The organism is Streptomyces sp. NPDC048255, assembly GCF_040652415.1.
Classification (GTDB): Bacteria; Actinomycetota; Actinomycetes; order Streptomycetales; family Streptomycetaceae; genus Streptomyces.
The window spans coordinates 1-57,671 of sequence record NZ_JBEZMA010000039.1 but is presented as its reverse complement, the minus strand read 5'-3'; the positions used below and the strand labels follow the sequence as shown (position 1 = coordinate 57,671).

Genomic DNA, 57,671 nt, shown 5'->3' with positions numbered 1-57,671 from the left:
GGCCTCGGCCTGTTCCTCGTTTCCGGACAGGGCCACGCTGACCCGGTGCCGGGCCCCTCCGATGAGCTGCACTATGGCGTCGTCGGCGTCACCATTCTCTGATTTCAACCGTGCTGCGGAGTCCGCCGGCGAAGCGGAGCGGTGTGTGGAAAGGGTCGAGTTGATCAGGTCGCGGGCTTGCAGAAGAGTTCGCTCGACATCGTCAGAGCCTTCGCCGTATCCGGAAATTCCAGCGGAGATTCTCTGGCCTTTGTTGTGCTCCTCCTGCAGTGGCCTTTCATCCATTAATATATTTGACATAATTCCCCCGTTACGGTCTTGCGAACTTCGGTTCCCTGCTGCAGTGAGGAACCGGGGCAGGCTGAGGGTGGTGTCGGCTGGCTGCTCGCACCACGGTCAGTAGTCGGCCGCAGACAGGCGCGTCCCGTCGTGCGCCCGACGTGAGATTAACAACATCCTGTCAGCGGAGTCAAACAAACGAGAAAGATTAACGATCAACCTCATGGTGCTGCATTGGTGACGTGATGTCATGTCGCGAATGGGGCGTTTCGCCGAGCTGTATCGCCGCAATATCGGGCATTCGATAGGGAATGACAACTTCCGGTCCGGGCCCCGTCGCTATGCCGTGGAATTCAGGCGGATCCCGGATGTGAGTGGCTTCGGTCACGGCGCGCGCATGCCGCAGTACAGTACTGACGGTTTCCTGAAGTCGCTGTTGCGGGCGGGCGTCGGGCGCGAGTATAGACGGCATCGGAATGGGATGCCCGTATCCCGGATTTAGAATTCCAGAGGGCGTGCACCCGGGAGCCTGGGCCGGTGCCCGCCGGATCCCCGAGCCGGCGCGCCGGGTGTTGCAGGGACTCATGAGCCGGGATGGGCTCAGGAAGCGATGGATCCGGCCAACCTGGCCGACGTCCGACCGCTGTGTCGATCCGCCGCCCGCGGGTGGTTGCCCCTACCAGGGCGACGCCGACCGTGTGGCAGCAAGTGGTCAGCGGTGAATTCATTTCAGGGCCGATAGCGGAATTCCGCCCCGCTGTTGTCAGCAACCTGCCATGCAATGGAGATTCTTCCGCCGTCTCCGGCTGACTGGTGTGGCTGTGCTGTCGGCTTCGCTAACGTCACGAGGGTGGCTGAAAGGTCACCCCCCGATGCAAGCACGTGCTGTCCTGTCGTCAGCCGGAGAGCAGTGATGTCGTCCTGTCGCGGTTATCGGACAGTATCGGAAATGATGTTGAAGGAGCTCCATGTTCGGACGAATAGGACGGTTCTCTGTCAACCGGCCTTGGCTGACGATTGTTGCGTGGATCATTGCGGCGGTAGCGCTGAGTGCCTTGGCGCCCTCATTGAAACCGACGAATGACCAGGCGGACTTCCTGCCGTCGCACTATGAATCGGTTCAGGCGGCGAAGACGGCGGCAGCCGCCTTCCCGCAAAGCGAGGAGTCGGCCGCCATCGCGGTGTTCCAGCGGACCGACGGCGGCAAGCTGACGGATGCCGACAAGGCGGACGTCGCGAAGGTCACCGCCGGTTTGCAGGACAAGAAGTACGAGAACATCAAGAAGGTGGAGACGAGCCCGGACGCCGTCTCCCCCAACGGCGAGATCGCGCTGGCGACCGTGGTCCCGTCGGTCGACGACCCTTACGACGAGGCCGTCATCGAGGCGGTCAAGAGTCTGCGGCAGGACGCCAAGCCGCTCCTCGACGGCACCGCCCTGAAGCTCGGTGTGACCGGCCCGGCCGCGTCCGCGCTCGATGCGGGCGAGTCCTCGGGCGACACCGACGCCATGATCATGATGGCCACGCTGGTGCTGATCATCGTGCTTCTCGCCGCCATCTTCCGCAGCCCGCTGATCGCCTTCCTGCCCGTGCTGATGATCGCGGTGATGTTCACCGTCGCGATGGCGCTGATCGCGATCGCGAGCGACGTGGCCGGACTGCAGGCGGACAGCGGGATCTCCGCCATCCTGATCGTCGTGCTGTTCGGTGTGGGCACCGACTACATCCTGTTCCTGCTCTTCCGCTACCGCGAGCACCTGCGGGCCGGACAGGAGCCCAAGGCGGCCCTGACCGACGCGGTCGCCCGCGTGGGCGAGACCATCGCCTCGGCGGCCGGTGCCGTGATCGTGGCCTTCCTCGCCCTGCTGCTGTCCAGCATGGGCAGCCTGAAGGCGATGGGCCCGTCGCTGGCGATCGCGGTCGCCGTCACGCTCGTCGCGGCACTCACTCTCGTTCCGGCGGTCTTCTCGCTGCTGGGAACGAAGGCGTTCTGGCCGTCCAAGGCATGGAAGCGGACGCCGAAGAGCCGCCTTGCCAACCGGCTGGGCGACACGGTCTCGCGCCGCCCGGCAGCGGTCGCCGCCGTCTCCGCCGGTGTGCTGGTGGTGCTGGCTGTGGGAGCGCTCGGATTCAAGGCCGAGTTCGACTCCGAAAGTTCCCTTCCGAAGAACCTCGAATCCGTACAGGCCATGGAGCAGCTCCAGCAGGGCTTCTCGGCCGGCCAGACCGACCCGAGCCTGATCCTCGTCACGTCGCAGGGCGGGGCCAAGCTCGACGGGGCCGCCCTGGAGGACTTCCGCGGCAAGGTGGCGAAGACCGAGGGCGTCAACGACGTGTCCCCGGCACTCATGAGCGCCGCGGGCGACGTCGCCCAGTTCAGCGTGGTGCTGGAGCACCGGCCGGCCTCGGAGAAGGCGATCGCCCTGGTCTCCGGCGACCTTCGCGACACCGTCCACAAGTCGGCCCCCGAAGGGTCGAAGGCAGTTGTGGGCGGGACCACGGCCGTGCTGGCCGATATCGAGGACGCGGTGAACCACGACTACAAGCTCGTGTTCCCGGTCGCCGGTCTGGCGATCATGATCATCCTCGGCCTGCTGCTGCGCAGCGTCGTGGCCCCGTTGTACCTGATGATCTCGGTGGGCCTCGGCTTCGCCGCGACGCTCGGCGCCACCGTCTGGCTGTTCCAGGGCGCCAAGGGCGAGACCGGGCTGCTCTTCATGCTGCCCGTCATCGTGTACCTCTTCGTCGTGGCCATCGGGACCGACTACAACATCCTCATGGTGGCGCGACTGCGCGAAGAGGTCCAACGGGGCACCTCCCCGCGGGAAGCCGTCAAGCAGGCCGTGGCGCAGTCCGCGCCGACCATCGGTTCTGCGGCGGTCATCCTCGCCGGCACCTTCGGCGTGCTGATGCTCGCGAACAACTCGCTGCTGCAGCAGATGGGCTTCGCCGTGGCCTTCGGCATCCTGCTGACGGCGTTCGTCATGGCCCTGCTCCTCGTGCCGACGGTGACCATGCTGCTCGGCGCGAAGGCCTGGTGGCCCGGGCACCGCACCGCTCCCGGTGCCGGGCCCGGCACCGGTGACGAGCTGAAGGAACCGGCGATGGCCGCCGGATCCGCCAAGTAACAACAGAGGTCGCGCGTTTCCCCGGTGCGGGCACCGGGGAAACGCGCGACCTCGCGCACTGTCCTCAGGAGGGGCAGGTCCGCTCAGGAGCAGCCGCGGACCGAGTTCCACCCGATGAACGTGTGCCGCAGTGTGATGTCGAACGTGCAGGAGGCAGTTCCGTCGCCGTTCAGCTGCACGGTCGTGTCATGCGTGTTCGCGTACCAGTTCCCGCCGAGGTCGAAGATTCCGCGGTAGCCGAATTCCGCGTGGGCCGTGACGAGGGCACCGGAGTTCTGCTCACTCTTGTGGGACGACGTCAGTGACCATCCGGCGTTCCAGGGCTCGCGGTTGGCCGCGTGGCTCATCACGGTCACGGGGTTGGTGACCTGACCGTTGACGGTGTCCCAGGTGGACGTCGTGTAAAGGGCCGTCATGCGGATCTTGCAGCAGTCGTACATCTCCGACCAGCTGCGCACCTGGCGTCCCGTGGGCGCGTCGGCAGCCGCGACCGCGAGGGAAGAGGCCTTGTCCGCGGGCGCGACGGGGACGAACCGTACCGGCCCCAGGACGGGGGCGCAGTCCGCACCGATGCTCACGTCCTGCTGGGCGGACATCCCGGGCGGCGGCACGGGCAGGGTGCTGGGCAGCTTGACCTCGGCGCAGGCGGTGTCCTGCGGCGCGGTCTCGGACGCGGTCGCCGGCGCTGCGGTCCCGGCCAGCACGGCCATGGCCGCGACCGCGGCCGCGAAGAGCATTCTGTTCTTGTGCAATTTCCCGTTCCCTCTCGGTGAGTTCGCTGGGGAACGTAACAGGGTCGGGTTTCCCTGTAGTTGATCTTTCCGTGCATCGCAGGAAGATGACAAACCATCCCGCCGCGGTCAGCCGATGGCAGCTTCATGCCAAGCAGTGGTGGCGCCGATCGAGCTGCTGGAACAGTGGTATCGGTTCGAGCGGGTATGTCTGCCTCAACCCGTTCCGCACAGGTGATGGGGGAGATTCCGTGGCGGCCATGAAGACACTCAAGGCGGTGTACGGAGGGCCGGGGCCCTCCCGTATGCGCAGGGCGGCCATGCTCCGCCGGCTTGCCCTCGATGACACGGGACTCGAGCGGCGCCTGCGCAGCGGGCTCGAAGCGGCGGAGAAGGAACTGGCCGCCCACGCGGAGAGCGCCGAGGACCCGAGGATCGCGGACGTGGCCGGCCACCTCGCGGCGGCGGGGGGCAAGCGGCTGCGCCCGTTGCTGGTGCTGCTCGGGGCCGAGTTCGGTGACCCATGGAAGGACGGGATCACCGGGGCGGCGGTCATCGTGGAGCTGGTGCACGTCTCCTCGCTCTACCACGACGACGTCATGGACGCCGCCGCCACCCGGCACGGCGTACCGAGTGCGAACGCCCGCTGGGGCGACCGGCTCGCGGTGCTGGCGGGCGATCTCCTGCTGGCCAAGGCCGCCCGCCTCGCCGCCGATCTGGGCCCCGAGGCCACCGCCCTGAACGCCGAGGTGGCCGGACGGCTCGTGGAGGGGCAGCTCCACGAGCTCGTCGGACCCGGTGCGGGCGAGGACCCCATCACGCACTATCTACGGGTGATATCAGGCAAGACCGCGGCGCTGCTCGCCATGTCGCTGCGGATCGGAGCCCAGCAGGCGGGCGCCCCCGAGCAGGTGGTACGCGCGTTGGGGGAGTACGCCGAACACCTCGGCTTCGCTTTCCAGATGGCGGACGACCTGCTCGACATCAAGGCTCCGACGGAGCAGCTCGGCAAGGAACAGGGCAAGGACATCAAGGCGGGCGTCGCCAGCCTTCCGGTCCTGCTCGCGCTCGCCGACAGGACGCCGCGGGGCGCCGAGCTGCGCGAGCTGCTCTCCGCCGGGCCGGTGGGACCCGCCGAGCAGCGCCGGGCCCTCGCACTCTTCCGCCGCTCCTCGGCCCTCGCCGAGGCCGAGGCGATGATGCACGAGCGGCTGGACCTGGCTCGTACGGCGCTGCGGGCGCTCCCGCCCCGCCCGGCGCTCCAGGCGCTCGTCGCACTCTGCGATTTCGTGGCCGACCAGACCGGCTGAGGCGAGATCCTCCCCACCGTCGCCCCGAGGCACCCGGGCGGAGGCCGGTCAGCCGCCGTACGGCGCCTGCGCCTTCTTGTCCTTCAGCGCGGTGCCCCACCACTCCAGGGCGTCGAGGAGGGTCTTGGCCGCGGAGTTCGCCTCGGTCGGGTCGATGAGGCCGCCCTGCTCGTCGAACTGGCCCCAAGGACCGTGGAATCCGACGGTGTCGCGGACCGTGACCATGTGGCACTCGGCGAAGACCTGGCGCAGGTGCTCCACGGCGCGCATGCCGCCCGCCATGCCGCCGTAGGAGACGAAGCCGACCGGCTTGGCCCGCCACTCGGTGGTGTGCCAGTCGATCAGCGACTTCAGCGAGGCCGGGAACGAGTGGTTGTACTCGGGCGTGACGACGACGAACGCGTCTGCCTGGGCCAGTCGGGGCGAGACGCCGGCGAGCACGGCCCGGGTGGCCTCCGAGGGCGTGGCCGACAGCTGGTTCGGCAGGTCGTGCTCGATCAGGTCGATCACGTCGATGTCCAGGCTCCCCCGCTCACGGGCGACACCCGTGAACCAGTTCGCGATCGTCGGGCCGAACCGGCCGTCACGGACGCTGGCGATGATGACTGCGACGCGGAGCGGCTCAGACATGAAAGGTACCTCCAGTTGTGTGCGGCGCCGCCCCGGCCGTGGCTGACGGCGGAGGCGCTTCCCGCTGGTGCTGTTCCCACCCTCACCGGGTGTAACGGGAGCGGACAATACCCGGACTGTCAGTCCGTCAGCTCGGCGGGTGGGGTGCGGTGCTCAGCGGGGCCCGTACGCCGGCCACCGCGCGTAGGGCGGTTGCCCGATGCCGACGGGCCTCCTTAGTCCGCACGATGGCCGCGTGATGAAGGCGACGACGACGGGACGGGTCCTGCGGGACCGCAACGCACGGCTGTACCTGTCCGGGGTGGCGGTGTCGGGGTTCGGTACGACCGCGATGTGGCTGGCCGCGGGCATCTGGGTGAAGTCGCTGACGGGTTCGGACAGTCTCGCCGCCCTGACGGTCTTCGCCATGTGGGCGCCGACGCTCGCCGGCCCGGCGCTGGGGGCGCTGGCCGACCGGATGCCGAGGCAGCGGCTCCTGGTCGGGCTCAGCCTCGGGATGGCGCTGCTGCTGCCCGTCCTGCTCCTGGTCGACTCCGCGGAGCGGGTGTGGCTGATGTTCGCCGTCCTGCTGCTGTACGGGGTGAGCGGCACGGTCCATGAGGCCGCCGAGGCCGCGCTGCTGCCCAAGGCGGTCGGCCCGGGGATCCTCGGCGACTTCAACGGGCTGCGGCTCGCCGCCAACGAGGGCATGAAGCTGGTCGCGCCGCTGGTGGCGGCGGGGCTGTTCGCCCGGTTCGGCGGACCGTCGGTGGCGCTGCTCGACGCGGTCACCTTCGCGCTGGCGGCGGGGGTGTACGCGCTCCTGCGGGTACGGGAGGAGCCGCCGCCGCGTCCGGAGCCCGGCGAGGGGGCCCGAGCACAACTGACGGCCGGTGCACGGTTCCTGAGGGACTCGCCCGTGCTGTGGCCGCTGGTGCTGGCGGGCGCGGCGGTGATGTTCCTGGCCGGGCTGAACGGCGCCCTGATCTACGCCGTCGCCGACGACGTGCTGGGCCACACCCCCGCGTACGTAGGGGTGTTGTACGCCGTCCAGGGCGCCGGCTCCGTCGCCGTCGGGATCGCGGCCGGCCCGCTCCTGCGCCGCCTGCCCGAACGCAGGGTCGCGGCCCTGGGCATCGCCCTGTTCGCGCTGGGGGCCGGCGGCCGCGCCCTGCCGTCCGACGCGGTGGCCCTGGTGTGCAGCGCGGCGATCGGCATCGGGCTGCCGTGCGTACTGATCGCCGCCCTGACGGCGGTACAGCGCGAGACCCCGGACGCCGTCCTGGGCCGCACGGCCGCCACCGCCAACACCCTGATCTTCGTCCCGAACGCCGTGGCCCTGGCCCTGGGCGCCGGCTTGGTGGCCCTCGTGGACGTCCGCGTCCTCCTGCCGACCCTGACGGTGACCGGCCTGGCCCTCGCGACCCGCCTCGCCCGCCCGGCGTCCGCCAGCCGCCGCCCCGACACCGCCTAGTGCTGTGACCGGGAGGCAGACGGACAGGCAGGCAGGCCCGGCAGCGGCTTCACCACGGGGTGCTTCCGCGCCCCGGCCCATGGCCGCTTGGCCGAAAGCGCCCGTCACATTCTGACGTGCCCGGCCGTTCGGTAGGGTCCTGCCGTTGTCGATGATCATCGTCCCGGGGGGAACGACGCCTTGAGTTCATACCGACCTGCGCCCGGATCCGGATCCGGATCCGCGTACACGCCCGCGCCGGTCCGGCGGCCCGGGTGGGTGCGCGTGGTGCGGGCGCCCTTCGAGCTGGCCGCCCGGGTCCACCGGCCCGCGCGCCCCGACCGGATCGTGGACGAGGCGATCCGGCGCGCGCAGATCGCCCGGACCGCCATCGGCCTGCTCGCCGGGTGCTGGCTGGTGCTGTCGTACCCGCTGCGGGAGGGCGCGGGCGGCGTCATCGAGGACAAGTTCGCCGAGGTGCTGATCAGCGCCGGACTGCTGCTCGTGCTCGGACCGCTCGCGCTCGCCGCCTTCGTCCTGTCCGCCCGGCCGCCGGGCCCCGCCTTCTACCGGGCCCGGCTGCGCGGTCCGGCCACCGCCATCGGCGCACTGCTCGCCACCGTCCTGGTGATGTCGTACGGGCTGCCGCACATGAGCAGCTTCGCCTACGGCCTGGGGGCGATCGCCGGCCTCTTCTTCATCCCCTTCGCGCTCGCCTCGGCGGTGCTCTGCGTCCACCACGCCTTCCGGACCGCCGACGTCCACGAGGTGCTGCCGCCGATGCTCTCGCCCGTGCTGGTCTGGTCGCTCTTCGTCGTGCAGCTCTTCGACGACGCGCCCGTCGACGCACCGCTCCCGGTGCGCCTGCTGTTCCTGCTGGCCCCGCCGCTCTCGGTGACCGCGCTCTCGCTGTGGGAGCTGCGCCGGCTGCGCGTCCGCTACGGCATCACGATCCGCCGCGCCCTGGGCCGCGGCCGGCTGAGCGGACGAGGGTGAAGACCGCGCCCTCCGGGTCCGCGACCGTGGCTTGCCGGCCGATGGGCCCGTCGTGGGGCGGTTCGACGACGCGGCCGCCGAGGCCGGTGACCCGCTCGGCCGCCAGGTCGGTGTCCTCGACCTCGAAGTACGCCATCCAGTGCGGCCCCCGGTCGTGCGGCAGGGAGCGCCCGACACCCCGTACGGCGGCCACCGGGCGGCCCTCCAGCCGCAGGGTCAGGTAGTCGAACTCCTCGGAGGCCGCGCCGTGCGTCTGTGCCTCGTGGCCGAATACGTGCTCGTAGAACTTGCCGACGGTCGACGTGTCCTGCGTGATCAGCTCGTTCCAGACCGGGGTGCCCGGCTCCCCGTGCAGCCGGGTGCCCAGGTGGGTCTCGGCCTGCCAGATCCCGAAGATCGCGCCCAGCGGGTCCGAGCAGATCGCCACCCGTCCCGCGATACCGGCGTCCAGCGGCCCCACCGCGACCGTGCCGCCGCAGGAGCGGATCGCCTCGGCCGTGGCGTCGGCGTCGTCCGTGGCGAGGTAGGTGGTCCAGGCCACCGGAAGATGCCGGTCCGGCGGCATCTCGCCGATGCCCGCCACCTCGTGGCCGGCCAGCAGGGCCCGGACGTACGGACCGAGTTGTTCGGGGCCCGGCTCGTACTCCCAGCCGAACAGATCGGCGTAGAAGTCCTCCGTGGTCCCGAGGCCGTGCACCATGAGGCTCACCCAGCACGGTGTGCCGGGCGTGCGCCGCGTAGCTCCCGATGCCTCGGTCATGTCAAGCGTCTCCTCCGTCGTGCCGCTTCCGCGTGTCGCTGAATGCTTTCACTCCGCGGGGCCCGGCGCGCCCCGGCCGCGCCGCATCGCGGGGGCGTCGGAGCGAGATGACCGGATCGGTGCGCCCCGCCGATGACGCCCTTGTTACACGGGTTTGGGGCGGGGAGGAAGATGGCCTCCATGAGTGCGAATTCTGCGATCCTCTCCGCCGCCGAACTGGCGAGCGAACTGTCGGGTCCGAGGCCGCCGGTGCTGCTGGACGTCCGCTGGCAGCTGGGCGGACCCGACCAGCGGCCCGCGTACGAGGCGGGGCACCTCCCGGGCGCCGTGTACATCGACCTCGACCGGGAACTGGCAGGTCCGCCCGGGTCGGGCGGACGCCACCCGCTGCCCGACCCGGAGGCGTTCGGGGCGGTGATGCGGCGGGCCGGCGTCACGTCGGAGACGCCGGTGGTCGTGTACGACGGCGGCCAGGGCTGGGCAGCCGCCCGGGCGTGGTGGCTGCTGCGCTGGACGGGTCACCCGGACGTGCGAGTGCTGGACGGGGGCCTGGCCGCGTGGACGGAGGCGGGAGGCGGGGTGACAGCCGATCGGGTGACTCCCGCCGAAGGCGATTTCAAGCCAACTCCGGGGGCGCTGGGACTGCTGGACGCGGACGGAGCCGCCGCGCGCGCCCGGGCGGGGGTCCTGCTGGACGCCCGGGCGGGGGAGCGCTACCGCGGAGAGGTCGAGCCGATCGACCCGGTCGGCGGCCACATCCCGGGCGCGCTGTCGGCCCCGACGACGGAGAACGTGGGTCCGGACGGCCGTTTCCTGCCGGCCGGCGCCCTGCGGGCGCGCTTCGCCGGACTCGGCGCGGCGGCCGGCGCCCCGGTGGGGGTGTACTGCGGGTCGGGGGTCTCCGGCGCGCACGAGGTGCTCGCGCTGGAGGTGGCGGGGATCGCCGCCGACCTGTACGCGGGCAGCTGGTCGGAGTGGTCCTCCGACCCGGCCCGCCCGGTGGCCACGGGCCCGGACCCCGAGTAGCCCCCGAAACCGCCCGCCCGGCCCGAAGGCCGGGTAGGCGCAGGACCGGGTGGGCCGGCCCAGGACCGGCCCCCACCCGGGCCGGCCCGGACCGGAAGTCCGGCCGGGAGCCCGGGCGCCGGTGCTACTCCTGCTTCTTGCGGCGCGTGCCGAAGACGATCTCGTCCCAGCTCGGCACCGCCGCGCGCCGGCCGGGGCGGACCCCGTCGGCCTCGGCCTGCCGGTCGGTGGTGCCGGTCAGCCGGTCGCGGTGGCCCGCCACCGTGCGGGGCATCAGGACGTCGGCGTACGCGGAGCCCGCGCCCGCCGAGGCGGCCGGAGCCGGCGGCTCCTCCGTCTCGGGCTCCTCCGCCGGGGGTTCGGTGCGGTCCGGGACGACCATGTCGCCGCGGAAGCTCGGGACGGCCTCCAGCAGGCTGGTCAGGGTGTCCCGCTCCTCCTCCGGATCCGGAGCCGGCGGGGTGGGCCGTTCCAGCTGCCGGTCGAGGGCGCGGTCCAGCGGCCGGTCGCGGGGCAGCCGCGCGATCCTCGGTACGAAGGGGAAGCTCGGCTCCGGCGTGGCGGGCAGGTCGTCCGACTCGCCGATCAGCGAGCGGGCCTCGTCGTCCACGGCCACGACCAGCCGGCGCGGCGGGTCGTACGTCCAGCTCGCCGAGTGCGGTTCGCCCGCGACCCGGTAGACGAGCAGGACCTCCCAGGTGCCGTCGTCGCGGCGCCAGGAGTCCCACTGGACGGATTCCTTCTCGGCGCCGCGCAGCGTCAGCCGCTCCTGCACGGCCTCGCCGAGCTGGGGTCCGGTGTTCTCGCCGGGACGGCGCACGGGGGTCTTGCGGGCCCGCTCGGCCATGAAGGCGCGCTCGGCGAGCACGGGGCCCTCGAACCGGCGTACGCGGTCGACGGGGATGCCGGCGAGCTGGGCGACCTCCTCAGCGGAGGCACCGGCTCGTATACGGGCCTGGATGTCACGGGGGCGGAGGTGGCTCTCCACCTCGATCTCGATCTGGTTCAGGCGCGCGCGGTCGTTGCGCACGGCGGCGCGCAGGCGCTCGTCGATCGGAAGCGTGTACTCCGTGCTGTCCCCAGCCTTGAGCACCAGTCGTGTGCCGTCATTTGAGACGGCCACGACACGCAGTTCGGGCATGGGGACCTCCCGGGTGGTGCCTGCCGACGTCACGTGCGTCGCTGCTTCCGCTAGTCGAGTGTGGCCTGCCCGGGTGCAGCCTGCCACAACCTTGCCGAGTTAAACCGGCGTGTCGGGCATGCGCCCTTGATCGCCGTTATGGCACGGTTACCTGTTGGGCACGCACAGTGACGGAACGATTACTGTGCGCAGCAGGAACCCGTGCAATACCGCGGCATCACCGGTCTTGAGTGCCGTTTTCCATCAGCCGGCCCCCTCTCCCGAGTCCGGACATCCGTAAGGAAGGACGGCCCCAGGGCTCGCCACAGTACTCCATTCGGGCCACCTGGGTGGACCGCCGCGCCGCCGAACTTCTCTCGGACGGCGGGAGTTGGGCTGCCCTCCGTCGGGCCCCATCAGTGCTCGAACGCGTTTCCTGGTGTCCTGCTTCACAGAATCGCCAGAAATGGAACTATCCGTTTCGCTCAGGTGTCACTAACTGCTGAAAGCGTCGGACGCGCGAGAGGCAGGACACACAGGGGATGGCGACGGGTCAGAAGGCTACGCACGGTGCCGAATCGGAGAAGCCGGACGGGAAGAGGCTCGACCTGAGTGCGGCTCAGGTGGCCGGCAGCTCCCTCGCCACCGTCGCGGCAGCCCTGCTCGCCTCGAAGATGGGCGTCTACGGGACCATCCTGGGCGCCGGTGTGGTGAGCGTGGTCGCCACCGCGGGCGGACCCGTCATCCAGCACTTCTTCCGCCGCACCGGCGACCAGCTGCGCGAGTCGGCCCGGCCGAAGGCCCGTCAGGTCGCCGCGGAGGCACCCGTCCCGCCGGCGGAGGAGTTCGGCGAGGCCACCGTCCACGGCACCCGCGTACGGGGCTGGAAGCGCACGGCGGTCGCCGCCGGCGCGGCCTTCGCCATCTCCCTGGGCGCGCTCGGGACGTACGAGGCGGTCGCCGGCACCTCCGTCAGCAGCGGCGGCGGCACCATCTTCTCCGGCGGAACCCGCACGGTGCACCAGGACCGGCCCGCCCCGTCCGAGGAACGGCCGGGCAAGGAGACGGGCGCGGACACCGGGACCGGGACCGAGGAGGGCGGGAAGAGCCCCGGGCCCGGGACCTCCCCGGACCCCTCCGGCTCGACCGGCGGCGGCGCCGGCCGCGGCCCGAGCCCGGATCCCGGCACCTCGCACCCGGGGGCCCCGACGCCCACCCCGCCCCCGTCCACGCCCGCGCCCACGCCCCCGCCGTCCACCGCGCCCCCGAGCCCGGGCGCCGGGACGCCCGGCACCAGCGGCAGCGGCACGGGAGGCAGCAGTACCGGAGGCGGCAGCACCGGCGGCGGGCAGGAGCAGCCCGACACCCCCTGACCCGCCGGCCGGCCAGGGCTCACCCGCCCAGGACGCGCCGCAGGTAGTCGTTGCCGAACAGCCGGTCCGGATCGAGCCGGTCGCGGAGCGCGGTGAACTCGCCGAACCGTGGGTAGACCTGCTCGAAGTACTCCGCGTCCCGCGTGTGCACCTTGCCCCAGTGCGGGCGCCCGCCGTACTCGGTGAAGATCCGCTCGGCGGCCGTGAAGTAGGCCTGGTAGGGCGTGCCCCTGTACATGTGCACGGCGATGTAGGCGGTCTCGCGCCCCGAGGCCGTCGACAGCGCGATGTCGTCGGCCGGAGCCGTCCGCACCTCCACCGGGAAGCTGATCCGCAGGCCGGAGCGGTCGACCATGGCCTTCAGCTCCCGCAGCGCCTCGACGACCCGCTCGCGCGGGAGGGCGTACTCCATCTCCACGAACCGCACCCGGCGCGGGCTGGTGAACACCTTGTACGGGATGTCCGTGTAGGTGCGCGCCGACAGGGCGCGGCTGGCGATCCGGGCGATCGAGGGGATGGCGGCGGGGACCGCGCGGCCGAGGGAGTTGGCGGCCTGGAAGACGCCGTTGGACAGGAGTTCGTCCTCGATCCAGGCGCTCACCGCCGAGGGCGGGGCGGCGGGGCCCTGGCTGCGGTTGTTCCGCTTGGTGTTGCAGTTGCCGGTGTGCGGGAACCAGTAGAACTCGAAGTGCTCGTTCTCCGCGAAGTGCTGGTCGAACTCGGCCGTCACCCGGTCGAAGCCCATGGGCTCCTCACGGGCGGTCAGGAAGAAGACGGGCTCGACGGCGAAGGTGAGCGAGGTGACGATGCCCAGCGCGCCGATGCCGACCCGGGCCGCCGCGAAGACCTCGGGGTTCTCCTTCTCCGAGCACTGCAGCAGTTGCCCGTCGGCGGTGACCAGCTCCAGGCCGCGGATCTGGGCGGCGATGGAGGCCGAGTCGCGGCCGGTGCCGTGGGTTCCGGTGCTGGTGGCGCCGGCCACCGTCTGCTCCATGATGTCGCCCATGTTGGTGAGCGAGAGGCCTTCCGCGGCCAGGGCCAGGTTGAGGTCCTTGAGCACCGTGCCCGCCGCCACCGTGACGGTGCCGGCGGCCCGGTCGATCTCGCGGATCCCGGACAGCGCCTGCGGCCGTACGAGCACGCCGTCGGTCGCGGCGGCCGCGGTGAAGGAGTGGCCCGTGCCGACCGCCTTCACCCGCAGGCCTTGTTCGGCGGCCCGGCGCACCGCCTCCTGGAGCTCCCCGACCGAGCGGGGGGTCACCGTACGGGCGGGCGTGGCGGTGACGTTGCCCGCCCAGTTACGCCACGCGGCCGGAACGTTCTTCCCTGCTGTCCCCGCTGTCGTCCTCGTCGGCTTGTCCGCCATCGCTAGAAGGCTCCTCCCCTTGCGCCGGCCTCGTCAGCCGGCGGTATCCCGCGAACGCCACCGCCGCCGCGGCCGCCCCCGCCGAGAGGGAGACGACGTACCCGCTCCGTGCGCCGGCCGCGTCGATGACCAGACCGGTCACCGAGGAGCCGATCGCGACGCCGACCGCGAGGCCGGTGCTGATCCAGGTCATGCCCTCGGTCAGCTTCGCGCGTGGTACGTGCGCCTCGATCAGGGCCATCGTGGTGATCATCGTGGGAGCGATGGCGAGGCCCGAGACGAAGAGCGCCACGGCCAGGATCGGAAGGTTCCCGGCCAGTAGGAGGGGGATCATACTCACGGCCATCGCACATACGCCCAGTACCCAGCGCAGTTCGGTCCGGCCCTTGAGATGGAGCAGGCCGAAGACGATGCCGGCGAGGCAGGATCCGAGCGCCCAGATGGCCAGGATGAAGCTGGCGGAGGACTTGTGGCCCTGCTCGTCGGCGAAGGCCAGGGTGGCCACGTCGATGGAGCCGAAGATCGCGCCGGTCGCCACGAAGGTGCCCGCCAGCACCTGGAGGCCGGGGGAGCGCAGCGCGGAGGCGCGGTCCGTGTGCTCGCCGCGCGGGTGCGGCTCGGGTTCGGTGGACCGCTGCGCGGTGAGCAGCCAGACGCCGACCAGCAGGCAGACGGCGGCGATCAGCGGGCCGGCCTCGGGGAACCAGGTGGTGGACAGTCCGATGGCCAGGATCGGGCCGAAGATGAAGCAGACCTCGTCCAGGACCGACTCGAGGGAGTAGGCGGTGTGCAGCTCGCGCGCGGAGTTCCGGTAGATGACGGTCCACCGGGCCCGGACCATCGAGCCGACGCTGGGCACGCAGCCCGCGATCGCCGCGCACACGAACAGGGTCCAGTCCGGCAGGCCGTTCGCGGCGGCCAGCAGCAGTCCGCTGACGGAGGCCACGGCTATCAGGGTCGCGGGGCGCAGGACGCGCCGCTGCCCGTACTGGTCCACCAGGCGGGAGACCTGCGGGCCGATGACCGCGGCGGCGAGGGCGAGGGTGCCGGTGAGGGCGCTCGCCATCGCGTAGCGGCCGGTGATCTCGGAGATCATCGTGAGGATGCCGACGCCGACCATGGAGAGTGGCATCCGGCCCAGGAGGCCCGCGGCACTGAACGCCTTGGTGCCGGGGGCGGCGAATATCGCGCGGTAGGGGCTGGGCAAAGGATCTCCGTAAGGGACGTCGGCGGCCCGTACAGGTTACGACTGCGGACAAGACACCCGCACGGCGAAAAGGCCGGACCCGGGTGCTGCCCGGGTGCTGGGGGCGCCTTGTCGGCGGCGCGGGGTGGCGGGCGGCCGGGCCGGTTCCCGCCCGAGGACGCCGGGTGGCAGGATTCGATGCATGTCAGACCAGCTCTCCCCGCCGCCCGGCGGGCCCGCCGCCCCTTACGACGCCCTCCTGCTGCTCTCCTTCGGCGGCCCCGAGGGACCCGACGACGTCGTGCCGTTCCTGGAGAACGTCACGCGCGGGCGGGGCATCCCGCGCGAGCGGCTCAAGGAGGTCGGGCAGCACTACTTCGGCTTCGGCGGGGTCAGCCCGATCAACGGCCAGAACCGCCGGCTGCTGGACGCGCTGCGCAAGGACTTCGCGGAGCACGGGCTGGACCTGCCGGTCTACTGGGGCAACCGGAACTGGGCCCCGTACCTGACCGACGTGTTGCGGGAGATGGCCGCCGACGGCCGCCGCCGGATCGCCGTCCTCGCCACCAGCGCCTACGCCTCCTACTCGGGCTGCCGCCAGTACCGCGAGAACCTCGCCGACGCGCTGGCCGCACTCGCGGACGAGGGGGTCACGGAGCTGCCGCGGGTGGACAAGCTGCGGCACTACTTCAACCACCCCGGCTTCGTACAGCCGATGACCGACGGGGTGCTGGCCTCGCTGGAGTCGCTGCCGGCGGAGGTGCGGGACGGCGCCCACCTGGTCTTCACCACGCACTCCATCCCCGTGGCCGCGGCGGACACCTCCGGCCCCGCCGGGGAGCACACGAGCGGCGGCGAGGGCGGGGCCTACGTCAGGCAGCACCTCGACGTCGCCCGGGTGATCGCGGAAGCCGTACGGGCCGAGAAGGGCACCGCACTGCCCTGGGAGCTGGTCTACCAGTCGCGCAGCGGCGCCGCGCACATCCCCTGGCTGGAGCCGGACATCTGCGACCACCTGGAGGCCCTGCACGCCGCCGGCGCCCTCGCGGCCGTGATGGTGCCCATCGGCTTCGTCTCGGACCACATGGAGGTCCTGTACGACCTCGACACGGAGGCCACCGCGAAGGCGGCCGAACTGGGACTCCCGATCGCCCGCTCGGCCACGGTGGGCGACGACCCGCGGTTCGCCGCGGCCGTACGGGAACTGGTGCTGGAGCGGGCCGCGGCCGAGCGGGGCGAGCCCGTGGAGCGGTGCGCGCTGGGCCTGCTGGGCCCGAGCCACGACCTGTGCGCCGTGGGCTGCTGCCCGGCCCGGGCGCCCCGGCCGGCGGCCGCGGGCGCGGACAGCCCCTACGCCTGACGAGCTGGGGAGCCTGAGGAGCCAGGGAGCTGAGGAGCCGGGGAGCCTGAGGAGGGCCTCGCCTCGTACTCGATCGGGCATGATCGAGTACGAGACCCCCCGGAGGAGTGAGACCAGTGATCCCTGAAGAGCTGAAGGCCGAACTGCTGGACGTGGGCCTGGAGGCGGCCCGGCTGGCCGGGGCTCTGCTGCGCGACGGCCGGCCGGCCGACCTGGCGGTGGCGGCGACCAAGAGCAGCCCCATCGACGTGGTCACCGAGATGGACATCGCGGCGGAGAAGCTGATCACCGGCCTCCTCGCGGAGCGGCGGCCCGAGGACGGGCTGCTCGGCGAGGAGGGCTCGGACACGCCGGGCACGAGCGGGGTGCGGTGGGTCATCGACCCGCTGGACGGCACCGTGAACTACCTGTACGGGCTGCCGAGCTGGGGCGTGTCGATCGCGGCCGAGTACCGGGGCGAGACCGTGGTGGGCGTCGTGGCCGCGCCGATGCGCGGGGAGACCTACCACGCGGTGCTCGGCGGCGGGGCGTGGCTGGGCACGGTGCGGCTCGCCTGCCGGGCGGCCGCGCCGCTCGACCAGGCGCTGGTCGGCACCGGTTTCGCGTACGTCCAGACCCGGCGGGCCCACCAGGCCGACGTGGCCCAGCGGATCATCCCCCTGGTACGGGACATCCGCCGGGGCGGGTCGGCGGCGCTGGACCTGTGCGACGTGGCCGCCGGGCGGCTGGACGGGTACTACGAGCGCGGGCTGAACCCGTGGGACCTCGCGGCGGGCGAGTTGATCGCCCGGGAGGCGGGCGCCCTGACCGGCGGCCGTCCCGGGGAGCGGGCCTCCGGGGAGCTCACCCTGGCGGCTACCCCGGCGGTCTTCGCCTCCCTCCAGCCGCTGCTGGACGAGGCCGGGGCCTGGCACGACTGAGCCGGGCCGTATCCGGCCCCGCCGCCGTTCGGGGCGCGGGTCCGGGCGCAGCCCGGAGGCCGGCCCGCCGCCCGCTGGACATGGAGGAACCCCGGCCGCCGCGGGACGGCGGCCGGGGTTCCGGGTACAGGGATCAGCCGGCGCTGACGGTCACGGGCACCCCGTGTTCCGCGGCGAGGCGCTGGAGATCCTCCAGCTCCGCCTGTTCCACTTCCGCGAGGAAGTCGTCGCCCGCCTCGCGGGCCTGCCTGAGGTCCGACTGCGTGGCCCTGATGCGCTGCAGGAGACCCGCGGTGAATGCGTCCATGGTGGGTTCGCCCCCTCTTCGTGGGTCGGCGGCGGCACGTGGCAGTCCGCCGTCAGGGAGTGGATGGGGTGTGCTGACGTCCTCCCCGGCACCCTGGGCCCAGAAACCTCGTAAGGCCGAGGAATCCTCACTTCCGCACCGCCCGCCCCGTGCGGGTGACGCCTTACAGCCGGTTTACGGCTGAAACGGGCAGGATGGACGACGCACCACACGTCTGCCCTGATGGGCTCGGAGGAAGGAAAATACGTGCGCGTACTCGTCGTCGAGGACGAGCAGCTGCTCGCCGATGCGGTGGCCACCGGACTGCGCCGGGAGGCCATGGCCGTGGACGTCGTGTACGACGGCGCCGCCGCCCTGGAGCGGGTCGGGGTGAACGACTACGACGTGGTCGTGCTCGACCGCGACCTGCCCCTCGTACACGGTGACGACGTCTGCCGGAAGATCGTCGAGCTCGGCATGCCCACCCGCGTGCTGATGCTGACCGCTTCCGGTGACGTGAGCGACCGGGTGGAGGGGCTCGAACTCGGGGCCGACGACTACCTGCCCAAGCCCTTCGCCTTCACCGAGCTGACCGCCCGGGTGCGGGCGCTCGGACGGCGGACCACCGTCGCGCTGCCGCCCGTACTGGAGCGGGCCGGGATCAAGCTGGACCCCAACCGGCGTGAGGTGTTCCGGGAGGGCAAGGAGGTGCAGCTGGCGCCGAAGGAGTTCGCGGTGCTGGAGGTCCTCATGCGCAGCGAGGGGACCGTCGTCTCCGCCGAACAGCTGCTGGAGAAGGCCTGGGACGAGAACACCGACCCCTTCACCAACGTGGTCCGCGTGACCGTCATGACCCTGCGGCGCAAGCTCGGCGAGCCGCCGGTCATCGTGACCGTGCCCGGTTCCGGATACCGGATCTGACGGATGGCAGCCATCCCGGCGCCACCCGCGACGCCACCGAAACCGACCTGGGACCCCGGCCAGCCCGAGGGTCCTTTCCCTTGGCTGCGGCCGACCATCCGGATACGGCTCACGCTGCTCTACGGCGGGATGTTCCTGATCGCGGGCATCCTGCTGCTGTCGATCATCTACCTGCTGGCGGCGCAGGCGCTGCGGCAGGGCAACGCCCTCATGTACGAGATCGTCGGCGGCCAGAACGTCCAGGTCACCAGCACCACCTGCCCGGTGTCGAGCATCAACCAGCTGGAACAGTTCAACACCGCGATGAAGGCCTGCGCGCTGGAACAGCGCCGGCACGCCCTGGACGACCTGCTGAGCCGCTCGCTGATGGCCCTGCTGGGGCTCAGCATCATCGCCTTCGCCTTCGGCTACGCGATGGCCGGCCGCGTGCTCTCGCCGCTCGGCAAGATCACCCGGACCGCCCGCCGGGTGGTCGGCTCCGACCTGACCCGGCGGATCGAGCTGGACGGGCCGGACGACGAGCTCAAGGAGCTCGCCGACACCTTCGACGAGATGCTCGACCGGCTGGAGCGGGCCTTCACGGCCCAGCAGCGTTTCGTGGCGAACGCCTCGCACGAGCTGCGGACGCCGCTCGCGATCAACCGGACCCTGCTGGAGGTCCACCTCTCCGATCCGGGGGCTCCGGTCGAGCTCCAGCAGCTCGGCAAGACCCTGCTCGCCACCAACGAGCGCAGCGAGCAGCTCGTGGAGGGCCTGCTGCTGCTGGCCCGCAGCGAGAACCAGATAGTGGAGCGCAAGCCCGTGGACCTGGCGGAGGTCGCCTCGCGCGCCATCGAGCAGGCGCGCGGCGAGGCCGAGGCCAAGGGCGTGGACATCCGGGGCGAGCGGGCGCTCGCCGTGGTCCAGGGCAACGGCGTGCTGCTGGAGCGGATCGCGCTCAACCTGGTGCAGAACGCGGTGCGCTACAACGTGCCGGAGGGCGGCTGGGTGGAGGTCACCACCGAGGTCCAGCACGGCCAGGCGGTCCTGCTGGTCTCGAACACGGGTCCCGTTGTTCCCGCGTACGAGGTGGACAACCTCTTCGAGCCCTTCAGACGGCTGCGTACGGAGCGAACGGGCAGCGACAAGGGTGTCGGGCTCGGCCTCTCGATCGCGCGCTCCGTGGCCCGCGCACACGGCGGAAGGATCCAGGCGACGCCCCGCGAGGGCGGTGGCCTCGTGATGCGTGTCACTCTTCCTTTGTGAGATCCGCCGCCCTGTGTTCGCTGGTGGCTGAACTCGTGGTCCATGAAAACACTTCGCCCTGTGTGATCGATCACAGTGCCCGGTGTCGGCCCATGTGCGTTCAGTGACCCCGGGACGGCCGGAACGCCCGGGAAGTCCGGGTTTCCGGTCCCCCTGATGGCGGTAAATGCACGGGGTGGCGTTTGTGCAAGACGGCCCCCGGACCGTGTACGGTCCCGGTCGTCATCCCAGCCAATTGCTCCTCAAGGCGTGCGGCTGGGTGTCGATTGAGTAACAGACCTTGATGTGAGGCAAAATCTCCGCCTCAGGTCGGGCACAAGTCCGGCCTCTCGCGCGTTACGTGCGCTGAGACACCGCTAACACCCAGAGGGGGAGAGCGAACAATGGCAACGGACTACGACACCCCACGCAAGACCGACGACGACGTCGACAACGACAGCATTGAAGAGCTGAAGGCCCGACGTAACGAGAAGTCGTCCTCGTCCGTGGACATGGACGAGTTCGACTCGGCCGAAAGCCTGGAGCTTCCCGGCGCGGACCTCTCCAACGAGGAGCTGGCCGTCCGGGTCCTGCCCAAGCAGGCCGACGAGTTCACCTGCATGAGCTGCTTCCTGGTGCACCACCGCAGCCAGCTGGCACGCGAGAAGAACGGTCAGCCGATCTGCCGCGACTGCGACTGAGAGGCGTCGGCCGTGGCTGGCTCGACACCCTTTCGGAAGCGACGCTTCCGAAAATCTGGTGATCCGGCGGAGACGCAGGTGGCGATCACGGGCCCGGAAACGGGTCCTGGAGCCCCCGGCGTACCCGCCGTGCCCTCCGACACCGCCCCGGCGGTGCCGTCGGCCACAGAGGTCGGCGAGGGGTCCCGGCAGCGGTCCGGGGCTCGTCGGCTCCAAGCCGTCAAGAACGGTGTACGCAAGGGCGGCGAAAGTGCCAGGGCCGCCGCCCTGTACGTCACCGACCTGATCATCGAGAACGCCCCGCGCGTTCCGGTTCGGGACCTCGCGACCCTGCGCGCGCAGTTCCCGGGCCTCGGTCCCGATCAGCTTGCCGACAAGCTGATCGCGGGCGCCGCCAACGCCACGTCCACCGTCGGCGCGGGCATCGGCGCGGCGGCCATGCTGCCCGTTCCGCCCGCGATGCCGGCGGAGCTGGCCGCGGAGGTCACCAGCGTCGCGGCGATCGAGCTGAAGCTCGTCGCCGAACTCCACGAGGTGTACGGCCTGCGCCCGCCCGGCAGCCTCAAGGACCGCAGCCTCGCCTACCTGACCGCCTGGACGGAGGAGCGCGGGGTCGACCTGACGAAGCCGACCACCCTGAACGCGGCGCTCGGCGGCCAGATGAAGCGCGAACTGCGCCAGCAGATCATGAAGCGGATGTTCCGCAACCTGCCGAACCTCATGCCCTTCATGGTGGGAGCGGCCGTCGGAGCCGTCATGAACCGCCGAGACACCCGGAAACTCGCCGAGAAGGTCCGCGGAGACCTGCGCAGCCGTGCAGTGGCCTGGGACGCCCTGAAGACACTGCCGCCCCTGGAACAGCCCTCCAAGCCCCTTCCCGAGGGCATCAGGAACGCCATCGAGGGACGGCCGCACGGCGGCCACGGCTGAGCACCGCCGCCGGGCCGCTGCACCTCCCTCAGCCGGCGGACGCGCCGGCCTTCGCCGCGAGCACGGCCGCACGCAGCGCCTCGGGCTCGCGGGTCGAGACGTAGACGTACGGGGTCGGGTCGGCCGGGTCCGTCACCTCGATGCGGACCGCCGTCGGGACGTAGCTGCGCATCAGCATGAAGGCGCGCGTGTCGGCCTTGTACGTGCGCCAGGCGCGCGACTCCTCGGCGTCCAGGATCTCGGGCTCGCCCAGGGCCGTCACCGGGATCCGCGCGTCCCCCGCCGCCAGCGCTCCGTTCACCACGCGCACGCGCGCGGAGCCGTACGAGCTCACCAGCAGCCCCGACAGCGCGGCGCCCCCGACCAGCCCGGCCAGCAGCGGCAGGGTGCCGAGCGGCAGCAGCATCAGCGCGCACGCGAGACCGATGAGTACGGCGATGCCCCACCAGGAGCGGGGGGCGGTCAGACGTTCGTCGTGGTGCGCGGGGGAGAGCTGCATACGGCCAAGCCTGCCACGAGGCGACCGGTGGGTAGCCGCGCGGGTAAGGTCTGCGGCTGTGAGTGGACGAAACACAGCGTTGACGCCCCCGGCCGACGCCACCGCGCCGGTCCGGCATCCCGATGCCCCGGCACCCGGGGAGCTGCTCGGCGCGCACTACGAGCACTGTTTCGGCTGCGGCGAGGGGCAGCCGCACGGACTCCACCTGGAGGCCCGGGCGGGCGAGGGCGTGCGCATCACCGCCGAGTTCACCGTCAAGCCCGCCCACCAGGGGGCACCCGGCCTCGCCCACGGCGGCGTCCTGGCCACCGCGCTCGACGAGACGCTGGGCTCCCTGAACTGGCTGCTGCGCGTCATCGCGGTGACGGGCCGGCTGGAGACCGACTTCGTGCGGCCCGTGCCCGTGGGCACGCTGCTGTACCTCGAGGCCGAGGTCACCGCCGTCGCCGGCCGGAAGATCTACTGCACGGCCGTGGGCCGGATAGGCGGCCCGGAGGGCCTGGTCGCGGTGCGCGCCGACGCCCTCTTCATCGAAGTGAAGGTCGACCACTTCATCGACAACGGTCGGCCCGAGGAGATCCGGGCGGCGATGGCCGACCCGGACCAGGTCAGGCGCGCACGCGCCTTTGAGGTGAACCCCTGATGTCCCTGAACAACAACGCGGCGCGTCACGACATCGACGTGCTGATCCGCCGGATCGACCCGGAGGTCCCGATTCCGGCCTACGGTCACCCCGGCGACGCCGGCTGCGACCTGGTGACCACCGAGGCCGCCGAGCTGGAGCCCGGAGAGCGCGCGGTACTCCCCACCGGGGTGTCCATCGCCCTGCCCGACGGGTACGCGGCCTTCGTGCACCCGCGCTCGGGCCTGGCCGCCCGCTGCGGGCTCGCGCTCGTGAATGCCCCGGGGACGGTGGATGCCGGGTACCGTGGGGAGATCAAGGTGATCGTGGTCAATCTCGACCCTCGCGAGAGCGTCCGGTTCGAGCGTTTCGACCGCATTGCCCAGCTGGTTGTCCAGAGGGTCGAGAAGGTGCGCTTCCACGAGGTGGCGGAACTTCCCGGCTCGGCCCGGGCCGAGGGGGGTTTCGGCTCCACCGGCGGTCATGCGGCCGTGGCCGGATCCGGCGCTGGTCAGCAGGGTGGGAATGGCTACGCTTCGGTCGTAACCGACCGGGAAGGACAGTGACGTGTTCGGACGTCGCAAGAAGAACGACTCCGCCAAGGACGGCGGCGCGGCCGAGCAGGTCGTTGACGGCGCCGGCGCCGACGAGTTCGACGATGCCGAGGGTCAGGACGACGCCGCGGCCAAGCCGCGCCGGGTGAACCTGCCGCCGGCCCCGCGGCCCGACGGCCCCTGGGACGTCTCCGAGGTGCTCGGCAACCCGGCCGACGGCCGGGTGGACCTGGGCGGCATCCTCGTACCCGGTGTCGAGGGCATGGAGCTGCGCGTCGAGGTCGCCGGTGACGCGATCGTGGCCGCCACCGTGGTCCTCGGCGACAGTGCCGTGCAGCTGCAGGCCTTCGCCGCGCCCAAGAAGGAGGGCATCTGGGGCGAGGTCCGCGACGAGATCGCCACGGGCATCACCCAGCAGGGCGGCCTCATCGACGAGGCCGAGGGCCCGCTGGGCTGGGAGCTCCGCGCCCAGGTACCCGTACAGCTCCCCGACGGGCAGGCCGGCGCCCAGCTGGTGCGCTTCGTCGGCGTCGACGGCCCGCGCTGGTTCCTGCGCGGTGTCATCTCCGGCCAGGGCGCGGTGCGTCCCGAGTCGGCGGGCGTGCTGGAGCAGATCTTCCGGGACACCGTCGTCGTCCGTGGCGACGGCCCGATGGCCCCCCGCGACCCGATCGTCCTGAAGCTGCCGAACGACGCCCAGATGGTGCCGGACGGCGTGCAGACGGAGGAGCAGGAAGGCTCCCGCTTCGGCGGCGGCATGGGCCAGCTGGAGCGCGGTCCGGAGATCACCGAGGTCCGCTGACGGTCCGCTGACCTCGCGCCGCCCCCTCGCAGGCGGGGCAGACGCATGTTTTCGGCCGGTGGGCCCTACTCCTTCGGGGTGGGGCCCACCGGCCGTTCGCGTGCGTGCGCGGTGGACGCGCCGTGCGGGCGTCAGGAATCCGTCAGGGATGCCCCCGCAGGCCCTCATCGGTGCGTGAACGGCGCGGACGTCCCTGAGAATGGGCGCATGGGACGCGGCAGGCTGAGGATCTATCTGGGCGCGGCCCCCGGCGTGGGCAAGACCTACGCGATGCTCTCCGAGGCCCACCGCAGGGTGGAGCGGGGCGCCGACTGCGTGGTCGGCTTCGTCGAGCACCACGGGCGGCCGCGCACCGAGGTCATGCTGCACGGGCTGGAACAGGTGGAGCGCAGGACGCTGGCGTACCGCGGCGCGGCCTTCACCGAGATGGACGTGGACGCGGTGCTCGCCCGCAGACCCGCCGTCGCCCTCGTGGACGAGCTCGCGCACACCAACGTGCCGGGCTCGCGCAATGCCAAGCGCTGGCAGGACGTGGAAGAGCTGCTGCGGGCCGGCATCGACGTCGTGTCCACGGTCAACATCCAGCACCTGGAGTCGCTCGGGGACGTGGTCGAGTCGATCACCGGGGTCCGGCAGCGGGAGACCGTGCCGGACGAGGTGGTCCGCCGGGCGGACCAGATAGAGCTCGTCGACATGTCCCCGCAGGCGCTGCGCCGCCGCATGGCCCACGGGAACATCTACAAGTCCGACAAGGTCGACGCGGCCCTGTCCAACTACTTCCGCCCCGGCAACCTCACCGCCCTGCGCGAGCTCGCGCTGCTGTGGGTGGCCGACCGGGCGGACGAGTACCTCCAGCAGTACCGGGGCGAGCACGGCATCCGCTCCACCTGGCAGGCGCGCGAGCGGATCGTCGTCGGGCTGACCGGCGGGCCGGAGGGGCGCACGCTCATCCGGCGGGCCTCCCGGATGGCCGCCAAGGGCTCCGGCAGCGAGATCCTGGCCGTCTACATCGCCCGCAGCGACGGGCTCACCGCGGCCTCGCCGAAGGAGCTCGCGGTCCAGCGGACGCTGGTCGAAGACCTGGGCGGAACGTTTCACCATGTGATCGGCGACAACGTCCCCGAGGCACTGCTCGCCTTCGCCCGCGGGGTCAACGCCACCCAGATCGTGCTCGGCTCCAGCCGCCGCCGCTCCTGGCAGTACGTCTTCGGGCCCGGGGTCGGCGCCAGCGTGGCCCGCGACTCGGGGCCCGACCTCGACGTCCACATCGTCACGCACGAAGAGGCCGCCAAGGGCCGCGGCCTGCCCGTGGTCCGCTCGGCGGCCCGCCTCGGCCGGCCCCGCATCGTGGCCGGCTGGGTGGTGGGCGTGCTCCTCCCCGCCCTGCTCTGCCTGCTGCTCACCCACATCGAGGCGGACCCCGGGCTCGCCAACGACATGCTGCTCTTCCTGGCACTGACGGTGGCGGCCGCGCTGCTGGGCGGGCTGTGGCCGGCGCTGGCCTCGGCCGCCTTCGGGTCCCTGCTGCTCAACTACTACTTCGCGCCGCCGCTGCACCGGTTCACGATCTCCGACCCCAAGAACATCGTGGCCATCGCCGTCTTCTTCGGGGTCGCCGTCTCTGTGGCCTCGGTGGTGGACCTGGCCGCCCGGCGCACCCACCAGGCCGCGCGGCTGCGCGCCGAGTCCGAGATCCTCTCCTTCCTGGCCGGCAGCGTGCTGCGCGGGGAGACCACGCTCGACGCGCTGCTGGAGCGGGTGCGCGAGACCTTCGCCATGGAGTCCGTGGCCCTGCTCGAACGCGCGGGCGACGTCGAGGACTGGAAACGGGCCGCCAGCGTCGGCCCGAGCCCGGTGGCCCGGCCCGAGGACGCCGATGTGGACATGCCCATCGGGGACCACATGGCACTGGCCCTGTCCGGGCGGGTGCTGCCCGCCGAGGACCGCAGGGTGCTCGGCGCCTTCGCCGCCCAGGCCGCCGTGGTCCTGGACCGCCAGCGGCTGGTCGGGGAGGCCGAGGAGGCCCGCCGGCTGGCCGAGGGCAACCGGATCCGGACCGCGCTGCTGGCCGCCGTCAGCCATGACCTCCGTACGCCCCTGGCATCCATCAAGGCCTCGGTGAGCTCCCTGCGCTCCGACGACGTGGAGTGGTCCGAGGAGGACCGGGCCGAACTGCTCGAAGGCATCGAGGACGGCGCCGACCGGCTCGACCACCTCGTGGGCAACCTGCTGGACATGTCCCGGCTCCAGACCGGCACCGTCACCCCGCTGATCAGGGAGATCGACCTCGACGAGGTGGTCCCCATGGCGCTGGGCGGCGTACCGGAGGACAGCGTGGTGCTGGACGTGCCCGAGACGCTGCCGATGGTGGCGGTCGACCCGGGGCTGCTGGAGCGGGCCGTGGCCAACGTGGTGGAGAACGCCGTCAAGTACAGCCCGCGGGGGCAGCCCGTCCTGGTGGCGGCCAGCTTCCTCGGGGACCGGGTCGAGGTGCGGGTCGTCGACCGCGGGCCCGGCGTGCCCGACGAGGCCAAGGACAAGATCTTCGCCCCCTTCCAGCGGCACGGGGACGCCCCGCGCGGGGCCGGGGTGGGCCTCGGGCTCGCGGTCGCCCGGGGCTTCGCGGAGTCCATGGACGGCACCCTGGCCGCCGAGGACACCCCCGGAGGCGGGCTGACCATGGTGCTCACCCTGCGCGCCGTGACCCGGGACGGTACGCCGTCACCGGTCACGGCGGACGGCGGGGCCCGCGGCGGCGACGCCGGCGCGGAGAGAGTGGAACGTGATCACGACCGTGATCGGACGATGCGACAGAAGGCAGGACCTCAATGACCCGGGTGCTCGTGGTGGAAGACGAGCCGCAGATCGTCCGAGCCCTCGTGATCAATCTGAAGGCACGCAAGTACGAGGTCGACGCCGCCGCCGACGGGGCGAGCGCCCTGGAGCTCGCGGCCGCCCGCCACCCCGACGTGGTCGTCCTCGACCTCGGCCTGCCCGACATGGACGGGATCGAGGTGATCAAGGGGCTGCGCGGCTGGACGCGGGTTCCGATCCTCGTCCTCTCGGCCCGCCACACCTCCGACGAGAAGGTCGAGGCCCTGGACGCGGGCGCCGACGACTACGTCACCAAGCCCTTCGGCATGGACGAGCTGCTGGCCCGGCTGCGCGCCGCCGTCCGCCGGGCCGAGCCGGCCGCCGGCACCGCGGAGGAGGAGGTGATCGTGGAGACCGACGGCTTCACGGTGGACCTGGCCGCCAAGAAGGCCGTGCGCGAGGGGCGTGACGTACGGCTCACGCCCACCGAGTGGCACCTGCTGGAGGTGCTGGTCCGCCACGGCGGCAAGCTGGTCAGCCAGAAGCAGCTGCTCCAGGAGGTCTGGGGGCCCTCGTACGGCACGGAGACCAACTACCTGCGGGTCTACATGGCACAACTGCGCCGCAAGCTGGAGGCGGACCCCTCGCACCCGCGGCACTTCATCACGGAACCGGGCATGGGATACCGCTTCGAGAGGTAGTGGGGGCGCCGGTACGCTTCCTGTATGAGTGCTGAACCGCGTCCCGGGAAGCCCGCCAAGCCGATCAGGCCGGCGGGCCGGTTCCGCCGGATGATAGAGCGGCTTTCCACCTCCCAGGAGGAGCTGCATTCCGCGGAGCTGCAGGAGGACGCAGAAGCCGCGGGGTGTACGCGGATCTGCGACTGCCACGACCGCCAGATAGTCAAGGTGACCGGAACCCTGCGTACCGTCACCCTGCGGCCGCGGGCGGGCGTCCCCGCCCTGGAGGCCGAGCTGTTCGACGGCTCGGCCGCGCTGGACGTGGTCTGGCTCGGGCGTCGCTCGATCGTGGGAATCGAGCCCGGCCGCCGCATGATCGCCTCCGGGCGCATCTCGATGAGTCACGGCCGCCGGGTGCTCTTCAACCCCAAGTACGAACTCCGACCGCTCGGACAGGAGCACTGACCGGTGACGTCACTCGACAAACCGACCACCCCGCAGGACCCCTCCGCCCCGGCCGCCCAGGACCAGAACGCGGTCACCCAGGCGGCGCTCTTCGACGCCTTCGGGGGCATCCGGGGCACCGTGGAGACGATGCTCCCCGGGCTGCTCTTCGTCATGATCTACACGATCAACAAGGACGTGAAGCTGTCCGCCATCGCTGCGGGCGCGGTCGCGGTCCTGCTGGTGATCGTCCGGCTGCTGCGCAAGGACACGGTGAAGCACGCCTTCAGCGGGGTCTTCGGCGTCGGCGTCGGCGTGGCCTTCGCCCTCTTCACGGGCAGCGCGAAGGGCTTCTACCTGCCCGGCATGATCTACGGCGCCGGTCTCGGCGTGGCCTTCACGGTCTCCGCACTGGTGGGCTTCCCGCTGCTCGGCGTGGTCCTGGGGCCGGTGTTCCGGGAGAACCTGTCCTGGCGCACCCGCAACCCGGGACGGAAGAAGGCCTACACCAAGGCCAGCCTGGCCTGGGGGATCATCTTCCTCGCCAAGTACGCGATCCTCTTCCCGCTGTACTGGTGGGGGGACGCGACGCAGCTGGGCTGGGTCCTGATCGCGCTCAAGCTCCCGCCGATGGTGCTCGCGGTGTACTTCACCTGGGTGTTCCTGGCAAAGGCCCCGCCGCCGATCGACGTGATCGCGGAGTACGAGGCCGAGGAGGCCGCGGAGAAGGCCCGTACCGCCGCGGCCCGGGAGAACCGGTCCTGATGTAGCCCCGCCGCACCATCCAGCCCCGCCGGCGTTCGAGGCGCGGGGCCTGGGGCGGAGCCCCAGCAGCGGAGCCGCAGCGAACGGCGACGGCCCGGACAACACGAAGGGGGCGGAGCGACCACCGGTCGCCCCGCCCCCTTCGTCGTGCGAGCGTGCCCGCAGGGCTAACGGCGGGCCTGGAGGAGGTCCTCCAGCTGTTCCTCACGGGCCTGGGCGGCCACGAAGAGCAGCTCGTCACCCGGCTCCAAGGTCTCCTCCCCGTGCGGGGTCAGGACCCGGTTGCCGCGGATGATCGTGACCAGGGAGGTGTCCTCGGGCCAGGTGATCTCGCTGATCTGGGTGCCGGCCACCGAGGAGTCCGACGGCAGGGTCAGCTCCACCAGGTTGGCGTCGCCGTGGCTGAAGCGCAGCAGCCGTACGAGGTCGCCGACGCTGACGGCCTCCTCGACCAGGGCGGACATCAGACGCGGGGTGGAGACGGCGACGTCCACGCCCCAGGACTCGTTGAAGAGCCACTCGTTCTTCGGATTGTTGACGCGGGCCACCACGCGGGGGACCCCGTACTCGGTCTTGGCGAGGAGCGAGACGACGAGGTTGACCTTGTCGTCACCCGTCGCCGCGATGACCACGTTGCAGCGCTGCAGCGCGGCCTCGTCCAGCGAGGTGATCTCGCAGGCGTCGGCCAGCAGCCACTCGGCCTGCGGCACCCGCTCCACGGAGATGGCGGTCGGCGCCTTGTCGACCAGCAGTACCTCGTGGCCGTTCTCCAGCAGCTCGCCCGCGATGGAACGGCCCACCGCGCCTGCCCCGGCGATCGCGACTCTCATGCGTGTGCCTCCTCGGGGCCTTCGGCGAAGGCCGCCTCGACCTTGTCGATCTCGTCCGTGCGCATCATCACGTGGACGAGGTCGCCCTCCTGGAGCACCGTCGCCGACGTCGGGAGCACGGCCTCGCCCAGGCGGGTGAGGAAGGCGACCCGTACGCCGGTCTCCTCCTGCAGCTTGCTGATCCGGTGGCCGACCCAGGCGGTGGAGGTGTGCACCTCGGCGAGCTGCACCGCTCCGCTGGGGTCGCGCCACAGGGGCTCGGCGCCGGACGGCAGCAGCCGGCGCAGCATCTGGTCGGCGGTCCACCGCACGGTGGCGACGGTGGGGATGCCCAGGCGCTGGTAGACCTCGGCGCGCTTGGGGTCGTAGATGCGGGCGGCGACGTTCTCGACGCCGAACATCTCCCGGGCCACGCGGGCGGCGATGATGTTGGAATTGTCACCACTGCTGACCGCGGCGAAGGCCCCCGCCTCCTCGATCCCGGCCTCGCGCAGGGTGTCCTGGTCGAAGCCGACCCCGGTGACGCGGCGCCCGCCGAATCCGGCACCCAGCCGGCGGAATGCGGTGGGGTCCTGGTCGACCACGGCGACCGTGTGCCCCTGCTGTTCCAAGGTCTGCGCGAGGGCAGAACCCACTCGTCCGCAGCCCATAATGACGATGTGCACGGCCGTCCTTCCGGCTGTCAGCGGCTCGCTGGTTCCCAGCCTCATTGCATGCTCTGGCTTAACAGGGTCTCAGACCATGGCCCAAGCTACACACGGGTGGTCACCGATGTGACGTCTTCGGGCCCAGTCGGAGGCGTATGGGCGGCGTATGGGCGGCGTATCGGAGGCGAATTGCCGTACGAAGGGGCATGCGGTTCGTCAGGCTGATTTCGAACGCTTACGATCCTCTGCGTGTCCAAACTGACCGACGTGCCCAAACGGATCCTGATCGGCCGGGCGCTGCGCAGCGACCGCCTCGGAGAAACCCTTCTTCCCAAGCGGATCGCCCTTCCCGTCTTCGCCTCCGACCCGCTCTCCTCGGTGGCATATGCCCCCGGCGAAGTCCTGCTGGTCCTGTCGATCGCGGGTGTGTCGGCGTACCAGTTCAGCCCATGGATCGCCGCTGCGGTCGTCGTGCTGATGTTCACCGTCGTCGCCTCCTACCGCCAGAACGTCCACGCGTATCCCAGTGGCGGCGGTGACTACGAGGTCGCCAACACCAACCTCGGGCCCAAGGCCGGTCTCACCGTGGCCAGCGCACTGCTCGTCGACTACGTCCTGACCGTCGCCGTCTCGATCTCCTCCGGAGTCGAGAATCTCGGTTCCGCGGTCGACTTCGTCATCGAGCACAAGGTGCTCTCGGCAGTGATCATGATTCTGCTGCTCACGCTGATGAATCTGCGCGGCGTGAAGGAATCCGGCAGTCTCTTCGCCATCCCGACGTACGTCTTCGTGGGCGCCGTCTTCGTCATGATCGCCTGGGGCGCCTACAAGGGCATCGTCCTCGACGACACCATGAAGGCCCCCACCGCGGACCTGGAGATCAAGGCCGAGCACGAGGGACTGGCCGGCTTCGCGCTGGTCTTCCTGCTGTTGCGGGCCTTCTCCTCCGGCTGCGCCGCCCTGACCGGCGTCGAGGCCATCAGCAACGGTGTCCCCGCGTTCCGCAAGCCCAAGAGCAAGAACGCGGCCACCACCCTCGCCCTCATGGGCGGCCTGGCCGTCACCATGTTCTGCGGGATCATCGGCCTGGCCATGGCCACCGACGTGAAGATGGCGGAGAAGCCCGCCACCGACCTGCTGGAGAACGGCACCCCGGTCGGTGACGGCTACGTCCAGCACCCGGTGATCTCCCAGGTGGCGGAGGCCGTCTTCGGCAACGGCAGCTTCCTCTTCATCGTGCTCGCCGCCGCCACCGCGCTGGTCCTGTTCCTGGCCGCCAACACCGCGTACAACGGCTTCCCGCTGCTCGGTTCGATCCTCGCCCAGGACCGTTACCTGCCGCGCCAGCTGCACACCCGCGGCGACCGGCTCGCCTTCTCCAACGGCATCGTGCTCCTCGCGGGCGCCGCCATGCTGCTGGTGTGGGTCTACGACGCCGACTCGACCAAGCTGATCCAGCTCTACATCGTCGGCGTCTTCGTCTCCTTCACGCTGAGCCAGATCGGCATGGTCCGGCACTGGAACCGCCACCTGAAGACCGAGCGCGAACCGGCGGCCCGCCGCCGCATGCACCGCTCCCGGGCCATCAACACCTTCGGCGCCTTCTTCACCGGCATGGTGCTGGTGGTCGTCCTGGCCACCAAGTTCACCCACGGCGCCTGGGTCGCCCTGCTCGGCATGGTGATCTTCTACGGCACGATGTCCGCGATCCGCAAGCACTACGACCGCGTCTCCGCCGAGATCGCCGCGGCCGAAGGCCCGAGCGACGACAGCGTGCGGCCCTCCCGGGTCCACTCGATCGTCCTGGTCTCCAAGGTCCACAAGCCCACCCTGCGCGCCCTGGCCTTCGCCAAGCTGACCCGCTCCGACACCCTGGAGGCGCTCAGCATCAGCGTCGACGCGGTGGAGACCAAGGCCCTGCGCGAGGAGTGGGAGCGGCGCGGGATCAACGTCCCGCTCAAGATCCTCGACTCGCCGTACCGCGAGATCACCCGCCCGGTCGTGGAGTACGTGAAGGGCCTGCGCAGCGAGAACCCGCGCGACGCCGTCAGCGTGTACATCCCCGAGTACGTCGTCGGCCGCTGGTACGAACACCTGCTGCACAACCAGAGCGCGCTGCGGCTCAAGGGCCGGCTGCTCTTCACCCCCGGCGTGATGGTCACCTCGGTGCCCTACCAGCTGGAGTCCTCGGAACTCGCCAAGAGGCGGGCGAAGAAGCGGCAGGAGTGGAACGCCCCGGGTGCGGTCCGCCGCGGCCCGGTCGACACGCCGCGACCGCCGAAGGACCCTGCCGCCAAGCGCTGAGCGGGGTGGTGAACGGCCGGACGAGATCCACGTAAACTGGTGGGTCGGTCGTCCGGCCGTTCTTCGCGTTGAAGCATTTGATCCTTTGATCTTTGGAGCCTCCCCACCATGACCGAGCAGAACGAGAAGCAGTCACTGGTCGGGGAGGAGTACGAGGTCGAGGTCGGCCCCGTCGCGCACGGTGGGCACTGCATCGCCCGGACCGAAGACGGACGCGTCCTGTTCGTCCGCCACACCCTGCCCGGCGAGAAGGTCGTCGCGAAGGTCACCGAGGGCGACGTGGACTCCCGCTACCTGCGCGCCGACGCGATCACCGTCCTCGACGCCTCCAAGGACCGGGTCCCGGCCCCCTGCCCGTACGCCGGCCCCGGCAAGTGCGGCGGCTGCGACTGGCAGCACGCCAAGCCCGGCGCCCAGCGCCGGCTCAAGGGCGAGGTCGTCGCCGAGCAGCTGAAGCGGCTCGCCGGCCTCACCCCGGAGGAGGCCGGCTGGGACGGCACCGTCATGCCGGCCGAGGGCGACAAGCTCCCCGCCGGACAGGTCCCGCAGTGGCGCACCCGGGTCCAGTTCGCCATCGACGAGGACGGCCGCGTCGGCCTGCGCAAGCACCGCTCGCACGAGATCGAGCCCGTCGACCACTGCATGATTGCCGCTCCCGGAGTCAGCGAGCTTGGCATCGAGCAGCAGGACTGGCCCCAGATGGCCACCGTCGAGGCCATCGCGGCCACCGGCTCCGGCGACCGCCAGGTCGTCCTGACCCCGCGCCCCGGCGGCCGCCTGCCCCTCGTCGAGCTGGACAAGCCGGTCTCGGTGCTCCGGGTCGAGGAGAAGGACGGCGGGGTCCACCGGGTCCACGGCCGCCCCTTCGTCCGCGAGCGCGCGGACGGCCGTACCTACCGGGTCGGCATGGGCGGCTTCTGGCAGGTCCACCCGCAGGCCGCCGACACCCTGATCAAGGCCGTCATGCAGGGCCTGATGCCGCGCAAGGGCGAGATGGCCCTCGACCTGTACTGCGGCGTCGGCATCTTCGCGGGCGCGCTGGCCGAGCGGCTCGGCGAGACGGGCGCGGTACTCGGCATCGAGTCGACGAAGCGCGCGGTCGAGGACGCCCGCCACAACCTTGCGGACTTCCCGCGGGTCCGCGTGGAGCAGGGCAAGGTCGAGCAGATCCTGCCGAAGACCGGCATCACCGAATGCGACCTGGTCGTCCTGGACCCGCCCCGCGCGGGCGCGGGCAAGCAGACGGTCCGCCACATCGCGGGCCTCTCGGCCCGCCGCATCGCCTACGTGGCCTGCGACCCGGCGGCCCTGGCCCGCGACCTGGCCTACTTCAAGGACAACGGCTACAAGGTCCGCACCCTGCGCGTCTTCGACCTCTTCCCGATGACCCATCACGTGGAGTGCGTGGCGATCCTTGAGCCGATCGCCAAGGGCGCCTGACCTGCGGTTTCTCGGCCCTGTCCAGGTGCTCGACCTGTTTCCGGGCAAGCACAAGGTGAAGGCGTGCGGCACCTGCTGAAGGCCCGTGACCCTGTGGTTTAGGTAGGGCGACGCCGCCTTCGCTAGCAGCACCCGTGCGCTCTTCGGGATGCTGACGCTCGTCATGAAGCTCCGCGAGAGCGGCCCAAGACGTGTGCACGGACGCGCCTGGGGCCGTTCCTGACAGTGTGGGCTGGGAGGCCGGACCTGTGAAAGCAAGTTCGCCCGGGACGAGGGCAACACAAAGTAGCGGCTCTGCCCGTCCGGATCTGCGAGAACCTGGCAGTATCCGCTGCGGCTGCGGACTCGCACGGCACGCGGGCCGCCGCTGGTCTGCCTCCAGGGCCAGCCGTCCGCCGTCGCTCTCGTTTTCTGCGCACCTGCACGAAGGCGGAGTCGTACCCCGCTACCACGGGGACTTCGACTGGGCGGCCTGTTCATATTCGGAAACGGACTCGGCATTGGCTGTTCACCGGTCTTCCCGCATGTGCGGCGCCCGCTTCGTTGCTTGCTGCTGAGAGCTGACCGGCTCGGCCATCCGGCAGTGGAAAACGCACTCAGCTGATCTCAACGGTGGGCAGTGGCATCCGGGGAGGCCGAGCGAGCCAGGCAGGGAGAGGCTGGGCCAGCTCGGGTGTGATCCGGCCTATATGGTCATGGTTCCGGCCGACGGCCGTGGCGGCGTTTCCCGGTCGCCGCCGCCTTGCCTAAGATCACCGAAACCGATTGCGGCCCGACGGGCTTCCCACGAGGACATGCCCCCACCCGCACGAGCTACTCGTGCCCTGGGGGAACCATCTCGTGTCCTTGCTCCTGCTGAAGCTGTCAGCGCAGGATCTGCTCACCTTGCATACGCGCCGCCACATGGTGCCGCACCTTGCTGCTCGCTGGAGGCATTTCCGAGGCTCGGACGCCTCGGTCACCGAGCGCTCCGCATGGGCGGAGAGCTTGATCAGTCTTGCGAACGATCTGGTCGCTGCCGACCGCGGGAACGTGGAGATGGTCGTCGAGTGCGCCGCCACCATCGACGAGTCAGACCGCTCGGAACCCCGGCTCATCGATGTCGTGTTGGTCGGCCGGCATCCGCAGGAGAACCGGCCGTCCGTGCAACTCGTCGAATTGAAGCGCTGGTCTAGGGTGACCAGGATCGAGCGAGCCACTGCGGAACTGGTGCACGTGCCGGGCCTGGGTGCCAAGAAACATCCTGCGTTGCAGTTGCGTGAGTACTACGAGGCGTTCACGAGTGACAAGGGGCCCTTTGAGAACGAAGAATTCGAGTGTGGGGGGTTCGCCTATCTCCACAACGCCACGGACGACTCCGTACGTCCGCTCATCGGTGTAGATGCGCCCACGGGCGCGTACGCCCGCGTGTACACGGCCGACCGGCGTGCCCAGTTCCTCGATGACCTCAGGGCAAGCTTCGCCCCCGAGGGCGGTGCTTCCGAGGCCGCGACCATGTTGCGGACCATGGGTCTGAGCAATACACCACTGCTCGACGCCATGAACTGGTCCCGAGGCGACGACACCGTCTTCGTCCTCCGAGGCCGACAGAAGGCGGTCGCGGAACAGATTCTCGAAGCGGCATTCAAGATCCTTCCCGACCCGGAGCATCCCGCGCTGGTTCCGGACGAGAGGCGAGTGGTCTTCCTGGTCACAGGTGGCGCCGGTACCGGCAAGAGTGCCATCGGCCTACAGGTCAAGGCACAGCTCGAGGCGCAGGGGCGAACCGTGAAGTACGCCAGCGGGAGCAGGGCATTCAACGCGGCCATTCAGGAACATGTCGGTTACGGGGACAAAGAGTTCAGGGAGACCTTCACCTACTTCAGCAACTTCGTCGACACCTCGGTGCCCCCGGTGGACGTTCTGATCTGCGACGAGGCGCATCGCCTGCGGGACCGCTCGACGAACCGGTTCTGGACACCGGAGCAACGGGAAAAGTGGGGGAAGGGGCCGCAGGTGGACGAGCTTCTCGACGCGTCACGCCTGACGGTGTTCTTCCTGGACGAAGGCCAGTCCGTGCGGCCGAAGGAAGTCGGCACCGTCGAGCTGATCAAGGATGCGGCCGCGCGCCGTTGTGCCGACCTGCTCGAGTATGGCCTGCGCGAGCAGTTCCGCTGCGGAGGCAGTGGCTCGTACATCCGCTGGGTACGCGCACTCCTGGGCGTGACGGACGAGGAGCCGAAGCCTTGGAGGACGGACGAGGAGCCCCAGTCCTGGAGGGCGGACGGGCTGATGCATGTCGAGGTGGCGGAGACCCCGGAGGAGCTCGAACGGATCATCAGGACGGAGGCCGGGGCCGGCGCGTCCGCACGCATGGTCGCGGGGTACTGCTGGCCCTGGACGGAACCCATGGGCGAGGAGAAGCGTCTGGAAGCCGATGTCCGCATCGGAGAGTGGCACAGGCCGTGGAACGCGAAGAGCGAGAGCTACTGCGCGGACGGGGTTCCGCCGTCGGACATCTGGTCCGTTCATCCCAACGGCCTCGGCCAGATCGGCTGTGTCTACACGGCGCAGGGCCTGGAATGGGACTGGTGCGGGGTGATCATGGGTGACGACATGGTGCGCCGCGGCGATGAGTGGGTGTTCCAGCGTGGCAAGGAACGCAAGGAAGGCCCCGATTCGGACATCAAGCGCGTCGATCTGCCGGGATCGCTCGATCCGAAGGTCAGTGCGTCCAGTGTGGACGACGACGACTTCGCGCGGCTGGTCCGGCAGGCGTATCACGTGCTGCTGACCCGCGCGAGCCGTGCGACGGTGCTGTACTCCACGGACGAGGAGACCCGCACCTATCTGAAGAAGCTGGTCGGTCTGGTGGAGATCCACGGGCTTCGGCCCACGCGGCTGAACCTTCCGAAGGAGGCTCGCACAGCGCACCTGCCGCGGGCCAACAGGAGACGCAACCGCCAGCGGCGGAAGACGTCGGGCCCTGATCTCCGACTCTTCTGACACCGGGCGCGGACAGTGGGGTGGCGGGCTCTCCGGGCCCGCCACGTACCTGCTCAGAAGAACAGGTCTGCCACCGCGGTCAGCACCGTCACCAGAAGACTGGAGACGACTCCGACAGCGATGTCGATCAGGATTCCGCGAATCCGTTCACGACGCGCAGGCTTGTACTCGACGGGGGTCATACGGCCACTCCAGGGCTGTGAGTTCGGAATGGCAGGGGGCGCCCTACCGGGCAGCCACGCTCACGTCGTCCGTCACCAGACGACGGGCACAACCATCCGTCGCTCACAGCCTGTTCGGCCTGTCGCATGAACCTTAGCCTCGTACCCTCCGGGAAGGTGCGCAGCGAGATCATGCTAGCCGCAGACCGGGTCCGTGGCTCAGGGAATCAGCGAGCGGAGCTTCTGACGGGTTTCGGCGTCCGTCGAGTAGACGACCGTTCCGATCATGCCGCGAGTCAGAAGCACCTTGTACGTGTTGCGGATGAGACGGTCGACGTCCTCCTCAGGCGTCGCCTTCGTGAAGGAGGGGTCCTTCGAGGCGGTACGGTCCGCCACCCAGCGGTCGGTCCTCCAGACCAGGTCCGGGCCCATGATCACGCCCGACCAGTCGTACTCGAAGCCCTGGGCGGTGTACACGCATCCGACCTGCCCGAAGCCGGCCGGATCGGTGGCCCAGAGCGGAGCCGGCGGTGCACCCAGAAGGGATCGGTCGCCGTACAGGTTCCACGGCCTCGACCAGTCGCCGATGACCACGTCAGCGGGCAGGGTCGTCATCGAAGGAGTGATCTTGGTGGTCCACTTCCAGCAGTAGCCGGCGGAGAGCCGGGCGCCGTACCCCTGCGCGCGCTTGTCGCCAAGGCAGTTCTCCAGCTCCTGCGGGCTGTCGACCGTCAGCAGCTGGACCTTCCCGTCCGGCTCCCATTCGACGGGCCCGTCGCCATCGAGGCCGAGGAGACCGGTCACCCAGCCCAGGTAGGCGTCGCTGCCTCCGCACCGGAATTGGCTGTCCAGCTCCACCAGCGTGAAGTCCACCTCCTGTTCGTGCGCGGCTTGCCTGATCTGCTCGACCGTTCCCATCTCGCCCGGACGCACCACCTGGTGCTGGTCGAGAAGGAACACCGGGACCCGGGCCGCGTCGATCAGTTCCGCCACCTGTGGGCGACCCGTCCGGAGGCCGGCCTTGGTGTAGCGGTTGGCGGAGGTCTTGCGGAGCCGGTGTGCCTCGTCGCAGACGAGCACGTCGATGTCGTTGGGCTCGGCCTCCATGAAGCTGTTGAAGTAGCGGAACAGGCGCTGGACCTCCGGCTTGCGGGCGCCCGCGACCTTGCGCATGGTCTTCGTGAACGACTGCGATCCGGTGGCATGGAGAGCCGGCACACCGCGCCGGTACAGGTCGCCAAGCACGGACAGGGCGATCACGCTCTTGCCGGATCCGGGCCCGCCGGTTACGACGACCACCTGTTTGCGTTTGGAGCGGCGCGCCTTGCGGACTGCCGCCATCACCGTCTCGTAGGCGAGCCGCTGCTCGTCGAGCAATACGAACTGTTCCCGGTCGCGGACCTCATCGGCAGCCACGGCCATCAGCTGCCTGGACGGCCGCACCCTGGCCTGCAGGAGGTCATCCGCGGCGGCAGCACCCGGCTTGGCGGCCAACCTCGAACGCAGGTAGTCGAGGAAGGCGCCGCGCTGATCACCGGTGAACATGCGGCCGCGGTGGTCCTCCTCGACCTCTCGCAGTCCCGCGACCAAGAACTCCGTCGCGTTGTGCAGGAAGGCAACTCCGACGATCGAATCGGGATTGCGCTCAAGGGCTCCGTTGAACGAGACCATGTAGTCGCAGTAACCCCGCACCTGCTCGATGGGGTTCAGGACGGGTGCGCGGTAGGACGGCACGCTGCACCGCAGCGGATCATCCTCCAACGGGTGGGCTTCGCTCCATTGCTTGAGTTCCACGACGACGTACGACGACTCGCCGGATGCCGGATGCACACCGGCCAGTATCACGTCCGCGCGCTTGCTCGTCAGCGGCAGTCCGTACTCCAGCAGCATCTCGACCTCACCGAGACCCGCTTCGACCAAAGCATGGGTGAGCGCGGGAATGCTCCGCTCCCAGGAGCGAACCTCCGCAGCGTGCGGCTTGTGGCCATGCCGGTGAAGGAAGTTCTCGCTGAGAAGCTCCACCAGCCGCCCCTCGAGGGGGGTGCGGTTGGCCAAGGACGCGGCGGACTCACGGAACAGCAAGGAATCGCCCCCAGGCAGCACGGAGTAGCTCGTGCGGGTGGGGGCGTGTCCTTCGGTGCCACGTGAAGTGGAGCGGAAGCCCGGCGGGCCGCTGAGATGTCTGCGTCATCTTATGGCAGTGCGTGGATCATGCAGCCATGCGCAGAATCACGATCCGGGCCGTGGGGCGGCAGCCTGCGCGAGACCTGCAGGTCCGGCGGAGCCGGGTAGACAGGTCGCGGTGCGAGGCGGAGATCAGGATGGTGGTTCGACGAATGGTCACTAGCGACGCCGTGGCCATTGCTTGGCAAGCGGTGTCTGCCGTGACCTCGGGTCGCGGCAAGGTGGCTACAGGCCGTGCTGGTCGAGCATCGCCATCAGTTGTGGCCAGTCCGCCACGTCACCGATGATCCCGTCCGGGTCGTCGATCTCGTCGTACGTCCGGGCGAGGGATTCGATCGCGTCGCGTGCCAGCCCCACGGCTTCCGTCGCCCTCCCGGTCTCCGTCAGCGGGCGTAGCGCGGAGACCGCCTCTGTGGCCTGAAGCCGTAGGCACGGGCGTCCGCGTACTCGACGTAGCCGTACTGGGCGAAGGGCCGCGTGTCGAGCAGAGCCAGGATGCGCTCCCGAACGGCGCTGGGATCGTCGCCGGCGGCGGACGCCCGCAGTACGCACCACGTGAAGTGCGTGGCGATCCTGGAAGCCGCGGGACAGGGGTGTTGACCTGGCTCTGTTCAAGGACCGGCGTGCCGGGGTGCGGCGTGCGGGAGTTGGGCCATGCCCGGGTGTCGGTGGCGCCAGTCCGTGTAGGCCGGGCTGGCGGTACACGTGTCCAGGTAACCGGCCGCCACCGCGCGCAGGATGTCGTCTCCGTGGGAGGCCAGCGGACCGTCACGGTGCCAGGCCAGGACGTGGCGGTACCAGAGCGGGTTTCCCGCGAGGGGGCGGACGGCGACGCCGGGGGTTTCCGAGAAGGTGGCTTGGCAGAGGCTGACGGCCAGGCCTGCGCGGACCAGTTCGATCAGCTGGCGCCCCTCGGCCTCGTGCGGGGCGGAGGGGCGGCGGCCGGTCAGCGCGCACACCGAGGACCAGTACTCGCGGGTGCGGTCGCCGTCGGGCCGGGGCATCGCCCAGTCGTGATCGGCGAGTTGGGTCAGGGACACGGCCTCCTGGCCGGCCAGTGGGTGGGTCGCGGGCAGCAGGGCGAAGACGGGTTCGGTGACGACGGGGGTGAGGACCACCCCGTCGCGCGGCGGCAGGACCTGCTCCGGGTGGTCGCCGAGGACCGCCGCCTCCAGGCGGCCGGCGGCGAGGTCGTCCAGGAGCGTGACGGGGGAGTAGTGGCACCGGGACGTCACCTCGGCCTCGGGCAGCAACGTCCCTATGGCCAGGATGAGGTGGCCGATGAGGGGAGCACCGACCGATCCGACGCGGACTCGGTCCGGGGACGCCAGGTGGGAGGCCGCGCGGGCGGTGTCGGCGAGGAGCACGTCGATGCCCGGCAGGACGGCGTGGGCCCGGGCCAGCACCAGCTCACCGAAGGCCGTGGGCGTGGCTCCGGCCCGCCGCCTGTCGAACAGGACCCCGCCGAGCATCGACTCGATGCGGCGCAACTGCGTGCTGAGGCCCGGCTGGGTCATGGACAACGCGGCGGCGGCCCGGGTGAGGCTGCCGGCCTCGGCGATCGCGCACACCACACGTAGGTGCCGTACCTCCAGTTCCATGCCGCGCATGTTAAGGAGCGACCGGTGCTTTCGGACAGGATCCGGCTTCCCTCAGTCGTATGTGAAATGTCACATACGATAAAGGTGCATTCATGAGAGCTGGCCACCGATGTACCTCACGTGCGTTCGAGTAGAGCAGCGGCACCAGGATGGCTGCCGCATCGGTGAACGATTCGCCGGCCCCCGGCCCCACACCAAGGAGCCGGCGGCACCGCGCGGGGTGGGGTCAGCTGCTGCTCTTCGCCGGGTCCTTGAGCCCGATCGTGGCGTAGTCGAGCTGCCCGCCGAAGGACGTGTGGCCGAAGGCGCCGGCGATGTTGGTGCCGAGCAGCAGCGGCATGCGTTCGATGACGGTGGGCGCCGTCGGAGCCTTGGCGAGGATCTCCCCGTCCAGCTGCCGCCATGCGGCGTTGGCCTGCGCGGCGTCGGTCATCTCGGCGATCTCGTCCATCCGCTTCATCGTCGCCTCGTCGCGGAACAGCGAGTGATTGCCGGAGTTTCCCGTCTCCTTGATGTAGCGGCCGTCGAAGAGGAAGGGCAGGAAGGTGGAGCCGGAGGGGTAGTCGGGGCACCAGCCGGTGTAGACGAGGTCGGTGCGGTTCTTGGTGTCGCCGATGGTGTCGTAGAAGGCCGACGGGTCGACGGCGTCGATCGTGACCTTGATCCCCGCCCGGCCCAGGGAGTGCTGTATCGCCTCGGCCACCCCCTTGTCGCCGTTGGAGACGGTGATACGGGTGGCGATCCCGTCCGGCTTGCCGGCCTCCTTCAGGAGCTGCTTCGCCCGCTCCACGTCACCCGTGGCCGGGATCCCCGGTGTGTCGGGCTGCTTGCCGCCGAAGAGCGAGCCCGGCATGAGGGCGGTGGCGGGGTCGTTGAGGGCCGGGCCGCCCGAGGCGGTCAGCACCGCCTCGCGGTCCAGGGCGTACTGCACGGCCTGCCGGACCCTGACGTCGTCGAAGGGGGCGCGGCCCGTGTGCATCTGCACCATCTCGGTGCAGTTGGTGGACTCGGCCAGCAGCCGTGCCCTGACGTCGGCCTTGGTGAGTACCTTGGGGGTGCTCTCGGGGCGCAGCTTGCTCCAGGCGACGGCAGAGGCGTCCACGCCCTCCGAGGCGATGAGCCGGTCGTCGATCTGGTTGGCCCTCAGCCCCATCACCACGACCAGCTTGTCCGGGTACGCCTTGCGCACGGTGTCCGTCGTCGGGTCCCAGTGGGGGTTGCGGACCAGTACCAGCCGCTTGTCCCGGTCGTACGACTCGATCTTGTAGGGGCCCGAGGAGAACGGACGGTTGTCGTACTGGGGGCCCTTGTCCTGGGCCCTGGGCACCGGGGCGAAGGTGGGCAGGACGGTGGCGTTGGGGAATTCCGCGAAGGGCTTGCGGAGTTCGAAGACGATCGTGTGGTCGTCGGGGGTCTTGACCGAGTCGAGGTGCTGCCCCTGGGCGGGGCCCCGGTAGCCCTCGGCGCCGGCCAGGTAGCGGGCGGCGTAGTCCGGGCCGCCGGGCAGGTCGGGGGAGAAGGACCGCTCCACGTTGTACTTGACGTCCTGGGCGGTGATCGGGGTGCCGTCCTCGTACGTGAGGCCCTTCTTGAGCTTGAAGGTCCATGTCCTGGCGCCGTTGGAGGAGACACCGAGGTCCTCGGCGAGGTCGGGGACCAGCTCTCCGCCCTTCGCACCCGGTTCCGCCTTGTACGTCACCAGCGTGCGGTAGAGCAGCCGGGTGCCGAAGTCCATGTCGCCGATCACCCAGTTGCGGGCCGGGTCGAGGTGGGTGAAGTCCTGGTTGGACAGGACGGTCAGCGTGCCGCCCTTCTGTGGAGTGCCGCCGACTGTGGCGCCCGTGTTGGCGAGGGCGGGGTTTTTCGCGTCCTTGTCCTGCTGACCGCTGCTGGAGTGACTGCCGTTGGAACAGCCGGCCATGCCGAGCGTGAGGGTCGCCAGCAGGGCGGTGGCCGCCGCGTGCAGAGTGCGCTTGTTCATCAGTGGTCACTCCGTGGCAGTCGGGGAGCCTGAGGGGGCTGCAATGTGACCCGTAACATAGTTATGTGAAATGGCACCCACAATTGTCGGGCCTCCATAGCACGGAGTTATGGGCATGTGAGGGCTCCACGGTCACCGTTGGCGGCGGCCATGCTGTCGCGCAATCCCACACGTCACTGTGCGGTCATGCGGCCGCGAAAGGGACCCATGAACCCTGCGTACGCGACCGTCGACCACGTCTTCACCGTCCCCCTGGACCACGCGGCCCCGCACGGTCCGACCATCCAGATCTTCGCCCGGGAGGTCACCGATGCGCGCCGAGCGGGTCGGCAACTGCCCTGGCTGCTCTATCTGCAGGGCGGCCCGGGCGGCAAGTCGCCCAGGCCGTCGGCCGGTTCACCCGGCTGGCTGCCCCAGGCCCTCGAAACCCACCGGGTCCTCCTCCTCGACCAGCGCGGCACCGGCCGCTCCACCCCCGTCACCGCCCGGGCGGCCTCCCGCTTCGCCTCACCGGCCCGGCTTGCCGACCACCTCGGCCACTTCCGCGCCGACTCGATCGTCGCGGACGCCGAACTGATCCGCCGACAGCTCTGCGGCGACGAGCCCTGGGAGACCCTCGGCCAGAGCTACGGCGGCTTCATCACCCTCGCGTATCTCTCCCAGGCCCCCGAAGGTCTGCGCGCGTGCTACGTGACCGGCGGCCTGCCCGGCCTCTCGGCCACCGCCGACGACGTCTACGCCCGCACCTACCCCCGGGTGCGGGACCGCGTCCTCGACTTCTACGCCCGCTACCCCGAGGACGCCGCCCGGCTGCGCGAGATCGCCCGCCTCCTGGCCTCCACCGATGTGCGCCTGCCCGACGGAGACCGGCTCACCCCCCACCGGCTGCGCACGCTCGGTCTCGCCCTCGGCATGGGCGACGGCTTCGAGCGGGTCCACTGGCTTCTCGACGAATCCCTCGACGGGGAAGCAGAGCTGACCGACACCTTCCTCCACCAGGTGATGACACTGACCGGCTTCACCGACAACCCGCTCTTCGCCGTCATGCAGGAGACCCTGTACGGCCAGGGCGCGGGGCCGACCGGCTGGGCGGCGTCCAGGGCCATGGCGGCGTTCCCCGAGTTCGCCGAGGACGCCGACCCCCTCCTGCTCACCGGAGAAATGATCTACCCCTGGATGTTCCGCGAGATCAAGGGCCTGCGCCCCTTCGCCGACGCCGCCGATCTGCTCGCCCAACGCCCCGACTGGCCACCGCTGTACGATCCTCGCCGCCTCGCCGCCAACCGGGTCCCGCTCGCCGCACTCGTCTACCACGACGACATGTACGTGGACGCCGGGCTCTCCCTGTGCACCGCGCGCGAGGTCGGCGCCAGCCGGGTATGGGTCACCAACGAATGGGAGCACGACGGCGTCACCGCCTCCGGTGGCCGCGTGCTGTCCCGCCTGATGGACCTGGCCGCGGGGTGCGCGTAGGGCACTCGCGGTTCCCTCCACCTGCTCCCACCTGCCCTCCCACCTGCTCCCACATCCTTCCCCCCTCTCACCTCCCTCGCACCCCCTCGACCTGCCTCCGACGGGAGAGACATGACCACCCCGTTCCACCGCCTGCGGCCGCTCGCCGCGGCCGTCGCCCTCACCTCCTGCCTGTCCGCCCCCACCGCGGCCGCTGCCCCCGGCTCCCCGACCCCCGCCGCCGGCTGCGCCCTCCCGGGCCGGACCGGCTGGACGGACGAGGGCCACGACACCGACCGGACCCAGTTCCAGCCCGCCACCGGAACCCGCCGCGTCCTGACGCTGTACGTGGACTTCCCCGACGCCCCGGCCACCGACTCCACCGAGCCGTACGCCGCTCACCTCGCCCCGGCCGCCGCCTGGATGAGCCGCGCCAGCTACGGCCGCCTGCGACTGGAGAACACCCCACTGCACCGCTGGATCCGGATGCCCGCCGACTCCACCTCCTACGGCTTCGCGCGCGGCCTCACCTTCGAGGCCCACGAGAAGTACCTCCGCGACGCGATCACGGCCGCCGACCCCTACGCGGACTTCTCCCGCTACGACATGGTCAACGTCGTCCCCGCCAGGACGGCGACCGCCATCCCCTTCTCACCGACCTACCTGTACGACCCGGCGACGCCCGGCATCACCGCCGACGGCACCCGCCTCAAGTGGGCCGTCACCTTCGGACAGGACATGTGGCGCTGGGGCCACAAGGTCGCGGCTCACGAGACCGCCCATACCTTCGGGCTGCCCGACCTGTACTCGTTCACCGGCGCCACCCACCAGTACGTGGGCGGCTGGGACGTCATGGGCAACATCGCCGGCCACGCCCCGCAGTACCTCGGCTGGCACTCCTGGAAGCTCGGGTGGACCCGCGACGACCAGGTCGCCTGCCTGCCCGCGTCCGGGCGCCGAACGGTACGGCTGACCCCGGTGGAACGGCCCGGCGGAACCAAGATCGCCGTGCTGCGGACCGGTGAGACGACGGCATACGTGGCGGAATCCCGCCGTGCTCAGGGCAACGACGCGGCCGCCTGCTCCACCGGCGTCCTCGTCTACAAGGTCGACTCCGCCGCCCGGACCGGCGAGGGCCCGGTGCGGATCATGAACGCGAACCCGACCACGCCCCCGCCCACCGGCTGCACCCCGCTGGACCTGGCCGCGTACGCACCCGGACAGAGCTTCGCCGACCCCGCGACCGGCGTGCGCATCGACGTCCTCGCGGGCGGACGGACGGGAGACACGGTGCGGCTGAGCAAGGAGTGACCGCGGTGGCCCTCTGGAAGGTGCTGCACGTGCCGGACCGGTGGCTGAAAGGGCGGCGTCGGCCGGCCATGGCAGTCGGGTCGACTCCGTTGTTGATCACATGAGGTGAAATACTCTCCCGGCGACGACGAACTGGATCGAGCTGCTTTGCGGAGAGGAGCCAGTGATGCCGGGAGCCTCCACTCCGCGGTACTCCACCGGAAGGTGTGAGCGCGTCTGGACCGAGGCCGTCGGTTTTCTGCGGCAAGGTCGACTGGACCTGGCCGCCCATCGCTTTGAACAGGCCGTCCAGTACGACCCGTCGGCCGCCGACGCCTGGCTCGGCCTGCACGCCGCAGGACAGCGCCAGGCAGAGGCCGTTGATGCGATGTCACGGCACTACCGCTCCTTCGGGGCCCTGCGCAGCAAGTACGGCATGCCGCTCAAGTCCCGTTTCGACCTCGGCGTCTACGTCTCCTTCCGGCTTGAGCACGCGCGTGACCTATGGCTCGCCAACCTGTCGAAGCTCCTGAACGAACGGCGCCTGGACGAAGCGTGGCAGTCGCTCGAGGAGGCGTACCTGGACTGCGACGAGACCCGGTTCGCGTCCACGCGGTACGCCTTCTTGAGGCAGGACTGGTCCCTCGTCCTTCACTTCTCACGGGGTATCACCGACGCCTTCCTGCGTGACGAGTCCCAGTTGTACGTGGCCAGGGCCCTCGTCGAACAGCACGTGTTCCACGAGGCGCTCAACGCCCTTGCGGCGCTCCCGCAAGCACTGGAGAAGGAGGGGAGGTTCGACGGGGAAGTCGCCTACGTACGCGGTCTCGCGTACGAGGGGCTGGGGCGCAACGACGAGGCCCTGCGCCACTTCCAGTACGCCTTCCGCTGTTTCCCCACCCTCGCCGATGTCGCCGAGCGCGCCCAGGCCGTCACGGTGCAGGCACCCGCGCCGTCTCCGGTCCAGCGGACACCCCGCACGGCAGCGACCGCGAACGACGCGGCACGCACCACAGATGACCTGAGCCGGGAGGAACGGCTGAGGGAAGCGATGGCGCTGTTGGACGGCATGATCGGACTGGAGCCGGTCAAGCGCCAGATCCGCACGCTCATCGCGCAGTTGAGGATGGCTGCCGTACGCAGAGAACAGGGAATCCCCTCGAACTCGGCCCCGCAGCACTTCGTATTCGCCGGCCCGCCAGGCACCGGGAAGACCACCGTCGCCCGCGTGATCGGCAACGTGTTCGCCGGGCTCGGGCTCCTCGAACAGGGCCAGGTCATCGAAGCGCACCGTGTCGACCTGGTCGGTCAGCACCTGGGCGAGACCGCCGTCAAGACCAGCAAATTGATCGACTCCGCCCTCGACGGTGTCCTGTTCATCGACGAGGCCTACTCCCTGTCCAACAACGGGTACTCCAAGGGCGACGCCTTCGGTGACGAAGCGGTCCAAGTCCTCCTCAAGCGTGCCGAGGACGACCGGGACCGCCTCGTCGTCATCCTGGCCGGCTATCCGCACGAGATCAGTGAGTTGCTCGCGACCAATCCCGGGCTGGCGTCCCGGTTCACCACCCGCGTGGACTTCCCGTCGTACTCCGCCGACGAACTGGTGCGGATCGCGCTCGGTCTCCTGGAAGCGCAGGGCGACCGCCTCGACGAGGACGCCGCCACCGCGCTCGAAACGTGCTGCGGGCAGGCCGCGGACGACGGCCTCGTAGACCAGTTGGGCAACGGCCGCTTCGCCCGCGAACTGTGCCGCAAGGCCGCCGCCCTTCGCGATCTGCGCCTGGACGAACTGCACGGGACTTCCAGCACACCCACCCGGGAAGAGCTCACCACCGTGCGCTTCGTGGACGTCTCCCAGGCCTTCCGGGAGCTCTGCGACAGCCTGATCGCACCCTGAGAACCGACGAACGTCCAGGCCTGCCCGTCGCCCCTGACCCCCGAGCGCAGGCGGAGCGGCATGCCGAAGAGGTGGAGTTTTGTTAAGACTTGATGCCGTCGGCAAGCGCTGCGGCAGAGGGCGCTGGATACTCCGGCATGTGGACGTACTGGCTCCCCCCGGCGAGATCGTGGCCTTCACGGGCGGGAACGGCTCGGGAAAGTCCACCCTGTTGAGGATCGCGGTGGGGCTGACCCGGCCGACGTCCGGCTCCGTGGCGGGGAGGCCCGCGGCCGTCGGCTACGTTCCGGACCGGTTCTCCCCCAACGAGGGCATGTCCGCGGTGGCTTACCTGACGCACATGGGCCGGGTACGCGGGCTGGCCACGCCGGCCGCGGGGCGGCGTGCGCACATGCTGCTGGACCGGCTCTCCCTCGTCGGGGGCAGAGCCGCCCCGCTGCGGAGCCTGTCCAAGGGCAACGCGCAGAAGGTCGCGCTTGCCCAGGCCCTGATGATCGACCCCGGCCTGCTCGTCCTCGACGAGCCGTGGTCGGGCCTGGATGCCGACACGCACGGGGTCCTGGCCGAGATCATGGCCGAGGTGGCGGGCGCGGGCGGCGCCGTGCTGTTCACCGATCACCGGGAATCGGTCACCCGGGCGGCCGCCACGCGGACCTATGCCGTCGAGCGTGGGCAGGTGAGGCCGGTTGCGGAGGAGGGCGAGCCGGCGACGGCGCTCCGTTCCCTGGCGGACCTCGTCCTCGCCGCTCCCGCCCGGGGGCCCGAGCCCGGCGTCCTGGCCTGGGAGGCGCTGGACGGCGTACTGTCCGTGCGCCACGAGCGCACGGGAGTCGCTCTGCGGGTCGACCGGGGGCGGGTGGATTCCGTGCTGCTCACCGCTCTCCAGCACGGCTGGTCCGTGGTGCGGGTGGCCGAGGCATCCGTATCCGGCCACCGTACGCACACCGCCTGGGACATGCGTTGATCGCGCTCATCCGCTACACGTTCGCCACCGCGCTCCACACCCAGCGCTACCTCGCACCGGTGCTGTTGTTCGCCGGACTCATGGCCGTACTGACCGTCAACGGCAGTGGCCCGCTGCCCCCGGCCTACGCCTCCTCCGCCGGGGCCCTGTTCATCTGCTCGACCTGGCTGACCGTCGCGCTGATGAGCCTCGATGACGCGGCGCAACGGGCGATCACGGTCGTCGCCGCGGGCCGATCCCTCAGCGTTCTCCTGGCGGCCGTCGCCACCACTCTGCTGAGCTGCCTCGTCCTGATGGTCTTCGGCCTGTTCTTCCCCCTGTGGACCGGCAGTTACGACGTTCAGCCGGTCGACTTGCTGCTGGGCGTGGAGGCCCAGCTCACCTGCGCACTCGCCGGAACGGCGATCGGCGTGCTGTGTTCCCGTCCGGTCTTCAGGCGCCAGGGGTACGCCCTTGTGGCAGCGCTCGTCCTGGTGGTGGTCACCGTCTTCACCAAGAACCTGCCGCCGGTGAACCGGCTGTTCCAGCTCATGGCCACGTCGTCGGACTCCGGTGAACTCCTTGCCCCCGCCGGCCGCATGCTCGCCGTCTCCGCCGTCGTCCTTGCCGCGTTCACGGCGCTCACGCAGTACGTCGCCACGCGCAAGGACTGATCGACGGCCTCAGCGCTCGAGATCGGCGACCCTGACGCCGGTCGCCGAGGCCACGGGTCCGTCCATTTCGGGCCCGATCCGCCGGTTCCGGGTGTACGCGGCGACGGCGGATGGCACCGTGCCGTCATGAACGAGATCAACACGGAGCACCGGGCGGACCGGCCCCGCGGGCCGCAGCTGCTCGCCGTCAGCGACCTGCACGTGGCCCACGCGGAGAACAGGACGATCGTCGAGGGGCTCCGCCCGGAGTCGGACGGCGACTGGCTCATCGTGGCCGGCGACGTGGGGGAGCGGACCGAACAGATCGCCTGGGCCCTGCGGACGCTGCGGGACCGCTTCGCCCAGGTGTTCTGGGCCCCGGGCAACCACGAGCTGTGGACCCCGAAGCAGGACCCGGCCGGACTGCGCGGGGTGGGCCGCTACGAGCACCTGGTCGAGGTCTGCCGCGAACTCGGCGTCCTGACCCCCGAGGACCCGTACGCCCTGTGGGAGGGGACCGGCGGCCCGGTACGGATCGCGCCGCTCTTCCTCCTCTACGACTACACCTTCCGGACGCCCACGGCCGCGAACAAGGAGGAGTCCCTCGCCCAGGCCAGGGCTGCGGGAGTGGTGTGCACCGACGAGTTCTACCTCCACCCCGACCCGTACGCCAGCCGCGAGGAGTGGTGCGACGCGCGGGTGGCCTACACCGAGGAGCGCCTCGCCGCCTGCGACCCCGAGGTCCCGCTGGTGCTGGTCAACCACTACCCCCTGGTCCGGGCGCCCCTGGACATCCTGCGCCTGCCGGAGTTCGCCCAGTGGTGCGGTACGGAGCGCACGGCCGACTGGCACCTGCGCTTCAACACGGCCGTGGTCGTCTACGGGCACCTCCACATCCCCCGGACCACCTGGCACGACGGGGTGCGCTTCGAGGAGGTGTCGGTCGGCTACCCCAGGGAGTGGAAGCGCCCCGGCCACGCGCGCACCGTGCCGCGCCGGATCCTCACCGCGGCGGGCGCCGGTGCGTCAGCGCCCGACGGGCAGGCCGGTCGGCTCCTTGACGCGCTTCATGATGATCTGTGAGTTGACCTCGGTGATCCCCGAGAGTGCGGTGAGCTGCTCGATCCAGAGGCGTTCGTACGCGCGCAGGTCCGCGACCGCGATCCGCAGCAGGCAGCCGGGGCTGCCGAAGAGGCGGTAGGCCTCGATGACGTCGGGGATGTCCTGCAGGGCCGCCTCGAACGCCTCGACGGCCTCCCGGTCCCGGCGTACCTCGACCGAGACCAGCACCTCGAAACCGCGGCCCACCGCCTCGGGGGAGATCACCGCGCGGTACCCCTGGATCACCCCGTCCTGCTCCAGCTGGCGCACCCGGCGCATACAGGGGGAGGGGGTCAGGCCCACGCGCTGGGCCAGCTCCTGGTTGCTGAGGCGGCCGTCCGCCTGGAGCTCACGCAAGATATCTCGGTCGATCGCATCCATGACGCAATTATCCACTTCTCCAGAGGGCGGGGCGGACGAAAGAGGCAATCGTGTTGCGCGTAGATCTCCCTATGATTGCTGCTTTCAGCACATCTGTACGAGATCTCACTCGCGTACGACAGAAGGGCGGCCTCGGCCATGGGACGGATCGTCGTCATCAGCACCGGCGGGACGATAGCCAGCCGTTGGCAGGGTTCCGGTTTCGCCGCGGACGCCGACGGCCAGGAGGTCGTCGCCACCGCGCCGCTGCCCGAGGGCGTCACCGTCGAGCTGGTCGACCTGTTCAGCGTGAACAGCCCCCGGCTCACCACCGCCCACCAGCTCACCCTGCTGCGCACCGTGCACGAGGTGCTCGCCGACCCCGGCGTGGACGGCATCGTCGTCACGCACGGCACCGACACCCTCGAAGAGAGCGCCTTCCTCGTCGACCTGCACCACCACGACCCGCGGTCCGTGGTCTTCACCGGCTCGCAGCGGCCCATGGGCACGGCCGACGGCGACGGACCGGGGAACCTGTACGACGCGCTGCTCACCGCCGCGACCACGCGCGGGCTCGGCGTGCTGATCGCCTTCGCGGGCCGGGTGCACGCCGCCCGCGGCACGGTGAAGACCGAGGCCGTGGCGCTGGACGCGTTCGCCGACCCCTCGAAGGAACTGCTCGGGAAGATCGGCTACGGCAAGGTCACCATGCTGCGCGCACCGCAGCGGTCCGCGGCGCTTCCGCTGCCGGCCATGCCGGAGGTTCCGCCGCGCGTGGACATGGTCATGCACCACGCCGACGGCGACCCGGTGCTGCTGAACGCGGCCGTCGAGGCCGGGGCGCAGGGCATCGTCCTGATCGGGACCGGGGCGGGCAACGCGACTCCGGAGATCGTGGACGCGGTACGGGCCGCCGTCGCGCGCGGGGTGCTGGTCGCGCTGACCACCCGGGTGATGGCCGGGCCGGTCACCGAGATCTACACGCACGGCGGGGCGGTGGACCTGGTCGCGGCCGGGGCCGTGCCGATGGGGACGCTGCGGGCCGGGCAGGCGCGGATCGCCGTGCTGGCCGCGTTGCTCGCGTCTGACGCGGTGGCGGAGCGGAACCGGGTGCTGCGGGGGGCGCTGGATGTGGATGGGGCGGTGCTGGTCGACGCCTGACCCTTTCCCTCCGGGGTGGTTTGCCGGTGGGTTGGGCGGGGTGGGTGGTGCCGGTGTGAGGCTCGGCTGCGGGCCGGGTTCACGGGGCTCCGCCCCGGACCCCGCGCCTCAAACGCCGGCGGGGCTGGATCTGGGGCTCCGCCCCGGGCCCCGCGCCTCAAACGCCGGCGGGGCTGGATCTGGGGCTCCGCCCCGGGCCCCGCGCCTCAAACGCCGGCGGGGCTGGAGGTGCTGGAGCGAGGCTGGAGGTGCTGGAGGTGCGGCCCCGGCCCGGGGCGGGCGGCTGGGTCAGGGGCGGGTGAAGGCTGCGAGGATCTGGTCCGCCGCTGAGGTGGCCGTGGTGGTGCCTGCGCGGACGGCGGACTCCAGGGCCGGCGCGAGGTCCCGTACCGCCGGGTCCGAACGCAGGCGGTCCAGGAGTTCGTCGCGGACCATCGACCAGGTCCACTCCACCTGCTGCGCCGCCCGCTTCGCCGCCAGCCGGCCGCCCGCGTCCAGCAGGGTGCGGTGCTGCTCCAGCCGGTTCCACACCTCGTCCAGCCCGGCCGACTCGCGTGCGCTGCACGTCAGGACCGGCGGGGTCCAGGCCGCGTCGGCGGGGTGCATCAGGCGCAGCGCGCCCGACAGCTCCCGGGCCGCGGCCTTCGCGTCCCGCTCGTGCGGGCCGTCCGCCTTGTTCACGGCCAGGACGTCGGCCAGTTCCAGGACGCCCTTCTTGATGCCCTGGAGCTGGTCACCCGTACGGGCCAGGGAGAGGAGGAGGAAGGAGTCGACCATGCCAGCCACCGTGGTCTCCGACTGGCCCACGCCGACCGTCTCGACGAGGACCACGTCGTAGCCCGCCGCCTCCATGACGATCATCGACTCCCGGGTGGCCTTCGCGACCCCGCCCAGCGTCCCCGCCGAGGGGGAAGGGCGGACGAACGCCGCGGGGTCCACGGCCAGCCGCTCCATCCGCGTCTTGTCGCCGAGGATGGAGCCGCCCGTGCGCTTCGACGACGGGTCGACCGCGAGTACCGCGACCCGGTGGCCCAGCCCGGTCAGCATCGTGCCGAACGCGTCGATGAAGGTGGACTTCCCGACCCCCGGCACCCCGCTGATGCCGATCCGGCGGGCCTGCCCCGCATGCGGCAGCAGTTGCGTCAACAGCCGCTGGGCCAGGGCCCGGTGGTCGGCCCGGGTGGACTCGACGAGGGTGATGGCGCGCGCGATGTGCGCGCGCTTCCCGTCGAGCACGCCCTTGACGTACACGTCGATGTCGATCTTGGGGGGCATGCTGCCGGCCGCCTACAGCTCGTGGCCGAGATCCGCGGCCAGCCGCGTCACCAGGTCGTGGGCCGCGTCCGGGATGACCGTTCCGGGCGGGAACACCGCCGTCGCGCCCATCTCCAGCAGCGTCGGGACGTCCTGCGGGGGGATCACCCCGCCCACGACGATCATGATGTCCTCGCGGCCCTCCTCCGCCAGCTGCTCGCGCAGCGCCGGTACGAGGGTCAGGTGGCCGGCCGCCAGCGACGAGACGCCCACCACGTGGACGTCCGCCTCGACGGCCTGGCGGGCCACCTCCGCGGGGGTCTGGAACAGCGGGCCGACGTCCACGTCGAAGCCCAGGTCGGCAAAGGCGGTCGCGATCACCTTCTGGCCGCGGTCGTGCCCGTCCTGGCCCATCTTGGCCACCAGAATGCGCGGACGGCGGCCCTCCGCCTCCTCGAAGCGGTCGACCAGCGCGCGGGTGCGCTCCACGGAGGGGGACTCACCTGCCTCGTTGCGGTACACACCCGAGATCGTACGGATCTGGCTCGCGTGCCGCCCGTACACCTTCTCCAGTGCGTCCGAGATCTCACCTACGGTCGCCTTCGCGCGCGCCGCGTCCACCGCCAGAGCCAGCAGGTTGCCCTCGCCGCGCTCCGCCGCGTTCGTCAGCGCCCGCAGGGTGTCCTGGGTGACCGCCTCGTCGCGCTCCTCGCGCAGCCTGCGCAGCTTGGCGATCTGCTGGCTGCGCACCGAGGAGTTGTCGACCTTGAGCACGTCGATCTGCTCGTCGTTCTCCACGCGGTACTTGTTCACGCCGATCACCGGCTGCCGGCCCGAGTCGATCCGCGCCTGCGTACGGGCCGCGGCCTCCTCCACGCGCAGCTTCGGGATGCCCGCGTCGATGGCCTGCGCCATGCCGCCGGCCGCCTCGACCTCCTCGATGTGCTGCCAGGCCCGCCGCGCCAGGTCGTAGGTGAGCTTCTCGACGTACGCGCTGCCGCCCCACGGGTCGATCGACCGGCAGGTCCCCGACTCCTGCTGGAGCAGCAGCTGGGTGTTGCGGGCGATGCGCGCCGAGAAGTCCGTCGGCAGCGCGAGCGCCTCGTCGAGGGCGTTGGTGTGCAGCGACTGGGTGTGGCCCTGGGTCGCCGCCATCGCCTCGATGCAGGTGCGCGTCACGTTGTTGAAGACGTCCTGCGCGGTCAGCGACCAGCCGGAGGTCTGCGAATGCGTGCGCAGGGACAGCGACTTGGCGTTCTTCGGGTCGAACTGCTTGACCAGGCGCGCCCACAGCAGGCGGGCCGCGCGCAGCTTCGCGACCTCCATGAAGAAGTTCATGCCGATCGCCCAGAAGAACGACAGCCGCGGCGCGAAGGCGTCCACGTTCAGCCCGACGGCCTGCCCCGCGCGCAGGTACTCCACGCCGTCCGCGAGGGTGTAGGCCAGCTCCAGGTCGGCCGTGGCTCCCGCCTCCTGGATGTGGTAGCCGGAGATGGAGATCGAGTTGTATCGGGGCATCTTCTGCGAGGTGAAGGAGAAGATGTCCGAGATGATCCGCATCGAGGGCTTCGGCGGGTAGATGTAGGTGTTGCGGACCATGAACTCTTTGAGGATGTCGTTCTGGATGGTCCCGGCGAGCTTGTCGGGGGAGACGCCCTGCTCCTCCGCCGCCACGATGTACAGCGCGAGGACCGGCAGCACCGCGCCGTTCATCGTCATCGACACCGACATCTTGTCCAGCGGGATCCCGTCGAACAGCTGCCGCATGTCGTAGATCGAGTCGATCGCCACGCCCGCCATGCCGACGTCGCCGGTGACGCGCGGGTGGTCGCTGTCGTAGCCGCGGTGCGTCGGCAGGTCGAAGGCCACCGACAGGCCCTTCTGGCCGGACGCCAGATTGCGCCGGTAGAAGGCGTTCGACTCCTCGGCCGTGGAGAAGCCCGCGTACTGCCGGATCGTCCAGGGCTGGTTGACGTACATCGTCGGGTACGGGCCGCGCAGGTACGGGGCCACGCCCGGGTACGTCGCCAGGAAGTCCAGGCCCTCCAGGTCCCGCCCGGTGTACAGCGGCTTCACGCCGATGCCCTCGGGGGTCTCCCACAGCAGGTCGCCGGTGGCGGTCCCGGTGGACTCCTTCACCGCCGTGCGCCACTGGTCCTCGGACCCGGTGGCGCCGGGGCCGCCGAGCGGGAGTTCGGAGAAGTCGGGGATTGCGGTGCCGCTCAAGACGCGACTCCCATCCGGTCGAGAACGGAGGACAGCACGGCGACCGCGTCGCAGCCGGCGAAGACGTACTCGTCCACGGCGGTCGGGGCGGTACCGGGCTTGCCGGCGAGGAACACGGTCGTGGCGCCCGCGGCCCGCAGGGCTTCGGCCACCGCCTCGGCCTGCTCCTCGTACAGGGCGTCACTGGAGCACAGCACGGCCATGCCGTCGGCGCCGCTCGCCGCGTAGGCCGCGGCGGCCGTCCCCGGGTCCACGGACACGGGGTCGTGCACGGCTTCGACGCCGCCCGCCTGGAACAGGTTCGAGGCGAAGGTGGCCCGCGCGGTGTGCGCGGCCGCCGGGCCCAGCGCGGCCAGGAAGATCCGCGGGCGGGCCCCGGTCGCCGCCAGGTGCGCGTCGCTGCGGGCGCGCAGCGCCTCGTAGGCCTCGTCGCGCCGGACGCGGGGCAGTCCGCCGGTGGGTCCCGCGGGCGCGGGCTCGCGTACGACCGGCTTCTCCGAGAGCAGCGGGAACTCGCTGACCCCGGTGATGGGTTCGCGGCGCTTGGCGAGCTTCTTCGAGCGCGCGGCCCAGGTGGCGGCGAGGCGGTCGGCGACCAGCCCGGAGCGCAGGGCGGCGGCCTGGCCGCCCGCCTTCTCCACGGTCTGGAAGAACTCCCAGGCGGCGTGGGCGAGTTCGTCGGTCAGCTGCTCGACGTAGTACGAGCCGCCGGCCGGGTCGATCACGCGGGCCAGGTGCGACTCCTCCACCAGGATGGTCGAGGTGTTGCGGGCGATCCGGCGCGCGAAGGCGTCGGGCAGGCCCAGCTCGTGGTCGAAGGGCAGGACGGTGACCGAGTCCGCTCCGGCCACCCCCGCGGCCATGCAGGCCACGGTCGTGCGCAGCATGTTCACCCACGGGTCCCGGCGGGTCATCATCACCGGCGAGGTCACCGCGTGCTGGCGCTGGGCGCCGGCCTCGGGGGCGCCGCAGGCCTCGGCGACGCGGGCCCACAGGCGGCGGGCGGCGCGCAGCTTGGCGATGGTGAGGAACTGGTCGGCGGTGGCGGCGTATCGGAACTCCAGCTGGCCCAGCGCCGCTTCGGTGCTCAGCCCGGCCCCGGTGAGGGCCCGCAGGTAGGCGACGCCGGTGGCCAGGGACAGGCCCAGCTCCTCGGCGGCCGAGCCGCCGGCCTCGTGGTAGGGGAGCGCGTCCACGGCCAGGGCGCGGATCCCGGGGTACCCGTCGGCGGCCGTCCGGGCCAGTTCGAGGGCGTCGGCGAGACCGAGGGCCTCGCCGGTACGGGCCTCGTGGCCCAGCGGGTCGGCGCCGAGGCAGCCGCGGGCGGCCTCGGGGGCCACCTCGCGCTCGGCGTACAGGCGCAGCAGAGCGCGGGCGGCGTCGGCGTACTCGGCGCCGGCGTCCAGGGACACGGGGGCGAGGTCGAGGTAGACCCCGTCCAGGGCGCGGGCGAGCCCGTCGAGCGGGATGCCGTCGCGGCCCAGCGTGAGCCAGAGCGAGGTGACGCCGTTCTCCAGGTCGGCGAGGACCGCCTCGTTCACCCGTACGGGATCGCCGCCCAGGTGACGCTGGCGCACGTCCCAGCCGTCGGCGGCATTGCCCTCGGCCCTGCCTCCGCGGACGAAGGGGGCGAACCCCGGGAAACCGGTGTCGGCCGCCGTCTCGGGCGCGGTGTAGAGCGGGCGGGTGGTGAGCCCGTCCTCGAGCGTCGTGGACAGGGCGTCTTCCGCGGCCTCGCCGGATACTTCCTTGCCCGACTTGCGCAGCACGCCTTCAACCAGGCGCTGCCACTGCTCATGCGTCGCGTCAGGGAACTCGGCGGCCAAGGAGAGCCCGTCGTCAGGCAGGACCGTCATGGCTCGAATGCTAGGGGGGTGCTCTGGGAACGACCATAACCACCGGATGTGATCTCCCCCTCTCAATTGAGATGGGAGGGGTCACGAAAGAGCGGACGGGGGGTGCGGTGCGGCGGGCCGGAGCACGAGCCGGGGCCCTGCGGGCGGCTCGGCGGTTGTCGGGTTCGGCTGCGCCTGGGCTCCTGGGGCTCCGCCCCAGACCCCGCGCCTCAAACGCCGGCGGGGCTGGATCTGGCCGTGTGCCCTGCGGGCGGCCTGGCGGTGTCGGGTCCGGCTGTGCCGGGGCCTTGCCGGCGGCTCGGCGGTGCTGGTTCGGCTGCGCCCGGGCCTCTGGGGCTCCGCCCCGGACCCCGCGCCTCAATCGCCGGCGGGGCTGGATCTGGCCGTGTGCCCTGCGGGCGGCCTGGCGGTGTCGGGTTGGCCTTGGCGGGGCCTGGTCGACTGCGCCGGGCCTCCGCTGTGTGCGGTTGGTTCCGGTGGGGC

General features: G+C 70.9%; 49 protein-coding genes (1 of these 49 running past the window's edge). 29 read left to right on the top strand and 20 right to left on the bottom strand.

The genetic code is table 11. From position 1 onward, the window contains the following. A protein-coding gene (locus tag AB0D94_RS26250) for a hypothetical protein (RefSeq protein ID WP_362056202.1) crosses the window boundary here: on the bottom strand, nt 1-108 show its 5' end (the start). Its footprint begins 531 nt before the window's first position; only the first 108 of its 639 coding nucleotides appear in the window; it begins with the start codon at nt 106-108; the stop codon falls past the left edge of the window. 1,238 nt (nt 109-1,346) lie between these two features. On the opposite strand from AB0D94_RS26250, the gene AB0D94_RS26245 reads away from it, so the two are divergent. Next, entirely contained in the window at nt 1,347-3,407 is a 2,061-nt protein-coding gene (locus tag AB0D94_RS26245; RefSeq protein WP_362056200.1) for an MMPL family transporter, read from the top strand. Nucleotides 3,408-3,490: 83 nt separating this feature from the next. On the opposite strand, the gene AB0D94_RS26240 is transcribed toward AB0D94_RS26245, so the two are convergent. Beyond that, nucleotides 3,491-4,159 carry a hypothetical protein gene (locus AB0D94_RS26240; protein ID WP_362056198.1) on the bottom strand — a complete coding sequence of 223 codons (669 nt, stop codon included), beginning with the start codon at nt 4,157-4,159 and terminating at the stop codon, nt 3,491-3,493. Between the two features lie 239 nt (nt 4,160-4,398). On the opposite strand from AB0D94_RS26240, the gene AB0D94_RS26235 reads away from it, so the two are divergent. After that, complete coding sequence (locus AB0D94_RS26235; RefSeq protein WP_362056196.1) at nt 4,399-5,448, top strand: polyprenyl synthetase family protein; 1,050 nt, start codon at nt 4,399-4,401, stop codon at nt 5,446-5,448. Nucleotides 5,449-5,496: 48 nt separating this feature from the next. Here the strand turns inward: AB0D94_RS26235 and AB0D94_RS26230 are convergent, their stop codons facing one another. Next, nucleotides 5,497-6,078, bottom strand: coding sequence for an NAD(P)H-dependent oxidoreductase (locus AB0D94_RS26230; RefSeq protein ID WP_362056194.1), 582 nt, complete (start codon nt 6,076-6,078; stop codon nt 5,497-5,499). 238 nt (nt 6,079-6,316) lie between these two features. Between AB0D94_RS26230 and AB0D94_RS26225 the strand changes: the two genes are divergently transcribed. Continuing rightward, nucleotides 6,317-7,531, top strand: a complete 1,215-nt coding sequence (locus tag AB0D94_RS26225) for an MFS transporter (protein WP_362056223.1) — start codon at nt 6,317-6,319, stop codon at nt 7,529-7,531. A 264-nt stretch (nt 7,532-7,795) separates the two neighbouring features. Next, nucleotides 7,796-8,506, top strand: a complete 711-nt coding sequence (locus AB0D94_RS26220) for a hypothetical protein (protein WP_362056192.1) — start codon at nt 7,796-7,798, stop codon at nt 8,504-8,506. Here AB0D94_RS26220 and AB0D94_RS26215 read toward each other — a convergent pair. Continuing rightward, nucleotides 8,457-9,266, bottom strand: coding sequence for a VOC family protein (locus AB0D94_RS26215; RefSeq protein ID WP_362056190.1), 810 nt, complete (start codon nt 9,264-9,266; stop codon nt 8,457-8,459). The genes AB0D94_RS26220 and AB0D94_RS26215 overlap by 50 nt on opposite strands. A gap of 180 nt (nt 9,267-9,446) precedes the next feature. Between AB0D94_RS26215 and AB0D94_RS26210 the strand changes: the two genes are divergently transcribed. Next, nucleotides 9,447-10,292: a sulfurtransferase gene (locus AB0D94_RS26210; RefSeq protein ID WP_362056188.1), complete on the top strand. Its 846-nt coding sequence runs from the start codon at nt 9,447-9,449 to the stop codon at nt 10,290-10,292. Between the two features lie 124 nt (nt 10,293-10,416). Here the strand turns inward: AB0D94_RS26210 and sepH are convergent, their stop codons facing one another. Next, on the bottom strand, nt 10,417-11,433 hold the full coding sequence (gene sepH / locus AB0D94_RS26205; protein ID WP_362056186.1) for a septation protein SepH: 1,017 nt from the start codon (nt 11,431-11,433) through the stop codon (nt 10,417-10,419). 521 nt (nt 11,434-11,954) lie between these two features. Here sepH and AB0D94_RS26200 point away from each other — a divergent pair. Further along, on the top strand, nt 11,955-12,785 hold the full coding sequence (locus tag AB0D94_RS26200) for a hypothetical protein (protein ID WP_362056184.1): 831 nt from the start codon (nt 11,955-11,957) through the stop codon (nt 12,783-12,785). 19 nt (nt 12,786-12,804) lie between these two features. On the opposite strand, the gene AB0D94_RS26195 is transcribed toward AB0D94_RS26200, so the two are convergent. Together AB0D94_RS26195 and AB0D94_RS26190 are read right to left on the bottom strand one after the other, a co-directional pair. Next, complete coding sequence (locus tag AB0D94_RS26195; protein WP_362056182.1) at nt 12,805-14,151, bottom strand: D-arabinono-1,4-lactone oxidase; 1,347 nt, start codon at nt 14,149-14,151, stop codon at nt 12,805-12,807. Then, nucleotides 14,084-15,358, bottom strand: a complete 1,275-nt coding sequence (locus AB0D94_RS26190) for an MFS transporter (protein ID WP_362056180.1) — start codon at nt 15,356-15,358, stop codon at nt 14,084-14,086. Before AB0D94_RS26190 ends, AB0D94_RS26195 begins: the two co-directional genes overlap by 68 nt. Nucleotides 15,359-15,539: 181 nt before the next feature. Here AB0D94_RS26190 and AB0D94_RS26185 point away from each other — a divergent pair, with 181 nt between their 5' ends. Both AB0D94_RS26185 and AB0D94_RS26180 read left to right on the top strand, forming a co-directional pair. Next, nucleotides 15,540-16,697 (top strand): ferrochelatase, encoded by a 1,158-nt coding sequence (locus AB0D94_RS26185; RefSeq protein ID WP_362056178.1) that lies wholly within the window; start codon nt 15,540-15,542, stop codon nt 16,695-16,697. 107 nt (nt 16,698-16,804) lie between these two features. Then, complete coding sequence (locus AB0D94_RS26180; protein WP_362056176.1) at nt 16,805-17,617, top strand: inositol monophosphatase family protein; 813 nt, start codon at nt 16,805-16,807, stop codon at nt 17,615-17,617. Between the two features lie 133 nt (nt 17,618-17,750). Here AB0D94_RS26180 and AB0D94_RS26175 read toward each other — a convergent pair whose 3' ends face one another. Continuing rightward, nucleotides 17,751-17,924: a hypothetical protein gene (locus tag AB0D94_RS26175; RefSeq protein ID WP_266940539.1), complete on the bottom strand. Its 174-nt coding sequence runs from the start codon at nt 17,922-17,924 to the stop codon at nt 17,751-17,753. Nucleotides 17,925-18,170: 246 nt separating this feature from the next. Here AB0D94_RS26175 and AB0D94_RS26170 point away from each other — a divergent pair, with 246 nt between their 5' ends. The 4 genes from AB0D94_RS26170 (at nt 18,171) to AB0D94_RS26155 (ending at nt 21,679) form a co-directional block, all read left to right on the top strand. Continuing rightward, on the top strand, nt 18,171-18,824 hold the full coding sequence (locus tag AB0D94_RS26170) for a response regulator transcription factor (RefSeq protein ID WP_030008767.1): 654 nt from the start codon (nt 18,171-18,173) through the stop codon (nt 18,822-18,824). Between the two features lie 3 nt (nt 18,825-18,827). Continuing rightward, nucleotides 18,828-20,069, top strand: coding sequence for a HAMP domain-containing sensor histidine kinase (locus AB0D94_RS26165; RefSeq protein ID WP_362056173.1), 1,242 nt, complete (start codon nt 18,828-18,830; stop codon nt 20,067-20,069). Between the two features lie 383 nt (nt 20,070-20,452). Further along, nucleotides 20,453-20,749 (top strand): DUF4193 domain-containing protein, encoded by a 297-nt coding sequence (locus tag AB0D94_RS26160; RefSeq protein ID WP_030036261.1) that lies wholly within the window; start codon nt 20,453-20,455, stop codon nt 20,747-20,749. A 12-nt stretch (nt 20,750-20,761) separates the two neighbouring features. Next, nucleotides 20,762-21,679: a hypothetical protein gene (locus tag AB0D94_RS26155; RefSeq protein WP_362056170.1), complete on the top strand. Its 918-nt coding sequence runs from the start codon at nt 20,762-20,764 to the stop codon at nt 21,677-21,679. Between the two features lie 28 nt (nt 21,680-21,707). On the opposite strand, the gene AB0D94_RS26150 is transcribed toward AB0D94_RS26155, so the two are convergent. Next, nucleotides 21,708-22,178, bottom strand: a complete 471-nt coding sequence (locus AB0D94_RS26150) for a DUF3093 domain-containing protein (protein WP_362056168.1) — start codon at nt 22,176-22,178, stop codon at nt 21,708-21,710. 58 nt (nt 22,179-22,236) lie between these two features. Here AB0D94_RS26150 and AB0D94_RS26145 point away from each other — a divergent pair, with 58 nt between their 5' ends. From AB0D94_RS26145 to AB0D94_RS26115, 7 genes are all read left to right on the top strand, one after another. Continuing rightward, nucleotides 22,237-22,821 (top strand): PaaI family thioesterase, encoded by a 585-nt coding sequence (locus tag AB0D94_RS26145; protein ID WP_362056166.1) that lies wholly within the window; start codon nt 22,237-22,239, stop codon nt 22,819-22,821. Beyond that, entirely contained in the window at nt 22,821-23,366 is a 546-nt protein-coding gene (dut, locus tag AB0D94_RS26140; RefSeq protein WP_362056164.1) for a dUTP diphosphatase, read from the top strand. The genes AB0D94_RS26145 and dut overlap by 1 nt, the downstream gene beginning before the upstream one ends. Nucleotide 23,367: 1 nt before the next feature. Next, on the top strand, nt 23,368-24,156 hold the full coding sequence (locus AB0D94_RS26135) for a DUF3710 domain-containing protein (protein WP_362056162.1): 789 nt from the start codon (nt 23,368-23,370) through the stop codon (nt 24,154-24,156). Nucleotides 24,157-24,363: 207 nt separating this feature from the next. Beyond that, entirely contained in the window at nt 24,364-26,988 is a 2,625-nt protein-coding gene (locus AB0D94_RS26130) for a sensor histidine kinase KdpD (protein ID WP_362056160.1), read from the top strand. After that, the gene (locus AB0D94_RS26125; RefSeq protein ID WP_362056158.1) at nt 26,985-27,671 is read left to right on the top strand and encodes a response regulator; all 687 of its coding nucleotides are present in this window, start codon (nt 26,985-26,987) and stop codon (nt 27,669-27,671) included. The genes AB0D94_RS26130 and AB0D94_RS26125 overlap by 4 nt, the downstream gene beginning before the upstream one ends. A gap of 24 nt (nt 27,672-27,695) precedes the next feature. Continuing rightward, entirely contained in the window at nt 27,696-28,115 is a 420-nt protein-coding gene (locus tag AB0D94_RS26120) for an OB-fold nucleic acid binding domain-containing protein (RefSeq protein WP_362056156.1), read from the top strand. 3 nt (nt 28,116-28,118) lie between these two features. Beyond that, complete coding sequence (locus tag AB0D94_RS26115) at nt 28,119-28,859, top strand: DUF3159 domain-containing protein (protein WP_362056154.1); 741 nt, start codon at nt 28,119-28,121, stop codon at nt 28,857-28,859. Between the two features lie 167 nt (nt 28,860-29,026). On the opposite strand, the gene AB0D94_RS26110 is transcribed toward AB0D94_RS26115, so the two are convergent. Both AB0D94_RS26110 and AB0D94_RS26105 read right to left on the bottom strand, forming a co-directional pair. Further along, complete coding sequence (locus AB0D94_RS26110; RefSeq protein WP_362056152.1) at nt 29,027-29,689, bottom strand: TrkA family potassium uptake protein; 663 nt, start codon at nt 29,687-29,689, stop codon at nt 29,027-29,029. Beyond that, nucleotides 29,686-30,354 carry a TrkA family potassium uptake protein gene (locus AB0D94_RS26105; RefSeq protein ID WP_362056150.1) on the bottom strand — a complete coding sequence of 223 codons (669 nt, stop codon included), beginning with the start codon at nt 30,352-30,354 and terminating at the stop codon, nt 29,686-29,688. The genes AB0D94_RS26110 and AB0D94_RS26105 overlap by 4 nt, the downstream gene beginning before the upstream one ends. A gap of 231 nt (nt 30,355-30,585) precedes the next feature. On the opposite strand from AB0D94_RS26105, the gene AB0D94_RS26100 reads away from it, so the two are divergent. The 3 genes from AB0D94_RS26100 (at nt 30,586) to AB0D94_RS26090 (ending at nt 37,065) form a co-directional block, all read left to right on the top strand. After that, complete coding sequence (locus tag AB0D94_RS26100) at nt 30,586-32,640, top strand: APC family permease (protein WP_362056148.1); 2,055 nt, start codon at nt 30,586-30,588, stop codon at nt 32,638-32,640. Between the two features lie 108 nt (nt 32,641-32,748). Further along, nucleotides 32,749-34,080, top strand: coding sequence for a class I SAM-dependent RNA methyltransferase (locus AB0D94_RS26095; RefSeq protein WP_362056146.1), 1,332 nt, complete (start codon nt 32,749-32,751; stop codon nt 34,078-34,080). Nucleotides 34,081-34,920: 840 nt separating this feature from the next. Further along, nucleotides 34,921-37,065, top strand: a complete 2,145-nt coding sequence (locus AB0D94_RS26090) for a DUF2075 domain-containing protein (protein WP_362056144.1) — start codon at nt 34,921-34,923, stop codon at nt 37,063-37,065. Nucleotides 37,066-37,118: 53 nt separating this feature from the next. On the opposite strand, the gene AB0D94_RS26085 is transcribed toward AB0D94_RS26090, so the two are convergent. The 5 genes from AB0D94_RS26085 to AB0D94_RS26065 all read right to left on the bottom strand — a co-directional run bounded on the left by AB0D94_RS26085 (nt 37,119) and on the right by AB0D94_RS26065 (nt 42,992). Beyond that, a complete protein-coding gene (locus tag AB0D94_RS26085) occupies nt 37,119-37,247 on the bottom strand; it encodes a DUF6408 family protein (protein WP_362056142.1) in 129 nt (42 codons plus the stop codon). Nucleotides 37,248-37,445: 198 nt separating this feature from the next. Continuing rightward, on the bottom strand, nt 37,446-39,308 hold the full coding sequence (locus tag AB0D94_RS26080; RefSeq protein ID WP_362056140.1) for a DUF2075 domain-containing protein: 1,863 nt from the start codon (nt 39,306-39,308) through the stop codon (nt 37,446-37,448). Nucleotides 39,309-39,635: 327 nt separating this feature from the next. Then, a complete protein-coding gene (locus AB0D94_RS26075) occupies nt 39,636-39,767 on the bottom strand; it encodes a hypothetical protein (RefSeq protein ID WP_362056138.1) in 132 nt (43 codons plus the stop codon). Nucleotides 39,768-40,021: 254 nt separating this feature from the next. Beyond that, a complete protein-coding gene (locus AB0D94_RS26070) occupies nt 40,022-41,011 on the bottom strand; it encodes a LysR family transcriptional regulator (protein WP_362056136.1) in 990 nt (329 codons plus the stop codon). A 226-nt stretch (nt 41,012-41,237) separates the two neighbouring features. Then, nucleotides 41,238-42,992, bottom strand: a complete 1,755-nt coding sequence (locus tag AB0D94_RS26065) for an ABC transporter substrate-binding protein (RefSeq protein WP_362056134.1) — start codon at nt 42,990-42,992, stop codon at nt 41,238-41,240. A 207-nt stretch (nt 42,993-43,199) separates the two neighbouring features. On the opposite strand from AB0D94_RS26065, the gene AB0D94_RS26060 reads away from it, so the two are divergent. The 6 genes from AB0D94_RS26060 (at nt 43,200) to AB0D94_RS26035 (ending at nt 50,313) form a co-directional block, all read left to right on the top strand. Next, nucleotides 43,200-44,465, top strand: coding sequence for an alpha/beta fold hydrolase (locus AB0D94_RS26060; protein WP_362056132.1), 1,266 nt, complete (start codon nt 43,200-43,202; stop codon nt 44,463-44,465). 111 nt (nt 44,466-44,576) lie between these two features. After that, nucleotides 44,577-45,755: a M6 family metalloprotease domain-containing protein gene (locus tag AB0D94_RS26055; protein WP_362056130.1), complete on the top strand. Its 1,179-nt coding sequence runs from the start codon at nt 44,577-44,579 to the stop codon at nt 45,753-45,755. A 166-nt stretch (nt 45,756-45,921) separates the two neighbouring features. After that, a complete protein-coding gene (locus AB0D94_RS26050; protein ID WP_362056128.1) occupies nt 45,922-47,634 on the top strand; it encodes an AAA family ATPase in 1,713 nt (570 codons plus the stop codon). Nucleotides 47,635-47,773: 139 nt separating this feature from the next. Continuing rightward, nucleotides 47,774-48,598: an ABC transporter ATP-binding protein gene (locus AB0D94_RS26045; protein ID WP_362056126.1), complete on the top strand. Its 825-nt coding sequence runs from the start codon at nt 47,774-47,776 to the stop codon at nt 48,596-48,598. Beyond that, on the top strand, nt 48,595-49,251 hold the full coding sequence (locus AB0D94_RS26040) for a hypothetical protein (RefSeq protein WP_362056124.1): 657 nt from the start codon (nt 48,595-48,597) through the stop codon (nt 49,249-49,251). Before AB0D94_RS26045 ends, AB0D94_RS26040 begins: the two co-directional genes overlap by 4 nt. 126 nt (nt 49,252-49,377) lie before the next feature. Beyond that, nucleotides 49,378-50,313, top strand: a complete 936-nt coding sequence (locus tag AB0D94_RS26035) for a metallophosphoesterase (RefSeq protein ID WP_362056122.1) — start codon at nt 49,378-49,380, stop codon at nt 50,311-50,313. Here the strand turns inward: AB0D94_RS26035 and AB0D94_RS26030 are convergent. Beyond that, the gene (locus AB0D94_RS26030) at nt 50,257-50,712 is read right to left on the bottom strand and encodes an Lrp/AsnC family transcriptional regulator (protein ID WP_362056120.1); all 456 of its coding nucleotides are present in this window, start codon (nt 50,710-50,712) and stop codon (nt 50,257-50,259) included. The genes AB0D94_RS26035 and AB0D94_RS26030 overlap by 57 nt on opposite strands. A gap of 138 nt (nt 50,713-50,850) precedes the next feature. Here AB0D94_RS26030 and AB0D94_RS26025 point away from each other — a divergent pair, with 138 nt between their 5' ends. Then, nucleotides 50,851-51,852, top strand: coding sequence for an asparaginase (locus AB0D94_RS26025; protein WP_362056118.1), 1,002 nt, complete (start codon nt 50,851-50,853; stop codon nt 51,850-51,852). Nucleotides 51,853-52,140: 288 nt separating this feature from the next. Here AB0D94_RS26025 and meaB read toward each other — a convergent pair whose 3' ends face one another. The 3 genes from meaB to AB0D94_RS26010 are packed head-to-tail and all read right to left on the bottom strand — an operon-like array spanning nt 52,141 to nt 57,188. Then, nucleotides 52,141-53,127 (bottom strand): methylmalonyl Co-A mutase-associated GTPase MeaB, encoded by a 987-nt coding sequence (gene meaB, locus AB0D94_RS26020; protein ID WP_362056116.1) that lies wholly within the window; start codon nt 53,125-53,127, stop codon nt 52,141-52,143. Nucleotides 53,128-53,139: 12 nt separating this feature from the next. After that, on the bottom strand, nt 53,140-55,332 hold the full coding sequence (gene scpA / locus AB0D94_RS26015) for a methylmalonyl-CoA mutase (protein WP_266940440.1): 2,193 nt from the start codon (nt 55,330-55,332) through the stop codon (nt 53,140-53,142). Further along, nucleotides 55,329-57,188: a methylmalonyl-CoA mutase family protein gene (locus AB0D94_RS26010; protein ID WP_362056113.1), complete on the bottom strand. Its 1,860-nt coding sequence runs from the start codon at nt 57,186-57,188 to the stop codon at nt 55,329-55,331. The genes scpA and AB0D94_RS26010 overlap by 4 nt, the downstream gene beginning before the upstream one ends. Nucleotides 57,189-57,671: the final 483 nt, after the last annotated feature.

Coding starts and splice junctions, on each gene's coding strand:
- AB0D94_RS26050 (WP_362056128.1), top strand. CDS start 45,922: ATGCCGGGAGCCTCCACTCCGCGGTACTCCACCGGAAGGTGTGAGCGC.
- AB0D94_RS26035 (WP_362056122.1), top strand. CDS start 49,378: ATGAACGAGATCAACACGGAGCACCGGGCGGACCGGCCCCGCGGGCCG.
- AB0D94_RS26130 (WP_362056160.1), top strand. CDS start 24,364: ATGGGACGCGGCAGGCTGAGGATCTATCTGGGCGCGGCCCCCGGCGTG.
- AB0D94_RS26065 (WP_362056134.1), bottom strand. CDS start 42,992: ATGAACAAGCGCACTCTGCACGCGGCGGCCACCGCCCTGCTGGCGACC.
- AB0D94_RS26025 (WP_362056118.1), top strand. CDS start 50,851: ATGGGACGGATCGTCGTCATCAGCACCGGCGGGACGATAGCCAGCCGT.
- AB0D94_RS26215 (WP_362056190.1), bottom strand. CDS start 9,266: ATGACCGAGGCATCGGGAGCTACGCGGCGCACGCCCGGCACACCGTGC.
- AB0D94_RS26200 (WP_362056184.1), top strand. CDS start 11,955: ATGGCGACGGGTCAGAAGGCTACGCACGGTGCCGAATCGGAGAAGCCG.
- AB0D94_RS26060 (WP_362056132.1), top strand. CDS start 43,200: ATGAACCCTGCGTACGCGACCGTCGACCACGTCTTCACCGTCCCCCTG.
- AB0D94_RS26225 (WP_362056223.1), top strand. CDS start 6,317: ATGAAGGCGACGACGACGGGACGGGTCCTGCGGGACCGCAACGCACGG.
- AB0D94_RS26085 (WP_362056142.1), bottom strand. CDS start 37,247: ATGACCCCCGTCGAGTACAAGCCTGCGCGTCGTGAACGGATTCGCGGA.
- AB0D94_RS26055 (WP_362056130.1), top strand. CDS start 44,577: ATGACCACCCCGTTCCACCGCCTGCGGCCGCTCGCCGCGGCCGTCGCC.
- dut (WP_362056164.1), top strand. CDS start 22,821: ATGTCCCTGAACAACAACGCGGCGCGTCACGACATCGACGTGCTGATC.
- AB0D94_RS26210 (WP_362056188.1), top strand. CDS start 9,447: ATGAGTGCGAATTCTGCGATCCTCTCCGCCGCCGAACTGGCGAGCGAA.
- AB0D94_RS26070 (WP_362056136.1), bottom strand. CDS start 41,011: ATGGAACTGGAGGTACGGCACCTACGTGTGGTGTGCGCGATCGCCGAG.
- AB0D94_RS26230 (WP_362056194.1), bottom strand. CDS start 6,078: ATGTCTGAGCCGCTCCGCGTCGCAGTCATCATCGCCAGCGTCCGTGAC.
- AB0D94_RS26030 (WP_362056120.1), bottom strand. CDS start 50,712: ATGGATGCGATCGACCGAGATATCTTGCGTGAGCTCCAGGCGGACGGC.
- AB0D94_RS26175 (WP_266940539.1), bottom strand. CDS start 17,924: ATGGACGCATTCACCGCGGGTCTCCTGCAGCGCATCAGGGCCACGCAG.
- AB0D94_RS26120 (WP_362056156.1), top strand. CDS start 27,696: ATGAGTGCTGAACCGCGTCCCGGGAAGCCCGCCAAGCCGATCAGGCCG.
- AB0D94_RS26125 (WP_362056158.1), top strand. CDS start 26,985: ATGACCCGGGTGCTCGTGGTGGAAGACGAGCCGCAGATCGTCCGAGCC.
- AB0D94_RS26165 (WP_362056173.1), top strand. CDS start 18,828: ATGGCAGCCATCCCGGCGCCACCCGCGACGCCACCGAAACCGACCTGG.
- AB0D94_RS26235 (WP_362056196.1), top strand. CDS start 4,399: ATGAAGACACTCAAGGCGGTGTACGGAGGGCCGGGGCCCTCCCGTATG.
- AB0D94_RS26150 (WP_362056168.1), bottom strand. CDS start 22,178: ATGCAGCTCTCCCCCGCGCACCACGACGAACGTCTGACCGCCCCCCGC.
- AB0D94_RS26185 (WP_362056178.1), top strand. CDS start 15,540: ATGTCAGACCAGCTCTCCCCGCCGCCCGGCGGGCCCGCCGCCCCTTAC.
- meaB (WP_362056116.1), bottom strand. CDS start 53,127: ATGCCCCCCAAGATCGACATCGACGTGTACGTCAAGGGCGTGCTCGAC.
- sepH (WP_362056186.1), bottom strand. CDS start 11,433: ATGCCCGAACTGCGTGTCGTGGCCGTCTCAAATGACGGCACACGACTG.
- AB0D94_RS26160 (WP_030036261.1), top strand. CDS start 20,453: ATGGCAACGGACTACGACACCCCACGCAAGACCGACGACGACGTCGAC.
- AB0D94_RS26010 (WP_362056113.1), bottom strand. CDS start 57,188: ATGACGGTCCTGCCTGACGACGGGCTCTCCTTGGCCGCCGAGTTCCCT.
- AB0D94_RS26195 (WP_362056182.1), bottom strand. CDS start 14,151: ATGGCGGACAAGCCGACGAGGACGACAGCGGGGACAGCAGGGAAGAAC.
- AB0D94_RS26095 (WP_362056146.1), top strand. CDS start 32,749: ATGACCGAGCAGAACGAGAAGCAGTCACTGGTCGGGGAGGAGTACGAG.
- AB0D94_RS26110 (WP_362056152.1), bottom strand. CDS start 29,689: ATGAGAGTCGCGATCGCCGGGGCAGGCGCGGTGGGCCGTTCCATCGCG.